Annotated in this window: 45 protein-coding genes and 1 tRNA gene; 20 read left to right on the forward strand and 26 right to left on the reverse strand. The window is 73.7% G+C overall.

All coding sequences use genetic code 11. The features are described 5' to 3' along the window. Positions 1-312 precede the first annotated feature (312 nt). A complete protein-coding gene (gene ychF / locus FH969_RS07330; RefSeq protein WP_139986669.1) occupies positions 313-1392 on the reverse strand; it encodes a redox-regulated ATPase YchF in 1080 nt (359 codons plus the stop codon). A 126-nt stretch (positions 1393-1518) separates the two neighbouring features. Between ychF and FH969_RS07335 the strand changes: the two genes are divergently transcribed. Genes FH969_RS07335 through FH969_RS07355 form a run of 5 tightly spaced genes read left to right on the forward strand, consistent with a single transcriptional unit; the run spans position 1519 to position 6635 of the window. After that, entirely contained in the window at positions 1519-3363 is a 1845-nt protein-coding gene (locus FH969_RS07335) for a DNA recombination protein RmuC (RefSeq protein WP_139986670.1), read from the forward strand. A gap of 52 nt (positions 3364-3415) precedes the next feature. Continuing rightward, complete coding sequence (gene xseA, locus FH969_RS07340) at positions 3416-4693, forward strand: exodeoxyribonuclease VII large subunit (RefSeq protein ID WP_246071757.1); 1278 nt, start codon at positions 3416-3418, stop codon at positions 4691-4693. Positions 4694-4702: 9 nt separating this feature from the next. After that, positions 4703-5011: an exodeoxyribonuclease VII small subunit gene (locus tag FH969_RS07345; protein WP_108718016.1), complete on the forward strand. Its 309-nt coding sequence runs from the start codon at positions 4703-4705 to the stop codon at positions 5009-5011. After that, positions 5011-5943, forward strand: coding sequence for a carbohydrate kinase family protein (locus FH969_RS07350; protein WP_139986671.1), 933 nt, complete (start codon positions 5011-5013; stop codon positions 5941-5943). The genes FH969_RS07345 and FH969_RS07350 overlap by 1 nt, the downstream gene beginning before the upstream one ends. Then, the gene (locus FH969_RS07355; RefSeq protein WP_281285348.1) at positions 5940-6635 is read left to right on the forward strand and encodes a carbonic anhydrase; all 696 of its coding nucleotides are present in this window, start codon (positions 5940-5942) and stop codon (positions 6633-6635) included. The genes FH969_RS07350 and FH969_RS07355 overlap by 4 nt, the downstream gene beginning before the upstream one ends. Before the next feature lie 3 nt (positions 6636-6638). On the opposite strand, the gene FH969_RS07360 is transcribed toward FH969_RS07355, so the two are convergent. Beyond that, positions 6639-7394 (reverse strand): hypothetical protein, encoded by a 756-nt coding sequence (locus FH969_RS07360; RefSeq protein ID WP_139986672.1) that lies wholly within the window; start codon positions 7392-7394, stop codon positions 6639-6641. A gap of 87 nt (positions 7395-7481) precedes the next feature. Between FH969_RS07360 and FH969_RS07365 the strand changes: the two genes are divergently transcribed. Together FH969_RS07365 and FH969_RS07370 are read left to right on the forward strand one after the other, a co-directional pair. Beyond that, positions 7482-8795: an NAD(P)/FAD-dependent oxidoreductase gene (locus FH969_RS07365; RefSeq protein ID WP_139986673.1), complete on the forward strand. Its 1314-nt coding sequence runs from the start codon at positions 7482-7484 to the stop codon at positions 8793-8795. Positions 8796-8945: 150 nt separating this feature from the next. Further along, positions 8946-9707: a hypothetical protein gene (locus tag FH969_RS07370; protein ID WP_139986674.1), complete on the forward strand. Its 762-nt coding sequence runs from the start codon at positions 8946-8948 to the stop codon at positions 9705-9707. 113 nt (positions 9708-9820) lie between these two features. Here the strand turns inward: FH969_RS07370 and phoH2 are convergent, their stop codons facing one another. Then, the gene (phoH2, locus tag FH969_RS07375) at positions 9821-11074 is read right to left on the reverse strand and encodes an RNA 5'-3' helicase PhoH2 (RefSeq protein ID WP_234417913.1); all 1254 of its coding nucleotides are present in this window, start codon (positions 11072-11074) and stop codon (positions 9821-9823) included. A gap of 398 nt (positions 11075-11472) precedes the next feature. Beyond that, entirely contained in the window at positions 11473-12243 is a 771-nt protein-coding gene (locus FH969_RS07380; protein WP_139986676.1) for an isoprenyl transferase, read from the reverse strand. Between the two features lie 378 nt (positions 12244-12621). Between FH969_RS07380 and trhA the strand changes: the two genes are divergently transcribed. Further along, complete coding sequence (gene trhA / locus FH969_RS07385) at positions 12622-13356, forward strand: PAQR family membrane homeostasis protein TrhA (protein ID WP_139986678.1); 735 nt, start codon at positions 12622-12624, stop codon at positions 13354-13356. Positions 13357-13676: 320 nt separating this feature from the next. Continuing rightward, positions 13677-14831, forward strand: coding sequence for a PPK2 family polyphosphate kinase (locus tag FH969_RS07390; protein ID WP_342777001.1), 1155 nt, complete (start codon positions 13677-13679; stop codon positions 14829-14831). A 118-nt stretch (positions 14832-14949) separates the two neighbouring features. Here FH969_RS07390 and FH969_RS07395 read toward each other — a convergent pair whose 3' ends face one another. From FH969_RS07395 to mca, 3 genes are read right to left on the reverse strand one after another with little or no spacing between them, the layout of a single operon-like run. Continuing rightward, the gene (locus FH969_RS07395) at positions 14950-15867 is read right to left on the reverse strand and encodes a nitrilase-related carbon-nitrogen hydrolase (RefSeq protein WP_139986680.1); all 918 of its coding nucleotides are present in this window, start codon (positions 15865-15867) and stop codon (positions 14950-14952) included. Continuing rightward, entirely contained in the window at positions 15864-16292 is a 429-nt protein-coding gene (locus tag FH969_RS07400; RefSeq protein ID WP_139986682.1) for a hypothetical protein, read from the reverse strand. The genes FH969_RS07395 and FH969_RS07400 overlap by 4 nt, the downstream gene beginning before the upstream one ends. Beyond that, a complete protein-coding gene (gene mca / locus FH969_RS07405; RefSeq protein ID WP_139986717.1) occupies positions 16292-17179 on the reverse strand; it encodes a mycothiol conjugate amidase Mca in 888 nt (295 codons plus the stop codon). The genes FH969_RS07400 and mca overlap by 1 nt, the downstream gene beginning before the upstream one ends. Positions 17180-17278: 99 nt before the next feature. Here mca and FH969_RS07410 point away from each other — a divergent pair, with 99 nt between their 5' ends. After that, positions 17279-17713: a DUF4307 domain-containing protein gene (locus tag FH969_RS07410; RefSeq protein WP_159096380.1), complete on the forward strand. Its 435-nt coding sequence runs from the start codon at positions 17279-17281 to the stop codon at positions 17711-17713. A 193-nt stretch (positions 17714-17906) separates the two neighbouring features. After that, positions 17907-18386: a transcription elongation factor GreA gene (greA, locus tag FH969_RS07415; RefSeq protein WP_246071758.1), complete on the forward strand. Its 480-nt coding sequence runs from the start codon at positions 17907-17909 to the stop codon at positions 18384-18386. A 133-nt stretch (positions 18387-18519) separates the two neighbouring features. Here greA and ilvA read toward each other — a convergent pair whose 3' ends face one another. Next, positions 18520-19905, reverse strand: a complete 1386-nt coding sequence (gene ilvA, locus FH969_RS07420) for a threonine ammonia-lyase (protein ID WP_246071759.1) — start codon at positions 19903-19905, stop codon at positions 18520-18522. Positions 19906-19974: 69 nt separating this feature from the next. On the opposite strand from ilvA, the gene msrA reads away from it, so the two are divergent. Then, entirely contained in the window at positions 19975-20613 is a 639-nt protein-coding gene (gene msrA, locus FH969_RS07425) for a peptide-methionine (S)-S-oxide reductase MsrA (RefSeq protein WP_139986685.1), read from the forward strand. Positions 20614-21023: 410 nt separating this feature from the next. On the opposite strand, the gene FH969_RS07430 is transcribed toward msrA, so the two are convergent. After that, positions 21024-23465: a glycogen/starch/alpha-glucan phosphorylase gene (locus FH969_RS07430; RefSeq protein ID WP_139986723.1), complete on the reverse strand. Its 2442-nt coding sequence runs from the start codon at positions 23463-23465 to the stop codon at positions 21024-21026. A 446-nt stretch (positions 23466-23911) separates the two neighbouring features. Between FH969_RS07430 and FH969_RS07435 the strand changes: the two genes are divergently transcribed. Next, a complete protein-coding gene (locus tag FH969_RS07435) occupies positions 23912-24742 on the forward strand; it encodes a CPBP family intramembrane glutamic endopeptidase (RefSeq protein ID WP_246071760.1) in 831 nt (276 codons plus the stop codon). A 43-nt stretch (positions 24743-24785) separates the two neighbouring features. Here FH969_RS07435 and FH969_RS07440 read toward each other — a convergent pair whose 3' ends face one another. The 6 genes from FH969_RS07440 to FH969_RS07465 all read right to left on the reverse strand — a co-directional run bounded on the left by FH969_RS07440 (position 24786) and on the right by FH969_RS07465 (position 30721). Beyond that, positions 24786-26264, reverse strand: a complete 1479-nt coding sequence (locus FH969_RS07440) for a DUF5129 domain-containing protein (protein ID WP_139986686.1) — start codon at positions 26262-26264, stop codon at positions 24786-24788. Between the two features lie 79 nt (positions 26265-26343). Next, positions 26344-27435, reverse strand: a complete 1092-nt coding sequence (locus FH969_RS07445) for a PHP domain-containing protein (RefSeq protein WP_139986687.1) — start codon at positions 27433-27435, stop codon at positions 26344-26346. Between the two features lie 38 nt (positions 27436-27473). Next, complete coding sequence (locus FH969_RS07450) at positions 27474-27878, reverse strand: FKBP-type peptidyl-prolyl cis-trans isomerase (RefSeq protein ID WP_139986689.1); 405 nt, start codon at positions 27876-27878, stop codon at positions 27474-27476. A gap of 76 nt (positions 27879-27954) precedes the next feature. Next, a complete protein-coding gene (locus FH969_RS07455) occupies positions 27955-28977 on the reverse strand; it encodes an acetylxylan esterase (RefSeq protein ID WP_108718032.1) in 1023 nt (340 codons plus the stop codon). Positions 28978-29010: 33 nt separating this feature from the next. Continuing rightward, positions 29011-29658, reverse strand: a complete 648-nt coding sequence (locus tag FH969_RS07460) for a DUF6198 family protein (protein WP_108718033.1) — start codon at positions 29656-29658, stop codon at positions 29011-29013. 157 nt (positions 29659-29815) lie between these two features. Beyond that, entirely contained in the window at positions 29816-30721 is a 906-nt protein-coding gene (locus tag FH969_RS07465; protein WP_139986690.1) for a Bax inhibitor-1/YccA family protein, read from the reverse strand. Between the two features lie 204 nt (positions 30722-30925). On the opposite strand from FH969_RS07465, the gene FH969_RS07470 reads away from it, so the two are divergent. The 5 genes from FH969_RS07470 to FH969_RS07490 all read left to right on the forward strand — a co-directional run bounded on the left by FH969_RS07470 (position 30926) and on the right by FH969_RS07490 (position 35734). Next, the gene (locus FH969_RS07470; RefSeq protein ID WP_108718035.1) at positions 30926-31855 is read left to right on the forward strand and encodes an ABC transporter ATP-binding protein; all 930 of its coding nucleotides are present in this window, start codon (positions 30926-30928) and stop codon (positions 31853-31855) included. Then, the gene (locus tag FH969_RS07475; RefSeq protein WP_139986692.1) at positions 31852-32721 is read left to right on the forward strand and encodes an ABC transporter permease; all 870 of its coding nucleotides are present in this window, start codon (positions 31852-31854) and stop codon (positions 32719-32721) included. The genes FH969_RS07470 and FH969_RS07475 overlap by 4 nt, the downstream gene beginning before the upstream one ends. Before the next feature lie 31 nt (positions 32722-32752). Continuing rightward, positions 32753-34336 carry a sensor histidine kinase gene (locus FH969_RS07480; protein WP_139986693.1) on the forward strand — a complete coding sequence of 528 codons (1584 nt, stop codon included), beginning with the start codon at positions 32753-32755 and terminating at the stop codon, positions 34334-34336. Then, positions 34333-35001 carry a response regulator gene (locus FH969_RS07485; protein WP_139986695.1) on the forward strand — a complete coding sequence of 223 codons (669 nt, stop codon included), beginning with the start codon at positions 34333-34335 and terminating at the stop codon, positions 34999-35001. Before FH969_RS07480 ends, FH969_RS07485 begins: the two co-directional genes overlap by 4 nt. A 76-nt stretch (positions 35002-35077) precedes the next feature. Continuing rightward, positions 35078-35734, forward strand: coding sequence for a GNAT family N-acetyltransferase (locus tag FH969_RS07490; RefSeq protein WP_139986696.1), 657 nt, complete (start codon positions 35078-35080; stop codon positions 35732-35734). Here FH969_RS07490 and FH969_RS07495 read toward each other — a convergent pair. Then, entirely contained in the window at positions 35632-37590 is a 1959-nt protein-coding gene (locus FH969_RS07495; protein ID WP_246071761.1) for a bifunctional 3'-5' exonuclease/DNA polymerase, read from the reverse strand. The genes FH969_RS07490 and FH969_RS07495 overlap by 103 nt on opposite strands. A 71-nt stretch (positions 37591-37661) precedes the next feature. Here FH969_RS07495 and FH969_RS07500 point away from each other — a divergent pair. Then, a tRNA-Leu gene (locus FH969_RS07500) sits at positions 37662-37736 on the forward strand. Between the two features lie 81 nt (positions 37737-37817). Here FH969_RS07500 and FH969_RS07505 read toward each other — a convergent pair. From FH969_RS07505 to FH969_RS07525, 4 genes are all read right to left on the reverse strand, one after another. Further along, positions 37818-39224 carry an NAD(P)/FAD-dependent oxidoreductase gene (locus tag FH969_RS07505; RefSeq protein WP_139986700.1) on the reverse strand — a complete coding sequence of 469 codons (1407 nt, stop codon included), beginning with the start codon at positions 39222-39224 and terminating at the stop codon, positions 37818-37820. Between the two features lie 95 nt (positions 39225-39319). Continuing rightward, on the reverse strand, positions 39320-39853 hold the full coding sequence (locus FH969_RS07510; protein WP_139986702.1) for an aminoacyl-tRNA deacylase: 534 nt from the start codon (positions 39851-39853) through the stop codon (positions 39320-39322). A 56-nt stretch (positions 39854-39909) separates the two neighbouring features. Continuing rightward, positions 39910-41205, reverse strand: a complete 1296-nt coding sequence (locus FH969_RS07515) for an HAAS signaling domain-containing protein (RefSeq protein ID WP_139986703.1) — start codon at positions 41203-41205, stop codon at positions 39910-39912. Positions 41206-41409: 204 nt separating this feature from the next. Next, positions 41410-42357, reverse strand: a complete 948-nt coding sequence (locus tag FH969_RS07525; RefSeq protein WP_425462453.1) for a Ppx/GppA phosphatase family protein — start codon at positions 42355-42357, stop codon at positions 41410-41412. Between the two features lie 106 nt (positions 42358-42463). On the opposite strand from FH969_RS07525, the gene dinB reads away from it, so the two are divergent. Then, positions 42464-43669, forward strand: a complete 1206-nt coding sequence (gene dinB / locus FH969_RS07530) for a DNA polymerase IV (protein WP_139986707.1) — start codon at positions 42464-42466, stop codon at positions 43667-43669. Between the two features lie 45 nt (positions 43670-43714). Here the strand turns inward: dinB and FH969_RS07535 are convergent, their stop codons facing one another. The 6 genes from FH969_RS07535 to FH969_RS07560 form a co-directional block, all read right to left on the reverse strand. After that, positions 43715-44158 (reverse strand): DUF501 domain-containing protein, encoded by a 444-nt coding sequence (locus FH969_RS07535; protein WP_246071763.1) that lies wholly within the window; start codon positions 44156-44158, stop codon positions 43715-43717. A gap of 152 nt (positions 44159-44310) precedes the next feature. After that, complete coding sequence (locus FH969_RS07540; protein WP_139986710.1) at positions 44311-44796, reverse strand: FtsB family cell division protein; 486 nt, start codon at positions 44794-44796, stop codon at positions 44311-44313. A 457-nt stretch (positions 44797-45253) separates the two neighbouring features. After that, positions 45254-46531: a phosphopyruvate hydratase gene (gene eno, locus FH969_RS07545; protein WP_139986712.1), complete on the reverse strand. Its 1278-nt coding sequence runs from the start codon at positions 46529-46531 to the stop codon at positions 45254-45256. A 189-nt stretch (positions 46532-46720) separates the two neighbouring features. Next, positions 46721-47437 carry a MazG family protein gene (locus FH969_RS07550; protein WP_246071762.1) on the reverse strand — a complete coding sequence of 239 codons (717 nt, stop codon included), beginning with the start codon at positions 47435-47437 and terminating at the stop codon, positions 46721-46723. Between the two features lie 32 nt (positions 47438-47469). Further along, positions 47470-48150 carry a histidine phosphatase family protein gene (locus FH969_RS07555; RefSeq protein ID WP_108718050.1) on the reverse strand — a complete coding sequence of 227 codons (681 nt, stop codon included), beginning with the start codon at positions 48148-48150 and terminating at the stop codon, positions 47470-47472. After that, positions 48150-48668, reverse strand: coding sequence for a SurA N-terminal domain-containing protein (locus tag FH969_RS07560; protein WP_108718051.1), 519 nt, complete (start codon positions 48666-48668; stop codon positions 48150-48152). Before FH969_RS07560 ends, FH969_RS07555 begins: the two co-directional genes overlap by 1 nt. Between the last annotated feature and the right edge of the window lie 283 nt (positions 48669-48951).

Below are 48951 nucleotides of genomic sequence, written 5' to 3' on the forward strand. Positions count from 1 at the left end.
TTCGAATCCGCTTCGACTGCTGCCTCGAAGGTCCCAGGCTGGATCCGGGGGCCCTGGGGATTCGCGATAGGACTGGCGACGCTCGTGGCCGCCTACGCCAGCATCGCCGTAGGGTTCGGCTGGCCCCCCTTCTGATCTTCCCTGGGCGACAAGTCCCCGTTTACCAACCCGGTTCTGCCGTCCACGGACTTCGGTGACATCCCGAATCGGCACCGCCGGCGCAACGCTCGAGCTCACCTTGCTGAAATTCTTGCGGACTCTGTGCAGACCGGGAGCACCTACACCGCCTCTGACCTGCGCAAACGCGCCGATTCACACGTTGAAGCGGAACTCTACGACGTCACCGTCGGCCATCACGTAGTCCTTGCCCTCGATGCGCGCCTTGCCCGCCGCCCGCGCCGCGGCGACCGACCCGGCTGCCACGAGGTCCTCGAAGCCGATCACCTCGGCCTTGATGAAACCCTTCTGGAAGTCGGTGTGGATGACGCCGGCAGCCTGCGGGGCGGTCCAGCCGCGTCGGATCGTCCACGCGCGCGCCTCCTTCGGCCCCGCGGTGAGGTACGTCTGCAGCCCGAGCGTGTGGAACCCGACGCGGGCCAGCTGGTCCAGGCCGGACTCCTCCTGCCCGGAGTCCGCCAGCATCTCGGCCGCGTCCTCGGGCTCGAGCTCGGAGAGCTCGGACTCGAACTTGGCGTCGAGGAAGATCACGTCAGCGGGTGCGAGCTGGGAGCGCACCTGCTCCTGGAACGTCGTGTCCGCCAGCCCGCCCTCGTCCGTGTTCACCGCGTAGATGAAGGGCTTGGCCGTCATGAGCCCGAAGTGCGCGAGCGCCTCCTCGTCGAAGTCCGCGCGGTGGGCGGCGACCGTCTCGCCGGTGAGCAGGAGGGCGAGCGCCTGCTGCGCCGTCGCGAGCACCGAGGCGTCCGTCTTCTTGCCGCGGACCTCCTTCTCCAGCCGCGGGATCGCCTTCTCCAGCGTCTGGACGTCGGCGAGCACGAGCTCGGTGATGATCGTCTCGACGTCGGCGAGCGCGTCGACCCGGCCGTCCACGTGCACCACATCGGGGTCGGCGAACGCGCGCGTGACCAGGCAGATCGCGTCCGCCTCACGGATGTTGGCGAGGAACTGGTTGCCCAGGCCCTCCCCCTCGCTCGCGCCCTTGACGATGCCCGCGATGTCCACGAACGACACCGTGGCCGGCACAATCCGCTCGGAGGAGAACACCTCGGCGAGCGTGGTCAGGCGCGGGTCCGGCAGCGGCACGACACCGACGTTCGGCTCGATCGTCGCGAACGGGTAGTTCGCGGCGAGCACCTGCGCACGGGTCAGGGCGTTGAAGAGGGTGGACTTGCCGACGTTGGGCAGGCCGACGATGCCGATAGTGAGTGCCACGGGCCGCGATTCTACGGGGATCCCGGCTGGACACCGCCCTCGGCACCCCCCGTCCGTGCCACCCGATCGGGGGGTCGGCGGCCCGTCGTCGTCCGCGATGTCGGTGGTCCGTGGTCGACTTCTCGCATGGATCTGCTGGGCCTTCTCATGCTGGTGGTCGGGGTCGCCGTGGGTGGCGTCGCCGGCTACTTCGTCGCCTCCGCACGCCTGGTCGCCGGCCGCGCGTCCGCCTCCGAGGAGCTCGCGTCGCTGCGGACGCGGCTCGCCGCCGCGGAGGACGCGGTCACGACGGCGGAGCGCGCCTCCGCGCAGCGCCTCGCCGACCAGCGCGCGGCCGCCGACGCCGAGCTCACCCGCACCCGCGAGGACGCCGCGGCACGCCTGGGCGACGCCGAGCGCCGGCACGCCCGGACGCTCGCCGAGGCCGAGGAGCGCGCGGCCGAGGAGCTGCGCCGGGCCGAGCAGCGCGCCGCCGAGACGGTCCGCACCCTCGAGGAGCGAGGGCGCCAGGAGGTCCTGACCCTGCGCGAGGACGCGGAGCGCCGCCTCGAAGAGGTGAAGGCAGACCAGAAGCGCCTGGCGGACGAGTTCGCGGCGCTGTCGAAGCAGGCGCTCGACGCCAACGCCAAGACGTTCCTCGAGCAGGCCGAGGAGCGGCTCAAGCGCACGGGAGTCGAGCAGGCGGCGGAGCTCGCCAAGCGCGAGGCCGCGGTGAAGAACCTGGTGGAGCCGCTGGAGAAGACTCTCGCGCAGGTCAAGGAGGAGATGACGTCGGCGGAGCGGTCCCGGCTCGCCGCGCACGCTTCCCTCGCCGAGCAGGTCAAGGGCATGCGCGAGACCTCCGACCAGCTGCGCACGGAGACGAGCGCGCTCGTCACCGCGCTGCGCGCGCCGCAGGTGCGCGGCCAGTGGGGCGAGATGCAGCTGCGCCGCACGGTCGAGGCCGCCGGCATGGTCGAGCACGTCTCCTTCGAGGAGCAGGTGCGGCTCGAGGACGGCAAGCTGCGTCCCGACCTCGTCGTCACGCTGCCCGACGGCAAGCAGGTGGTCGTGGACTCCAAGGTGGCGTTCAACGGCTATCTCGAGGCGATGGAGGCGCGGGACGACCGGACGCGGTCCGACCGCCTGGCCGCGCACGCCCGCCACATGCGCACGCACGTGGACCAGCTCTCCGGCAAGGAGTACTGGTCCCACCTCGACGCGACGCCCGAGTTCACCGTGATGTTCGTGCCCTCCGAGGTCTTCCTCGACGCCGCGCTCCAGCAGGACCCGACGCTGCTGGAGTACGCCTTCGGCAAGAACGTCGTGCCGGCCACCCCCGCCACCCTCGTGGCGCTGCTGCGCACCGTGGCCTACACGTGGCGGCAGGAACGGCTCGCCAAGGACGCCGCCGAGGTCTTCATGGTCGGCCGCGAGCTGCACAAGCGCCTCGCCACGTTCGGCAAGCACCTCGACACGCTCGCGAAGCGACTGAACTCCACCGTCGAGGCGTTCAACGCGATGAGCAGCTCGCTCGACCGCAACGTCGTCACGCAGGTCCGTCGGCTCAGCGCCACGCAGGGGCTCGAGGCGGCCTTCGAGGTGCCCGCTCCCCTGGAGGTGCTCGCTGTCCCGGCGCAGAAGGCCGACCTGCGAGAGATCCCGGCCGACCTGCTGCCCGCCGCGCCCGCGCAGCCGGCCGGGGGCGAGCTCGAGGCGCAGCCCGCCGAGCCCGCGCACACCACCCAGCACCCCGGGCCCACCGAGAGCGAGCCCACCCAGTCCACCGAGCCCACCCAGTCCACCGAGCCCTCCCAGCACGCTGAGCCGTCCGAGGACGAGCTCGCTGCCCAGCGCGCGGAGCGGGAGCGGGTCCTCGCCGCCACCGACCCGTTCGAGGGCGACGACCTGCTCGCGGAGCTCACCGAGCTCGCGAGCGCCGAGGCGCCCGAGCCCGGCTCTCGCGAGGACCGCGACCGCCGGCACGCCTGAGCCTGTGGACGACGCAGCCTCGCTCGTCGGGGGCATGCGGCAGGCTGGACCCGTGACCTCCTCCCCGGACCCGGCCGACACGGCGAGGGACGCCGGCCCGCAGCCGCTCCCGCAGAAGGCGCTCGACACCACCGCCGAGCGTCCGTGGCCGCTGCGCCTTCTGTCGGCCAAGATGGCCGAGTACATCGGACGGATGGCGCCGGTCTGGGTCGAGGGCCAGATCGTCGAGGCCAACCGGCGCTCCGGGATGAGCTTCTTCACGCTGCGGGACACCGATGCCGACATGTCGCTGCGGATGACGGCCTACTCCCAGGTGCTCGATCGGCTCTCGGCTCCCCTGACCACCGGCAGCCACGTCGTGGTGCACGCCCGACCCACCTTCTACGCCAAGCGTGGCGAACTCACGCTCCAGGCCAACGCCATCCGGCCGGTCGGCCTCGGAGAGCTCCTCGCTCGGCTGGACCAGCTGCGCCGGGTCCTCGCCGCCGAGGGCCTGTTCGACGTCGAGCGCAAGCGCCGGCTGCCCTTCCTGCCCTCGTGCATCGGCCTCATCTGCGGCCGGGAGGCCAAGGCGATGGACGACGTGCTCGTCAACGCGCGCGAGCGGTTCCCCGAAGTCCGGTTCGAGGTCCGCCAGGTCGCGGTGCAGGGCGTGAAGGCCGTCGCCGAGGTCTCCCGCGCGCTCGCCGAGCTCGACGCCGACCCGAGCGTCGAGGTCATCGTCATCACCCGCGGCGGCGGCAGCGTGGAGGACCTCCTGCCGTTCTCCAACGAGGCGCTCGTGCGCGCCGTGTCGAACGCAACCACGCCCGTCGTGTCGGCGATCGGCCACGAGACCGACGCGCCGTTGCTCGACCTCGTAGCGGACTACCGCGCCTCCACCCCCACGGACGCGGCCAAGCGGATCGTGCCCGACGTCGTGGCGGAGCGACACGGCCTCGCCGTCGCCCGTCAGCGGCTCACCGCCGCGGTCACCCGCCGCGTCGCCGGGGAGCAGGAACGCCTGGACGCCCTGCGCAGCCGCCCGGTGCTCGCCGATCCCGAGGTGCTGATCCGCACGCACGAGGAGCGGCTCGGCCACGACGTTCGAACCATGCGCCACCACCTCGACGCCCGCCTCGCCCGCGGCTCCGGCGAGGTGGCCCGGCTCGCCGCGCAGGTCCGTGCGCTCTCCCCCGCCCAGACCCTCGAACGCGGGTACGCCGTGCTGCGCACCCCCGGGGGCGCCGTCGTGCGCGACGAGGCGGAGGTCGAACCCGGGGCGAGCCTCGAGGCCGTCGTCGCCCACGGCCGACTCACACTGGTCCGCACCCCGGCGAACCCCGCCTGATCTGCTTGGATGGAGGACGTGAGCACCGTGTCCGGCACCACCGCACGTGAGAGCAGTCCCGACGTCGAGACCCTGAGCTACGAGCAGGCACGGGCCGAGCTCGTCGACGTCGTCCAGCGCCTCGAGCAGGGGGCGGCCACCCTCGAGGACTCCCTCGCCCTCTGGGAGCGCGGCGAGGCGCTGGCCGCCCGTTGCCAGCGTTGGCTGGACGGCGCCCGCGAGCGCCTGCGAGCCGCGACCGACCGCCCGGCGGACCGGCTGGCCGAGGGCGGCGCAGCGCAGCGCACCAGCACTGCGCCGTCGGTGAAGGAGGACTGATGCAGGCTCTCGTCATCGGCGAGGCGCTCGTCGACATCGTGCAGCGCCCCGGCGCCGAGCCCGAGGTCTACCCCGGCGGCTCCCCCGCCAACGTGGCCATCGGGCTCGCGCGGCTGGGCCGCGACGTCCAGCTGCTCACCTGGCTCGGCGAGGATAAGTACGGCGACCAGGTCCGCCACCACCTCGAGAGCAGCCGTGTGCGGATCGCCTCGGGCTCCCAGCGTGCCGAGCGCACGTCCACCGCAGCCGCCACGATCGCCGACGACGGCTCCGCCACCTACGACTTCGACCTCACCATCGACTACCCCGACCACCAGGTCGCGGACGACGTCGTGGTCGTCCACCTCGGCTCGATCGGCGCCGTGCTGCAGCCCGGGGCCGACAAGGCCGCCGCGCTCATCGGCTCCGCGCGCCACCGCGCGATCGTCACGTACGACCCGAACCTGCGCCCGAGCATCATGGGCAGCGCGGCGCAGGTGCGCGAGTGCGTGCTCGGTCTCGTCGCGGGCGCCGACGTCGTCAAGGTCTCCGACGAGGACCTTGCGTGGTTCGAGCCGGGCAAGGACCCTCGCGACGTCGCGCGGGCGTGGGCGGCCAGCGGGCCCGCGCTCGTCGTCGTGACGCTCGGGGCGGAGGGCTCCTTCGCCACCACCGCCCACGGCGTCGAGGCGGAGGTCCCGGCGCCGTCGGTGACCGTCGCCGACACCGTCGGTGCGGGCGACTCGTTCATGGGCGGCCTCATCGACGGCCTGTGGTCCACCGGCCTCGTCGGGGCGGACAAGCACGAGGCGATCGCCGCCGTCGGGCCGTCCGTGCTGCTCACCCTGCTCGGACAGGCCGCCGCGATCGCCGCGATCACGGTCTCCCGTCCCGGGGCCAACCCCCCGACCCGCCTCGAGCTTCTCAACGCCCCCGGAAGGGACGACGCGTGACGACTCCGGACGCACCGATTTCGCCCGACGGCGAGCAGCGCCCCACCACGCCCGCGCAGGCCTGGGCGGCGCTCACCGCCGGCAACGCACGCTTCGTGGCCGGCGAACCCGCCCACCCGTCCCAGGGGGTGGCGCATCGGGAGTCCCTGAGCTCCTCCCAGCACCCGTTCGCGGTGATCTTCGGCTGCTCCGACTCCCGGCTCGCGGCCGAGATCATCTTCGACCAGGGCCTGGGTGACGCCTTCGTGGTGCGCACCGCGGGGCACGTCATCGACACCACCGTGATCGGCTCGATCGAGTACGGCGTGGAGGTGCTCGGGACGCCGCTGGTGGTGGTGCTCGGGCACGACTCGTGCGGCGCGGTGCAGGCGGCGATCACGGCGCTGGAGACCGGCGAGATGCCCCCGGGCTTCGTCCGGGCCATCGTCGACCGCGTGATCCCGAGCATCATGACGCGCCGCTCGCTGGAGTCGGCGTTCGCGTTCGGCCCCTCGCACCGCCCGTCCGGCGAGGCGATCCTGCGCGAGCACGTCACGAACACCACGCGCACGCTCACGGCCTACTCCCAGGCGCTGGCGAACGCCGTCGCAGAAGGGCGGCTCGCCGTCGTTGGCGTGGAGTACGCGCTCGCCGAGGGTCGCGCACGGCTCGTCGCCGTCCAGGGCGACGTGGGAGCCGAGCCCGAGGTCTGAGGCTCAGCGCGGCCAGCGCCCGGTCCACTCCGACATGAGGCTCTCCTCGATCGTGCGAGCCTCGCGGCGCTGACGCCGCGCGAGGCGGAGCAGCGGTACGGGAACGGCCCACGGCAGCGCGCCGACCAGCAGGAGCCCGATGAAGTTCCCGGCGAGCTCAGGCCCGCTCAGGCGCTCGCCCATGACGTCGACGAGCACTGCCACCGCCGCGATGGTGAAGACGAGGCAGACGGCCGCGAGCAGCCAGCCCACCACCAACCAGACCGTCGACCACGAGCGCAGCCTCCGGATGCGATGCACCGCGGCCGCGCCCCGCGCGTCGAGGCTCGGGTCGAGGCCCGAGGGCGGGGCTCCGTACGGCGACTGGTAGGCCGCGCCGTCACCAGCCCCGTATCCGGCCCCGTAGCCGGAGCCGTACGGGGAGACCGGAGCGCCGCCGTCGGGCGCGTCGACCGGCGCGGGCCCGTACCCGCCCGCCGGGTACCCGGCGGAGCCCTGCGGCGCGGGCGGCGTTCCGTACACCGGGTGCACGGGCGCGGGCGGCGTCCCGTACCCGCCGGCCGCGGAGCCGCCGACGGACCGCCCGTACGGGTCGGGGTCGTCGACCGGGTCCGGCACTCCGTACGCAGCGGCGGACCCGAACGGGCTCGGCACCCCGGAGGCGCCGTACGTCCCGGGTCCGCCCGGTGACGGGTACCGGCCGGGGCCACTGGTGCGATCGGCCCCGCCGGCCGGCGGCCAGCCCTGCTCGTGCGACACGACATCCTCCCGGTTGTGGCGAACCCGACACGGTATCAGCCGTCGTTCGGCGTTCCGGGACCGGCGTCGCGCGGGCAGACTTCCCCCATGGCCACCCGCCCCTTCCCTCGCCCGCGGACCGCGATCGTCGTCGGGGCCGGCATCGTCGGCCTGTCCACGGCGCACCACCTGCGTCGGGCGGGCCTGGAGGTCCAGGTCGTCGAGGCCGAGCACGTCGCGGCGGGCGCGTCGTGGGGCAACGCGGGCTGGCTCACCCCGAGCCTCACGATCCCGCTCCCGGACCCCTCGATCCTCGCCGCCGGGGTCCGCGCCCTGGTCTCGCCGAACTCCCCCGTCTACGTGCCGGTGCGCGCGGACGCCAACCTCGTGCGCTTCCTCGCGGGCTTCCTGCGGCACTGCACGTGGGACGCGTGGCGTCGCTCGATGCGGGCGTTCGTGCCGCTCAACGCCCGCGCGTTCGCGGCCTACGACGCGCTCGCCGACGACGGCGTGGCGGCGCCCGCGATCTCCGACGCCCCCTTCGTCGCGGCGTACGCGGCCGAGAAGGACCGCGAGACGCTGCTGCACGAGCTCGGGATCATCAACGAGGCCGGACAGCACGCCGCGTACGACCTGCTCGACGGCGACCAGGTGCGCGCTCTCGTCCCCGCGGCCTCGTCCGCGGTCGTCGCTGGCGTGCAGCTGCACGACACGCGGTACATCGACCCGCCGCGCTACCTCGAGGCGCTCGCCGCGCTCGTGCGCCGGGAGGGCGTCACCCTCACCGAGGGCCGGCGCGTCACGTCGGTCGACGGCGGCGCGCCTGGCCGACCCGCCGGCGTCACGGTCGTCGACCACACCGGGGTGCCCCCACGGGGTCGCACTGCGCGGGGCGACCGCGGCGGGGAGCACCTCACCGCCGACGTCGTCGTGCTCGCCTCCGGGGCGCGGCTCGGCGAGCTCGCGCACACCGTCGGGGTGCGCCGAGTGGTTCAGGCCGGCCGCGGCTACTCGTTCACGGTCCCGGTCGAGCGCCTGCCCGAGGGTCCGTTCTACCTCCCCACGCAGCGCGTGGCCTGCACTCCACTCGGTGGCCGCCTGCGGGTCGCCGGGATGATGGAGTTCCGCCGGCCCGGCGAACCCCTGGACGCGCGCCGCATCCGCGCCATCGTCGCGGCCGCCGAACCGATGCTCACCGGCGCGGACTTCTCCGACCGGCGCGAGGAGTGGGTCGGCTCGCGCCCGTGCACCGTGGACGGCCTCCCGCTGATCGGGCCGAGCCGGTCCCCGCGCGTGCACGTGGCCGGCGGGCACGGCATGTGGGGCGTGACGCTCGGGCCGCTGACGGGCGAGCTCGTCGCCGAGGCGATCACGACCGGCGTGGTACCGGACGTGCTCCGGCCGCTGGACCCGCTGCGCTGAGCCACGTCGGCCGGGTCCTGGCGGCAGCCCCGCGCGGCTGGACCCGTTGCGCTGATCGCTGACGTCCCGGATCGCAGCCGGGACCTCGGCCTCTTGACAGCGTGGGTATGTTTTTCGGTTGGCCTCCCCCTGACCAAGGAGCACACCCCCATGCGCACGACGACCAGCCGACTGACCGCCGCCGCTGCCCTCGTCCTCGCGACCGCCGCGCTCACCGCGTGCGGCGGATCTGACGACACCCCCGTCGACACCCCTGCGACCTCCGAGGAGGCCGCCCCCGAGGAGACCGCCGAGAACGTCGACGCGGAGGCCAGCGAGGAGCCGAGTGAGGAGCCCACCGAGGCACCGACCGTCCTGTCCACCGCCTACGACGTCCAGGTCGCCGACCTCGGCGCCCCCGGCGACACCACCGCACCGGGCACCCCGCTCACGTTCGGCAAGCCCGCGTGGGTCAACCACACCGTCACGTACGACACCGAGACCACGGTCGGCGTCGGCCTCACCGTCCTCGAAGTCCGGGCGCTCGACCCGAGCATGTTCGACAGCTACTCCAACGCCGAGGAGTTCGCCGGCTACACGCCGTACGCGGTTGTGTTCCAGGCGCAGTTCCTCGCCGACGCCCCCGAGGGGTACGACCTCGAGGCCCCGGCGCTGTTCCCGATCAAGGAGGACGGCTCGAACGCCGAGTACCTCGTGAGCGGGATGTTCACCACCGCGTTCTCCTCCGCCAGCGACGAGTGCGGCCTCCAGCTCCCGCCCTACGACGAGACCACCCGCACGCTCGTGAGCTGCTTCGTCGGCCTCACCAAGGACCTGCCGATCGTCGGCGCCAAGTACGACGGCGAGGACTACGGCGCGTTCATCGCCACGGAGGGCAACCAGTACGTGAGCAACCCGATCGTCTGGCGCTGAGCCCGGAGGCTCGCCCTGCGTGGGCGAGCCACGCACGACGGCGAGCCCACCTCCTCGAGGTGGGCTCGCCGTCGCGCGTCCCGGCCGAGGCGAGCGACCGGGCTGGTCGACCGCTACAGGTCGATCCCCTCCAGAAGCTCGGTGACGAGCGCCGCGACGGGCGAGCGCTCGGACCGCGTGAGGGTGACGTGGGCGAACAGCGGGTGGCCCTTGAGCGCCTCGATGACGGCGGCGACGCCGTCGTGCCGGCCCACCCGCAGGTTGTCGCGCTGCGCGACGTCGTGGGTGAGCACCACGCGCGAGCTCTGCCCGATGCGCGAGAGCATCGTGAGGAGCACGTTGCGCTCGAGGGACTGCGCCTCGTCCACGATCACGAACGCGTCGTGCAGCGAGCGCCCGCGGATGTGGGTGAGCGGCAGGACCTCGAGCATCCCGCGGTCCATCACCTCCTCGACGACCTCGCTGGAGACCATCGCACCGAGCGTGTCGAAGACCGCCTGCGCCCAGGGGTTCATCTTGTCGGCCTCGCTGCCGGGTAGGTAGCCCAGGTCCTGGCCGCCGACCGCGTAGAGCGGCCGGAACACCATGACCTTGCGCTGCTCGCGGCGCTCGAGCACGGCCTCGAGGCCGGCGCAGAGGGCGAGCGCGGACTTCCCCGTTCCGGCTCGACCCCCCAGCGACACGATCCCGATGCTCGGGTCCAGGAGCAGGTCGATCGCGATGCGCTGCTCGGCACTGCGGCCGTGCACGCCGAAGACGTCCCGGTCGCCGCGGACCAGCTGCACCTGCTTGTCCGGCGTGATCCGGCCCAGCGCGCTGCCCCGCGTGGAGTGCAGCACGAGGCCGGTGTGCACCGGCAGGTCGCGCAGTGGGCTGGGGTCGCGCATCTCGGCGACGGCGAGGCGCTCGCCGCCCCACAGCGCCGCCAGCTCGGCCTCGTCGACGTCGGCCTGGACCATGCCGGACCAGCCGACCTCCACCGGCTGCATCGCGCGGTACTCCTGCGCCTGGATGCCGACCGAGGACGCCTTGACGCGCATCGGGAGGTCCTTGCTCACCACGACGACGCGGTGCCCCTCGGACGAGAGGTTCGCCGCGACCGACAGGATGCGCGTGTCGTTGTCGCCCAGGCGCATCCCCGAGGGCAGCACCGTGGGGTCGGAGTGGTTGAGCTCGACCCGCAGCGTCCCGCCGGCATCACCCACCGGGACGGGCCGGTCCAGCCGGCCGTGCGTGACGCGCAGGTCGTCCAGGGCGCGCAGCGCGCTCCGGGCGAAGTAGCCGAGCTCGGGGTGGTGACGCTTCCCCTCCAGCTCGGTGACCACGACGACGGGCAGGACCACGTCGTGCTCCGCGAAGCGGAACATCGCGCGCGGGTCCGAGAGGAGGACCGAGGTGTCGAGCACGTACGTGATGCGCGGCACCTCCTCCCCCGTCGTCGGGTCGATGGTGGTGCCTTCGCTCACGGGGGCTCCCTCCGGCGCGCGGACGCGCCTGGTGGATCAGTCCCGTCCGGCGCGAGGCCGGAGGGGACCTGGCGAGGTGGGGGCGGTCGGCCGCTGGGGCCGGCGGCCCCTGCCGTCGCAGCGGAGCTGCTTCAAGGTGGCCTCCCGGCGACCGGCGTAGGTACCGGTCACGTCTCGCACGCTAGGCACGCTACGGATCCGCGCTCGGCTCCGACACGCGCCTGCACGAGATGTCACGCAGTGTTCACATTCGTGCGCGGCGGTGGGGTGGGCGTGGGGCGGCGACGGCGCGGCGCGCCTCAGCGCCCGAGGCGGCGCTCGCGCGTCGTGTAGGACCGCACGGCGCGCAGGAAGTCCACCCGCCGGAAGTCCGGCCAGTAGGCCTCGCAGAAGTAGAACTCGGTGTGCACGCTCTGCCAGAGCAGGAAGCCGCCGATCCGCTGCTCGCCGGACGTGCGGATCACGAGGTCCGGATCGGGCTGCCCCTTGGTGTAGAGGTGCGCGGCGATCTCCTCCACCGTGAGGCTCTGCGCGACCTGCTCGACCGACTCCCCGCGCGCGCCGTGCTCGCTCAGGAGCGAGCGCACCGCGTCCGCGATCTCCTGCCGCCCGCCGTACCCGACGGCGACGTTGACCGTCATCCCCTCGACGTCCGCCGTGAGCGCCTCCGCCGCGCGCAGCCGCTCGGCCGTGCTCTCCGGGAGAAGCTCGAGCGCGCCGAGTGCGTGGATGCGCCAGCGTCGCGACGTCGCGAGGCCGGCGACCGCCTCCTCGATGATCGTCACCAGGTCGCTCAGCTCCTGCGGGTCGCGGCGCAGGTTGTCGGTCGAGAGCATCCAGAGCGTGACGACCCCGACCCCGATCTGGTCCGCCCAGCCGAGCACGTCGACGATCTTCTCGGCACCCGCCCGGTGGCCGTGCGCGGGCGGCGCGGCGACCTGCCGGGCCCAGCGGCGGTTGCCGTCCATCATGATGCCGATGTGGTGCGGGACCTCGGCCGTACGCAGCGCACGCTGCAGGCGCCGCTCGTACAGGCCGTACAGCGCCCGGTCCACGATGCTCTCGGCCACCCGACCCTCTCCTGTCGCCCTGTGCGGCTCGCCCGCGCCGTCCGTCCGCGCTCGTTCGTCGCACGTACTCGCGCGTCGTCCTGGCCGAGTCCTGCCTCGCCGTCCCGCGACAAACTACCCCGCTACTCGAGGCCGCGCCGCGCGGTCCGCGCCCGTGCCGCACGCGGTCGCTCCGCATGCTCACCATCTCGTCACGGGTCGACCACGTCAGGGGCGGACGGTCCCACCGTCACGAACCTACGGTGCGGTAACCTACGGTGACGTAACCACGCGCCGCCCGTGCGCCGTGGCCGCACCGAACGCATGACGGCGACAGGGCCGCGGGCGCCGACGGCGAACCGCCCTCGGCCGCGCGACGGCGACGAGCCAGGAGGTGGGATGACGCGCGTGAGCGACCCCCAGCACGAGCAGGACGAGCGGCGCCCGCAGCGACCGCAGCGCCCGACCGTCGAGTCCGCCGTCGAGCAGCTCGCGGCCGCGGTCAAGCCGCGCCTGCGCGGCTGGATCCACGCCGGGATGACGCCGTTCGCGATCGCCGTCGGCGTCACGCTCGTGGCGATCTCGCCCACGCCCGCGGCGCGCTGGAGCACGCTCGTCTTCGGGCTCGCGACGACGATCCTGTTCGGCGCGAGCGCCGTCTACCACCGCGGTACGTGGTCCCCGCGCACCCTGGCGATCCTGCGCCGGATCGACCACTCGAACATCTTCCTCGTCATCGCCGGCACCTACACGCCCCTCGTGGTGCTCCTGCTGCCGACGCCGACCGCGAGGACCCTCCTCCTCGTGGTCTGGGCGGGAGCGCTCGTCGGCATCGCCCTGCGCGTGTTCTGGCTCTCCGCCCCCCGCTGGCTCTACGTCCCGATCTACCTGGCGCTCGGCTGGGTCGCCGTGGCGTTCCTGCCGTCCTTCTACCGCTCGGGCGGCCCAGCCGTGATGTGGCTGGTCATCGGCGGTGGGCTCGCCTACACCCTCGGCGCGGTGGTGTACGCGCTCAAGCGCCCCAACCCGAGCCCGCGGTGGTTCGGCTTCCACGAGATCTTCCACGTCGGCACGCTGCTCGGGTACACGTGCCACGCGATCGCGATCTTCATCACGGTGCTCGCGCTGCGCTGAGCCGTCCCCGCACACCCGGGTCGCGCTGCTCCACACTGGCCGGGTGCGACGGGGTCGGGTCGTGACACGCGGTCGGGCCGTGACACGGTGTGACGCGAGAGCGACTCACCCTCACGCCGCAGCGACTCGCCTCGCGACACCGCCCGAACGCCTGACGTTGACCTGCAGCAACGCCCGGACGACCGACGCGGAGGCACGCCCAGTCGCTCTCCGGTCACGCCCAGTCGCTCTCCCGTCACGGCGGACCAGCGCCCGACGGCGACCGAAGCGCCGAGCGCTCGGGTCGCCTACGCTCGCCTCACCGAGCGACGGAGGCAGCAGTGGCGCAGAGCACCGCATCGAAGAAGGCCGCCAAGGCCAAGGGCAAGACCGGTAAGAACGGCAAGCCCGAGAAGGCGAAGAACGGCAAGGCCGGCATGTCGAAGACCGAGCCCGACAAGGCCGAGGAGGCCAAGCCCTCGAAGGGCAGGCGGCCCGGGCCCGACAAGCCTGCGCCGGACAAGAGCACGGCCGCCAAGGCCACCAAGGCCACCAAGCCCGAACCCACGGACGCGGTCGAGCCCGACGTGTACACCGCGGACCCGGTCGAGGTCACCCGGGAGGGCGCGAAGGACTGGTCCGAGCCGGTCGGCCCGCTCCTGCGCCCGGGCGACGGGTTCGACCTCGCGACGTTCGACGCCGGCGCCACCCCGGGCTGGGACGGCTCGGAGAAGGACGCCGAGCGGCGGATGGCAGCGCTCGGCGAGGAGCTGTCCGAGCTCCAGGAGCGGCTGTACGCCGAGGGCCGCTCCGGCGGGTCTCGATCGGTCCTGCTGGTGCTGCAGGGCCTGGACACCTCGGGCAAGGGCGGTATCGCGCGCCACGTGCTCGGCATGGTCGATCCTCAGGGCGTCGCACTGCGCTCGTTCGGCGTGCCGACCCTCCAGGAGCGTGAGCACCACTTCCTCTGGCGCATCCGCAACGCGCTTCCGCCCACCGGGCGCATCGGCCTCTTCGACCGCTCGCACTACGAGGACGTCCTCGTGGCGGTGGTCGACGAGCTCGCACCGCCGGAGGAGCTCGACGCCCGCTACGGCGAGATCAACGACTTCGAGGCCGAGCTCGCGGGCAGCGGCACCACGATCGTGAAGGTCGCGCTCGTGATCTCGCCGCAGGAGCAGTACGACCGCCTGCACGAGCGGCTCGAGCGCCCCGACAAGCACTGGAAGTTCTCGGTCGGCGACCTCGCGACGCGCGCCAAGTGGCCGCAGTACACGCAGGCATACCAGCGCGTGTTCGACCGGACCTCCACCGAGGGTGCGCCCTGGCACGTCGTGCCCGCCGACAACAAGTGGTTCAGCCGCCTCGTCGTCACCGAGCTGCTCACGCAGGCGCTGCGCGACCTCAACCTTGGCTGGCCCGTCGCCGACTTCGACGTCGACGCCGCCCGCGCCGCGCTCGAGGAGACGAAGGACCAGGGCACGACGGCGAGCTGACCTCCCGGCGTCGGCGCCACCCGGCGCGGCGCGGGTGAGTCGTGCGCGCCGGTCCGTCGCCCGGGTGACGGCCGATCCCGTGGGGTCAGTCGCCGCGCGGGTCAATCGTCCCCCGCGGTCAGTCGGTCGCGCGCTCGGCGGGCACCACGCGGTAGCGCCGGTGTGCCAGCACGGGGACCCGCTCGCGCACGGCCCGCAGCTGCGCGAGGTCGACGTCCGCCGTGAGCACGTGCGTGTCGGACGGGGCGCCGTCGTCCTCGCCGACCGCGGAGACAAGCACCGCCCCGGTCGGGTCCACCACGGCGCTGGCGCCGACGCGCCCGGGCCCGCCCTGGCTCGCGAGCGCCAGGTAGGCCGTCGTCTCGATGGCCCGGGCCCGCGTCAGCACGGAGAGCTGCTCGACCTTGCCGGGCCCGCTCGCCCACGCGGCGCCCACGGCCACGACGTCGGGCGGCCGTGGCGGCTCGGTCGCCGCGTCCGCTTCCCCGGCCCGTGCCGGTGTGGCGGCACCGTCCGCGAGGTCGAGCAGGGCGCGGACGGACTCGGGGAACCGCAGGTCGTAGCACGTCACCACGCCGAGCCGGAGCGACGCGTCGCCGCACGGCACGTCGAGCACGAGCGGGCGGGCCGGGTCGCCGGCGTCGAGCAGGTCCGACTCACGCGCCCCGAACGCGTCGTAGCGGTGCACCTTGGCGTAGCGCCCGAGCTCGGCGCCGTCCGGACCCACGACGACGGTGACGTTGAGCGCACGGCCCTCCTGCGCCGTCGGGAGCACGACCCCCGCGACCACGGTGACGCCGCACGCCGTGGCGACCTCGCGCAGGGCGGCGAGGAACGGGCCGTCGTCCGGCTCGGCGAGGGCGGGCACGAGCCGCGCCTCCCAGCCCGACGCGTACTCGGGCAGCACGACGAGCCGGGCGCCCTCCGCGGCCGCCTCCCGCACGGCGCGTACCGCCTCGGCTCGCGCGGCCGCCCGACCCGCCGGCTCGGCGCCGTGGTCGGCCGACAGCTGCACGACGGCGAGGCGCACCCTCACGGCTCCTCCCGCCGCTCCTTCGTGCTCGCGGGCGCGTCGGCCACGGGCGCATCGGCCACGGGCGCATCGGCCACGGGCGCATCGGCGACGGGCGCGTCGGCCGCGTCGGCGACGCGGACCACGTCACCCGAGCCGTCCGCGCCGGTGACGATCCCAGCGCCGGCACCCGAGCCGGCCTGCGCCGGGCCACCCTCGGACCGCCCGCCCGACGCGGCGCGCTCCGCGAGGAGCTGCTCGTCGGCGAGGCGCTGCTCGGCGTTCTGCGCGCGGCGCAGGTGCTTGATGAAGGAGCGGATGAGCACGAGCAGCGCGAGCGCCAGCGCGAACGTCACGACGAACCCGAGCAGGCCGGGGGTGACCTCGTCCGGGTCGGGCGCGGTGTCCGCGAGCACGAGGCCGACGGCGAGCACGCCTGCCCCGGCCATCAGCGCAGCCCCGCGAACAGGTCGGTCTCGAGCTCGCCGTCGTCGGCCGCGGCGCGGGCGGACGCATCCGCCGCGCCGTCCGCGCCCGAGCCGAGGGTGCTCGCGACGAGCTCGAACTCGTCCCAGGGCCACACGCGCGCCTCGAGGTCGCGCGGGACGGCGAAGAAGAAGCCGTCCGGGTCGATCTGCGTGGCGTGCGCAAGGAGCGCGGCGTCGCGGGCGGGGAAGTACTCGGCCACATCGATGCGCGTGGTCGGGGTGCGCCCGCCCTCGCCGTCCCACTCCGCGAGCCACGACCCGAACGGCGACTCCGCGCCGCCCGCGACCAGCGCCTCGTGCACCGCGACCATCCGCTGGCGGCGGAATGCCGCGTGGTAGTAGACCTTTGCGACCTGCCAGGGCTCGCCGAGCTCGGGGTGCTGCGTGGGGTCGGCGGCCGCCTCGAGGGCGGCCATCGAGACGACGTGGGTCATGATGTGGTCCGGGTGCGGGTAGCCGCCGCTCTCGTCGTAGGTGAGCAGCACCTGCGGGCGGAAGTCGCGGATGCGAGCCACGAGTGCCGGCACCGTCTCGGTCAGCGGCGCGAGGGCGAAGCAGCCGTCCGGCAGCGGGGGCAGCGGGTCGCCCTCGGGCAGTCCGGAGTCCACGAAGCCGAGCCACTCCTGCCGCACGCCGAGCGCCTGCGCGGCGGCGGCCATCTCGCGCCGGCGCAGGCCCGGCAGGTCGGACAGGACCTCGGGGTCGTGCGCGAGGCGGGGGTTGAGCACGTCGCCCCGCTCACCTCCGGTGCACGTGACGACCAGGACGTCCACGCCCTCCGCGGCGTACTTCGCCATGGTCGCGGCGCCCTTGCTGGACTCGTCGTCGGGATGCGCGTGCACGGCCATGAGGCGCAGCTCGCTCACGTAGCCTCCAGGGTGGTTCACGGGCCTGGACTCCTCCCGCGGAAGTTGGACGTTCCCATCCTCGCACCCCACACTGGACGGGTGAGCCAGCCCTCCCCCGACCTGCTCGTACGCCGGTACGGGCAGTCGCGCCGGGGCGCGGGCGGCGGCGCCGGGCGCTCGAACCGGCTCGCGGTGATCGGCAGCGTCGTCGTCGCGCTCCTCGTCACCGCCGTGGTGGTGTGGCTCCTCGTCCGGCAGACCGCGCCGGTCGCCACGGCGACGGTCGGCACCTCCCGCATCGTCTCGGACTCGGTCGTCGAGGTGGACCTCACCGTGGTCCGCTCGGATCCGAGCATCGCCGTCCGCTGCTCGGTCGAGGCCCTCGACGGCACACTCGCGCAGGTCGGCGCGCGCGACGTCGAGATCCCCGCGGGCACGGACGGCCACGTGACCGTCCCCGTCGAGATCACCACGTTCACCCGCGCGGAGCAGGGCCGGGCGATCGAGAACAGCTGCGTCGCCGCCGACTCCTGACTCCGCGGAACACCCGCGCGCCCGGATTCGACGGCGGTACGCGCCACGATCGCGCGGCATCGGCGGTATCATGGCCGTTTCGCCGCTCATGCGGCACTCGACGCCACGTCCCGGCGGGACGTGGCGTCGGCACGTAGGGTGCGAGGCGCCGTCGCCGGACTGCCCTCCCCCATCGCACGCGAAGGAGACAGACGTGGCCGCTACCACCTGGCTGACCCAGGACGCCTACGACCGGCTGAAGGCCGAGCTCGAGCACCTCAAGGGTCCGGGCCGCGCCGAGATCACGGCCCGCATCGAGCAGGCCCGGTCCGAGGGCGACCTCAAGGAGAACGGCGGCTACCACGCCGCCCGCGAGGAGCAGGGCAAGGCCGAGGGCCGCATCCGCCAGCTCGAGGAGATCCTCCGGACCGCGGAGGTCGGCGAGGCTCCCCCGGACGACGGCGTGGTGGAGGCCGGCATGGTCGTCACCGCGGAGGTCGGCGGCGACGAGATGCGCTTCCTGTTCGGCTCGCGCGAGGTCTCCGGCGACACCGACCTCGACGTCTTCTCGCCGTCGTCCGCGCTCGGTGCGGCGATCGACGGCAAGAAGGTCGGCGAGACGACGTCGTACACGACGCCGAAGGGCGTGGAGATCTCCGTCAAGATCATCGACGCCAAGCCGTTCACCGGCTGAGCGACTACCTCGCCGGCTGACCACGGTCCCGCCGTCGCTCGGCGACGCGCATCCGAAGGGCCCACCGCCTGCAGGCGGTGGGCCCTTCGCGCTGCGTGCGTCGGGCGCGGCGTTCGACGCCCGACGGCGAGCCTCACCGCTCGAGGGTCGGGTACCCCTCCCGGCGCATCGCCGCCACGATCGCGGCCGAGTGGTCCCACCCCTTGGTCGCGATCTCGAGGTCGACCGTGGTGTCCTCGATCGAGATGCCGACGCCGGTCCGCACGTGCGAGACCGTGACCACGTCGCCCCGGCAGCCACCGACCACGCCGAGCAGGCCGGCCAGAGCGCCGGGGCGGTCCGGGATCGTCGCCCGCAGGTGCAGGTAGCGGCCCGCGGCCGCCATGCCGTACCGGAACAGCTTGCGCAGCAGCACGGGGTCGACGTTGCCGCCCGACAGCACGACGACGACGGGCCGCTCGCGGTCCACGAGGTCTGCGGCCGCCGCGTTCCCGCCCGCCCGGTAGGCGGGCACAAGCGCCGCGATCCCGGCCGCGCCGGCGGGCTCCACCACCTGCTTGGCCCGCTCGGCGAGCGAGAGCACGGCGCGGGAGAGCTCGTCCTCCGAGACCGTCACCACCGGCACCCCGCGACCGGCCACGACGGCGAACGGCACGTCTCCCGGCAGGCCCACCGCGATGCCGTCGGCCATGGTCCGCTGCGGCGGCACGCTGACGGGGCGGCCGGCGGCCAGCGACGCCGGGTAGGCCGCGGCGCGCGCGGCCTGGACCCCGATGACCCGCACGTCGGCGGGCACCGCAGCGGCGATCCCGGCCAGCAGCCCACCGCCGCCCGTGGGCACGACGATCGTGCCGACGTCGGGCACCTGCTCGAGGATCTCCAGTCCGACCGTGCCCTGACCGGCCACCACGGCGGGGTGATCGAAGGGGTGCACGAACGTGCGGCCCTCCTCCAGCGCCACGAGCCGCGCCCGCGCCACCGCGTCCTCGACCGTGTCGCCGTCCAGGACGACGCGCGCTCCGTAGGACTGCGTGGCCTCGACCTTCGGCAGCGCCGCGTCGGCGGGCATGTGCACCTCGGCGTCCACGCCCAGTCGCCGTGCCGCCCAGGCCACGCCTTGCGCGTGGTTGCCCGCGCTGGCGGCGACGACGCCGCGGCGCCGCTCGCCGTCGGACAGCTGCGCCATCCGGTTCATCGCCCCGCGGACCTTGAACGAGCCGGTGCGCTGCAGGTGCTCGCACTTGAGCCGCACGTCCGCGCCGAACAGGGCGGAGTAGGCCTCCGAGGTCTCGATCGGCGTGCGGTGCAGTGCGTCCCCCAGCACGGCCCGGGCCGCAAGCACGTCCTCGAGCGAGACCGTGGGCGGGGCTGCCTGCGAGGCGGCGGCCGGGGTGCCGGCACCGTGTCCGGCGTGCTCATCGACGGCGTGGCCGGTCCCGTGGTCGACCGTGTGGTCGCCCGCGTGGTCAACCGGTTCCAGGGCGCGGTCGGGGGCGAGGTCGAAGGGCTGCTCACTCACCCCGTCAGCCTGCCACGGGGAACACTCCGGTGCCCGGCACGGTTGACCCTCTGAGGAGAGGAGAGCGCCATGTTCTTTGCGAAGGCCCCCGTCATGGTCACCGTCGACGAGGCACTGCCCGGCCGGGAGACGCCCGCGTTCGACACCGAGGGGACCCACCGGGTGCTCGGCACCCCCATCCACGGCCCCTGGCCGGAGGGCACGCAGGTGCTGTACGTCGCGATGGGGTGCTTCTGGGGCGAGGAGAAGCACTTCTGGCAGATCCCCGGGGTGGTGACGACCGCCGTCGGGTACATGGGCGGCTTCACGCCGAACCCGACCTACGAGGAGACGTGCACGGGCCGCACCGGTCACACCGAGACGGTGCTGATCGCCTACGACCCCGCGCGCGTCTCGCTCGACACGCTGCTGGAGACGTTCTGGACCCAGCACGACCCCACCCAGGTGTACCGCCAGGGCAACGACCGCGGCACGCAGTACCGGTCCGCGATCTTCTGGACCACGCCCGAGCAGGCCGAGAAGATCGCCGCGACGCGGGAGGTCTACCAGGAGCGCCTCACGGCGGCCGGGTACGGCGCGATCACGACCGACGCGCGGCCCGCGGACGAGGCCGGCCCGTTCTGGTACGCCGAGCCGTACCACCAGCAGTACCTCGTGTGGAACCCGACGGGCTACTGCCCGCTGCACGCGACGGGCGTCACCTTCTAGAAGCGCTGCTCGGGCGTGCCACGCTGCGGCGCGGCCCGGGCGGGCGTGCGTCCGGCGCGCGCGGCCGCGGGAGCCGGACACCCGAGCGTACGCTCGGGTCCCCCCGCCGCTTTGACTGGTCGCCGTGTCACATTGACTGGCTGGATCACCCGGCACCCGCACGGGCACTTCGGTCATCCCGCTGACCTGCGGCGACGCCAGGGGCCAGAGCCGCTCGAGGATCTGGCCAGTCAGTGCGACCGGGCCACCAGTCAAACCGACCGGGCCGCCGGGCAGGCGGCGGTGGCCCGCTCCACGCGCCGGTCACCCGAGCCGACGACGGCGAGGGGGCGCCTCCCGCAGGAGGCGCCCCCTCGCCGTCGTGCCCGTGGCACCCGACGTGCGCGTCGCCCACCCGGCGAGGACCGCCGTCAGAAGGTCGGCGGCGTGTGCCAGATGCGGTCGATGTAGTCGCGCATCGACCGGTCGGAGGAGAAGTACCCGGACCGGGCGACGTTGAGGATCGCCGAGCGGGTCCACGCCTCCTGGTCGGCGTAGGCGGCGTCGACCTTCTCCTGCGCCTCGAGGTAGGAGGCGTAGTCGGCCAGCACCATGAAGCGGTCCTCGTACAGCAGGTTCGCCACCACCGGCTCGAACGTCGTCTTGTCGCCGCCGGAGAACGCGCCGGAGGAGATGAGGTCGATCGCGCGGCGCAGGTTCGGGTCCGCCTCGTAGAACGAGCTCGGCACGTACCCCTTCGCCGCGAGCGCCTCCACCTCGGGCTCGAGCATCCCGAACAGGAAGAAGTGCTCGTCGCCGACCAGCTGGCGGATCTCGACGTTCGCGCCGTCGTCCGTCCCGATCGTGAGGGCGCCGTTGAGCGCGAACTTCATGTTGCCCGTACCCGAGGCCTCCTTGCCGGCGAGCGAGATCTGCTCGGACAGGTCGGCGGCCGGGATGAGCTTCTCGGCGAGCGTGACGTTGTAGTTCGGCGGGAACAGGACGTTGATCCGGTCCTGCACCTTCGGGTCCGCGTTCACCACGGTGCCGACGGCGTTGATGAGGTGGATGATCTCCTTCGCCATCTTGTAGCCCGGCGCCGCCTTGGCGCCGAACACGAAGGTCCGGGGTGTGACGTCGGCGGGGTCCAGCTCGCCGGTGGAGATCCGGTCGTAGAGCGTGACGATGTGCAGCACCTTGAGGAGCTGGCGCTTGTACTCGTGCAGGCGCTTGACCATCACGTCGAGCATGTGGTCGTCCCCGACCGAGAGGCCGTCGCGCTGCTGCAGCACGCCGTTGAGGCGACGCTTGTTGTGCGCCTTGACCTCACGGAAGCGCAGGCGGAAGTCCTCGTCCTCGGCGAACGGCTCGAGCTCGCGCAGCCGCTCGAGGTCGGTGATCCAGCCGACCCCGACCGCGTCCGTGATGAGCTCCGACAGCGCCGGGTTCGCCAGGCGCACGAACCGCCGCGGCGTGATGCCGTTGGTGACGTTCGTGAACTTGCCCGGGTAGAACTCGTCGAAGTCCGGGAGCACCTTGTCCCGCAGCAGCTGGGAGTGCAGCTCGGCGACGCCGTTGACCTTCGCGCCGGCGACGGTGGCCAGGTAGGCCATCCGGACCGCCCGCTCGGGGTGCTCGGCGATGATCGACATCCGCCGGATCCGCAGCTCGTCGTCGCCGAACCGCTCGCGCACGGCCTCGAGGAACTCGTCGTTGATCCGGTAGATGATCTCCAGGTGCCGCGGCAGCAGCTTGCCGAGCAGCGCGACCGGCCAGACCTCGAGCGCCTCCGGCAGCAGGGTGTGGCAGGTGTACGCGAAGCACTTCTGGGTGATGGCCCAGGCGTCGTCCCAGTCCATCTTGCGCTCGTCGACGAGCACGCGCATGAGCTCCGGCACCGCGATCACCGGGTGGGTGTCGTTGAGCTGGAAGATGATCCGCTCCGGCAGCCTGGCGAGGTCGAAACCCTCGGGCAGCACGTCGTCGAGGAAGTTCGCGATCGACGCGGCGACGAAGAAGTACTGCTGCTGCAGCCGCAGCTCCTTGCCCTGCGGCGTGGAGTCCTCGGGGTAGAGCACCTTGGAGATGTTCTCCGCGAAGGTCTGCGCGCGCACGGCCTCCTCGTAGTCACCCGAGTTGAAGATGCGCAGGTCGAACGCGTCGGTCGCCACCGCGCGCCACAGCCGGAGCGTGTTGACGCGGCCGTTCTGGTAGCCCGGGACCATGTAGTTGTAGGGCACGGCCTGCACGTTCCACGCCGGGATCCAGCGCGAGCGCTCGACGCCCTCGTCGTCGTAGGTCTCGGTGCGACCGCCGAAGTGGACCGTCTGCGCCGCCTCCGGGTGCGGGAACTCCCACGGCGCGCCGAGCGCGAGCCAGGAGTCGGGCTGCTCGACCTGGCGCCCGTCGACGAAGGTCTGCCGGAAGATGCCGTACTCGTACCGGATGCCGTACCCGATGCAGGGCACGCTCATCGTCGCGAGCGAGTCGATGAAGCACGCGGCGAGCCGGCCGAGGCCGCCGTTGCCCAGCCCGGGCTCCACCTCCTGGGCCCGCAGGTCCGCGAGGTCGATGCCGCACTGCGCGAGGCCCTGCTTCACGATGTCCGTCAGGCCGGTCGCGAGCAGCGCGTTGTTGAGCTGTCGCCCGAGCAGGTACTCCGCGGACAGGTACGCCACGCCCTTGGACTGAGTGTCGGCCTGGCGCCGCAGCGTCTCGAGCCAGCGCGCCATGAGGTAGTGCCGCACCGTACGTGCCAGCGCGAGGTACTGGTCGTTGACCTCGGACCCCGTCAGCGCCACACCCTGTCCGAAGTTCAGCTCGCGCAGGAACTCGCGCACGAACCCGTCGACCGAGCTCGCCGGCGAGCCCACCGGGGACAGCGCCAGCGGGTGGGTCGCCTTCGGGCGGTGGGCCGCGGGCGCGGTCGTGGCAGCCTGCGCTGCGGGGGACGACGGCGAGCCCTGGGTCTCGTTCGTCGGTGCGGTGTTCGGCACGAAGTCTCCTGCGGTGATCTCGGACACGCGCCAACGCTAACGGGTACGTGGCCTCGCGGGACACGGTTGGTGGCGCTCGACGTCGGCGGCGGCCGGACCGGATCGGGGCGTCGTGCCCCGCAGGAGCCCCGAAACGGCTGCAATTTACCGCAAGCGCCGTTGCAGACGTGTGATGCATTTCACAGTTGCCCGGCCGTCGGATGCGGCCCTACGTCGTGCTCAGGCTGCGATCCGACCGTGGCCGCACGTGATCGCGTCCCGCCTCCGGACGTGGACCGCTCGCCGGCGGCGGCACCGCACGTCCCGTGCGACAGACTGACCCGATGACGACCCCGGCGCCCCGCGCGACGCTCGCCAGCCCGACGTCCGGCTGGGGCGTCGCCGCGATGGCGCTGGTCAGCGCGAGCGCGGTCGTGCTCTACGTCGCCCGCTCGCCGTGGGGCTACGCGGTGCTGGCGGCCGGCCTGCTCCTGGCGTACGCCGTGGACCGGGTGCTGCTGCGCTCGCTGGCGTGCGTCGCCGTCGGGCTCCTGCTGCTCTCGGCGACGGACCTCGCGGCGGACCTGAGCGATGCGGGGATGGTGCGCTTCGCCGTCGTGCTCTCGTTGGCGGTGCTGCTGCCGACGCTCGCGTCGCGGCGCCTCGTGGCGCGCGACGCCGTGGTGTTCCCGCTGCGCACCGGGCGGCGCTGGTCGCGCGGCGCGTGGGCGTACCTCCTCGTCGTGGTGACCGCGGGCTACCTCGTCCTGCCGTGGTACTTCCTGTCCTCGGGCGCCTACCGGAACTGGCCGGCGATCGAGACCGGCAACGAGATCGGCCGGCTGTTCGTCGGCGTCAACGCCGTGGGGATCTGGGACGAGCTGTTCTTCGTCTGCATCGTGTTCGCGCTCTACCGCCGGCACGTGCCGCTCTGGCTGGCCAACCTGCTGCAGGCGGTGGTGTTCGTGTCGTTCCTGTGGGAGCTCGGCTACCGCTCGTGGGGTCCGCTGCTCACGATCCCGTTCGCGCTGATCCAGGGCTGGACGTTCGCGCTCACGAAGTCGCTCACCTACGTGGTGACGGTGCACCTGCTCTTCGACGCCGTGGTGTTCATGGTGCTCGTGCACGCCCACAACCCCGAGCTGTTCGACATCTTCCTCACCGCGTTCTGGTGAGCGCGCGCCCGACCGGCGACGCGAGCGCGGCGCTCAGAAGCGCTCAGAACCGGGACGAGCTGCCCGACCCGCTGAAGCTGCCGCCGCTGCTGTAGCCCGCCGTCGAGCCACCGGCGCCCGACGCGCTCACGCGCGAGGACTCCACGGCGTGCGTCCCGGAGACCACGCCGCTGCGGAAGGCCCCGACCGCGAACCAGGTCCACGTGGGATCACCGGTCGCGAGGATGGTCGTCTCGGCCGGGCGGCGTGCGCGGGCCTTGCGCAGCTCGTCCGTGACGAGCTCCTCCTCGGACTCCTTCTCCCCCACCACCCGCGCCACGGCGGCGGCGAGCGTGTCGAGCGCGGTGGACAGCGCGTCGCGCGCGGCACGGAGCCGGTCCAGGCCGTCGTCAGGGGTCAGCACGCCTGTCTCGAGGCCGCCGCGCAGCTCGCTCAGCTCCCCGTCCAGGCGCCCGGCGAGCTCGCGCAGCGCCGCCACCTCGGGCAGGTCGCGCGCCTCGTCGGGCAGGGTGTCGCTCAGCAGGTCCGGCACCTGGTCCAGATCGCGCCGCAGCGGCTCGACCTCGTGCGCCCACACGCTCTCCCAGGTCGCGCCGCGGGTGAGGAACGTCGCCGTCGCCGCGATGACGTCGTCGAGGGCGTCCAGGCGCTCGGCCTCGGCGCGGAACCGGGTGAGGGTGGCGAGCGCGGCGGGTGAGTCGTAGTCGCGCTCCGGGATCGCCTGCGCCTCGCCTGCCAGGGGCGTGAGGGTGCGGAACGCCTGGGTGTACTCGTCGAGCCGCTCGAGCATCGCGCCGCCGTAGCGCGAGGACTCGGGGATCACGCGCGCGTGCACCTGCGTGACGTCCAGGTCCCGCACCACGTTCGCGTACGCCGTGTCGCCCGCTGCACGCGCCTGCGCGCTGCGGCGGGACCGGCGCATCCCGGTGCCCACGTAGGCGGCCGAGCCGCCGAGGGTGAGCAGCCACGCGAGCGCCGGAAGCATGCCACCGGCCCAGCGCACGCCGGGCTCGTTCATCCGCGCGGCGGCCGCGTCGATCCCGTCGATCGCCCCGTCGGTCCACTGCCCGGCGCGGAAGTCGTCCTTGGTCGCCTCCTGGATCTGGTCCTGTGCCTCCTGGGCCACAGCGCGGTTCTCCCCGAAGTACGTGCCCACGAGGCGACCCTCGGGATCGACGGCGAGGATGAACAGATCGTCGGCCCACGTCTGGCCGTCGGCCGAGAGCCAGTCCGGGCGCTGCTCCTGCGCGTAGGCGAGGACCGCGTTGTTGAGCGCGTAGTCGTCCGTGAGCGCCGCGGTGCCGCCCGCGTTCGTGAAGACCGCGACGGTCGTCGGCTCGTAGAACCGCACGTCGTCCACGCCGTCGAGCAGGTCGGGCGCGTAGAGGATCCCCGCGGTGTCCTCGATCTGCACCTCGGTCGCCGCGAGGCCGGGCGCCTGGGCGAGGTAGGTCGCCGTCGCGGTCCCGGCGATGCCAAGGGTGGCGACGGCGCTGACGAGAACGCGTCGGCGGACGGACATGGGGCTCCTCGCGGGTCGGATCGAGTGGGGTCGGGGCTGCGGCGAACCGTCCAGCGTAGTCCGCGACGGCGAGGTCGTGTCAGCCGTGGCTCGTGGTCCACTCCAGCAGTCGCTCCACCGGCCACGTCGTGATCACGTCGTCCGGGTCCACCCCGGCACGGGCCGCGCGACTCGCCGCGAGCGGCAGCCAGGAGAGCTGGCCGGGGGCGTGGGAGTCGGAGTCGATCGAGAACAGGCAGCCCGTCTCGACGGCGAGCGCGATCAGCTCCTGCGGCGGGTCGCGCCGCTCGGGGCGGGAGTTGATCTCGACGGCGGTGCCGAGCTCCCGGCACGCCTCGAACACGATCTCGGCGTCGAAGGTCGACGGCGGGCGCGGCTTCCCCTCGACCTTGCGGCCCGTGCAGTGGCCCAGCACGTCGACGTGCGGGTTCGCGACGGCGGTCACCAGCCGCCGCGTCATCGCCGCCGACTCCATCCGCAGCTCGCTGTGCACCGACGCGACCACGACGTCGAGCCGGCCGAGCAGCTCGCTCTCCTGGTCCAGCGACCCGTCCGGGAGGATATCCACCTCGATACCGGTGAGGACGCGGAACGGCTCGCCCTCGCCGTCGGACGCCTCGTGCTCGGCCACCAACGCCTCGTTGAGCGCGGCGATCTCGTCGAGCTGCGCGCGCAGGCGCGCCGGGCTCAGGCCGCGCGCCACCGTGAGGCGCGGGGAGTGGTCGGTGACCGCGAGGTAGGAGCGGCCCAGGCGGCGGGCCACGCGGGCCATCTCCCCGGCCGGCGTGGAGCCGTCGGAGGCCTCGGTGTGGGAGTGCAGGTCGCCGCGCAGCCGGGCGGCGAAGCCCCGGCCCGCGTCGTCGTCCACCGCCAGCACCTCGGTGGCCGAGGCGCGCGCGCTCACGAGGGCCGTCGGGACGGTCCCGGCGAGCGCCTGGGTGATGGCGGTCGCCGTCGAGGACCCGATCCCGGGCAGTCGCTGCCACGCCGCGGCGGACGTGCCGAGGGCCTCCCGGCGCTGCGCCGGGAGGCCCTCGACCGCGTCGGCCGCGTTGCGGTAGGCCATGACGCGGTGGCTGTCGACCCGCGCGCGCTCGCGCCAGAACGCAATCTCCCGCAGCGCCGCGACGGGGTCGGGCGCTTCGGGGTCGAAGACGTACGGGTCGCTCATCGCCGTCGGGTCGGGGTCGGGTCGAAGGGGGGTGGGGCTCAGCGGGCCCCGACGATGTCGACGACGAACACCAGCGTGTCCGTGCCCTTGATCCCGGCCGCCGGCATGCCGCGATGGCCGTAGCCGAGGTGCGGCGGGATCGAGACGAGGACGCGCGAGCCGATCTGCTGACCGACGAGCGAGTCGTCCCAGCCGGAGATCACGGCGCCGACGCCGATCGGGAACGAGATCGAGGAGCCGCGGTCGTAGGAGTTGTCGAAGATCCGACCACCCCAGGTCTGGCCGAGGTAGTGCACCTCGATGCTCTGGCCGGCCTCGACCTCCTCGCCGCTGCCCTGCTCGAGCACCTGCACCTGCAGGTCCTCGGGTGCGGGGGTCTCGGGGAAGGAGAGGACGGGCTTCTCACCGAACGTGCCGGTCGCGGTGGGCAGCGACTGAGCCATGGGGGGTCCCTTCTCGGGTGGAGTCGTGCGAACACCCCAGCCTAAGCGGAGGCCCCCACGCGCGCCGTCGACGGCCTCACGCCCCGAGCTGCTCGAGGAAGGCGCGCTGGCGCGGCCAGCGGTAGCCCTCCCCGCCCTCGTGGCCGTTGTAGCGGTAGACGTCGATCTGCGACCCGGCGCGGTGCCCGTAGTGGTTGAACGCGGCGTACACCGTGGACGGCGGGCACGTCATGTCCATGAGGGCCGCCGAGAACAGCGCGGGCGCCGTCGCGCGCATGCCGTGGTGGGCCGCGTCGAGGTAGGACCACGTGCGCGCCACCATGGCCTCGGCGGCCGGGTCGCGGTGGGTGTGCAGGTAGTCGGCGAGCTCGCGGTAGGGGTACGCGTCGGTCATCCCCATCGCGCGGGTCACCTGGCACAGGAACGGGACGTCGGGCATCACCGCCACCAGGTCGGGGGCGAGGCCGCCGACGGCGAGCGCCAGTCCCCCGCCCTGGCTCACCCCGGTCACGGCGACCCGGGCCGGGTCGACGCCGTCCAGGCCGCGCATGACGGCGACGGCGCGCACCGCGTCGACGTAGACGCGCGTGTAGTAGTGCTCGCGCGGATCCTCGATGCCGCGCGTCATGAGGCCCGGGACGGTGGGGCCGGACGGCCCGACCGGATCGGGCGTGCCGCCGCCGGTCCCCCACGTCGCACCCTGGCCGCGGGTGTCCATCACGAGGTGCGCGCGGCCGGACGCGGCCCAGGCGAGCCGCTCGTGCGGCAGACCGCGGCCGCCGCCGTAGCCCAGGTACTCCACGACGCCGGGGATGCCCGCGCTGCTCGCGTGCGGGCGAGGTGAGCCAGCCCGTCCCGCGCCACCGTGTGCTGGCCGGGCGAGCCACGCCTTGATGCGGTGGCCGCCGTAGCCCGCGAAGTCGACGTCGAACACCTCGACCGCGCTCAGGCCGGTGTCGACAGGCGCGATCCGCACGTCGAGGTCGTGCTCACGCGTCTCCTCCAGGACGGAGGTCCAGAACACGGAGAAGTCGCGCGGGACCGGGAGGATCGGGCGGTAGGAGGGGAGCTCGGCGGCGGGGATGTCGAAGAAGGCCACGGCGTACCAGCCTAGGCCGTGCGGGTCGCTCGCTCAGGTTCCGAGGTAGCGGCCCGGCTTGTGGTTGAGCACGAGCACGACGCTGAGCAGGACCGCGCCCGCGGCCGAGAGCAGGACCCTCGAGGGCTCGACCACGGTGAACGCCAGCAGCACGACCGCGACGTCGAGTGCCATCTGCACGTAGCCCGCGCTCCAGCCGAGCCGTTCGTGAAGGGTGAGGGCGAGCACGTTGAAGCCGCCCAGGCTCGCCCGGTGCCGGAACAGGATGAGCAGGCCGATGCCGGCGAGCAGGTTGCCGGTGAGCACGGCGTACACCGGCTCGATCGGCACGGCGAGCCGCGTGAAGGGGTGTACCGACGCGAGGGCCGACGCGAGCGCCACCGCCGCGACGCTGCGCAGCGTGAACTGCCAGCCCTTGACTCGCACCGCGAGCGCGAAGAACGGCACGTTGACGAGAAAGAAGAGCAGCCCGAACGGCACGCCGGTCGCGTACCCGAGCAGGAGGGAGAGCCCGGCGGTGCCTCCGGTCACGGCGTTCACGCTGTGCAGCAGGTCGAGCCCGAGCGATGCCACGAAGGCACCGGAGAGGATGCCGAAGACGTCCTCGGCCACGGAGTGCCGCAGCCCCGGAGTCTGGGGTCCGTACGGTGCGGTGGCAGCGCCCGGGGTGTCCGTGGCCATGCCGCGATGCTGCCACGACCGTGTGTCGGGCAGATGACCCGGGCCGCGCGCGCGCCGCCGAGCCACGACGCTCGCCCGCGCAACGACGACGCCCGGCCCCCAACCGGGGACCGGGCGTCGCATCGAGCAGAACCGCCGCGTCGAGCGGCGGACGCGATCAGTTGCGCAGGATCGCGAGGAGGCGCAGGAACTCCAGGTACATCCACACCAGGGTGACGGCGAGGCCGAAGGCCGCCGACCAGGCGTAGCGCGCCGGGGCGCCGCGACGGACGCCCTTCTGGATCGAGTCGAAGTCGATGACGAGCGTCGCCGCGGCGAGCACCACGGCCGCCACGCCGATGAGCACGCCCAGCCAGCCGCTGCGCAGGCCCCAGCCGTCGAGCACGCCGGTCCACATCAGGACCAGGTTCACGAGGGAGAAGATGAGGTAGCCGACGAGCGCGGTGAGCACGATCTTCTGGAAGCGCGGAGTGTTGCGCACCTTGCCGCTGCGGAAGAGCAGGAGCACCGCGACGAACGTGGCGACGGTCGCAAGGACCGCCTGCGCCACGATGCCGGACCACTGCGACTCGAACACCGAGGAGATCGCGCCGAGGAACAGGCCCTCGAACGCCGCGTAGGCCATGATCAGGCCGGCCGACGGCTCCCGCTTGAAGGCGTTGACCAGGCCGAGCACGAGGCCGCCGATGAGGCCGACGATCATGAGCGGCGTCTGGATCGCCGGCATGCCCAGCAGCGACGGGGCGAACCAGGAGAACGCGCCGAACGCCACGATGGTGCCGAGCACGAGCCCGGTCTTGACGATCACGTCGTCGTAGGTCATCCGGCCGGTCTCGGCGGCGCCGGCGGCGGGCATCCGGTACTGCTGCTCGAGCTGGTCGGCCGCCACCGGGACGGGCGGGAGGGTCGAGGTCGGCGAGTAGCTGCCGTACTGACCGGGCTGGCCGTACGCCTGCTGCCCGGGGGCCGGCGCCACGTTCGGGACGCCGAGCTGCTGGCGCTGCTTCTTCGCCTGCTCGCTCTCCCCGAAGTAGGGGTCGTTGGTGAAGTACGGGTTGCTCACGCGAGCTCTCCAGGTCGATGGGGTGATGGGTGGTGCTGACTCATCGTAGAGAACGACGCCGACGAGCGGCGTGTTCCCGGCTCCCCCTGCGGGATGAAACGTCTCCCCCGACCGGGTGAGCACCTCCGCGCGAGGTTCCGTCCTTCGGCGCTGACCCGCTCGCCGTCGGGGACCTAGCGTGGAGTCGGCGGAAGGGAGCCCACCATGATCGAGGCAGAAGGCCTCACCAAGCACTACGGATCGAAGGTCGCCGTCGACGGCGTGTCGTTCCGTGTGGAGCCGGGCCGGGTCACCGGCTTTCTCGGCCCGAACGGTGCCGGCAAGTCGACCACGATGCGGATGATCGTCGGCCTGGACACACCGACGGCGGGCCGGGTCACCGTCAACGGGAAGCAGTACGCGCAGCTGCGCGCCCCGCTGCACGAGGTCGGCGCCCTCCTCGAGGCGAAGGCCGTGCACACCGGCCGCAGCGCCCGCAACCACCTGCGCGCCCTGGCCGCCACGCACGGCATGCCCACGCGGCGGGTCGACGAGGTCATCGAGATGACCGGGCTCGGCTCGGTGGCCGACAAGCGGGTCGGCGGATTCTCACTCGGCATGGGGCAGCGCCTCGGCATCGCCGCCGCGCTGCTCGGCGACCCGCGCACCGTCATCCTCGACGAGCCGGTCAACGGCCTCGACCCCGAGGGCGTCAAGTGGGTCCGCACGATGGTGCGCTACCTCGCCGACCAGGGCCGCACCGTATTCCTCTCGAGCCACCTCATGAGCGAGATGGCGATCACCGCCGACGAGCTCGTCGTGATCGGGCGCGGCCGAATCATCGCCACCGGCCCGGTGCAGCAGGTGATCGAGCAGACCACGAGCTCCTCGGTGCTCGTCCGTTCCCCCCGCGCCCGCGAGCTCGCCGACCGGATCGCCGGTGACGGCGTCACGGTCACGGCGTCGGACGACGTCACCCTCAGCGTCCGCGGCCTCGACGCCGCGCGGATCGGTGACCTCGCCGCCGCGCAGGGCATCGCGCTGCACGAGCTGACCCCCCAGACCGCCTCGCTCGAGGAGGCCTTCATGACCCTCACCGCGGACGACGTCGAGTACCACTCCTCGCCCGCACCCCAGGAAGGACAGGCGGCATGACCACCGCGACCATCGACGCCCCGAGCCGCACGAGCCACCGCACGCGGCAGCCCGGCCGGGTCACGTTCGCCCACCTGATCCGCTCGGAGTGGATCAAGCTCGTCACCCTGCGCTCCACGTGGTGGACGCTCGCGATCACGGTGCTCGCGATGATCGGCATGGCCGCCGCGATCGGCTCGGCGGCCAACGTGATGGCCGACGCCGCGGGTGGCGGCGCCGCCGCGACCGCCGGGATCGGCGAGACCGTCATGACGTTCGGCTACTTCTTCGGTCAGGTGACCGTCGCGGTGCTCGGCGCCCTCATCGTGACCGGCGAGTACTCCACCGGCATGATCCGCTCGACCTTCGCCGCCGCCCCCGGGCGCATCGGCGCCCTGCTCGCGAAGGCGAGCGTGCTCGCCGTCGTCGTCCTCGTCGTCGGCGTCGTCGGTGTCCTGCTCTCCTACCTCGTCACCTACCCGATGCTCTCGGGCAACGGGATGGCGGTCGACCTCGGCGAGGCCGAGACGTGGCGCGTCATCCTGGGGGCGGGCCTCTACCTCATGCTGGTCTCGCTGCTCGCGTTCGCGCTCGGCACGATCGTGCGCAACAGCGCGGGGACGATCGCCGCCGTGCTGGGCGTGCTGCTCATGGTCCCGCTCGCGTTCCAGATCCTCACCGCGATCGGGCAGGACTGGGCCGTCAACGTCTCGCCGTACCTGCCCAGCGCGGCCGGTGAGCGGCTCATGTCGACGGGCAGCGCGCTCGAGACGGCGGGCACCGTCGGGACGACGCTGGAGTGGTGGCAGGGCGGGCTCGTGCTCGCCGGGTACGTCGCCGTCCTGCTCGTCGTCGGGCTCACCCTCGCCAAGAAGCGCGACGCCTGATCGCCCGTTCCCGCCTCGAGCGCGACCGCGCGTGAACCGCCCCGCGACCGACCGGCCGGGCCCCTCGGGCCCGGCCCGCGGCGTGCCCGGCGCCGGTGGTCACCACGGCCGCAGCAGCGGAACCGGGTTCGCACCGCGCACGACGGCGAGCGACGCCACCCTCGCGGTCCGTCGCCTCGGTCCGGTGCGCTTGTGGGCGGCGCGCCACCCGCGCGCCGTCGACGTCCTCGTCATGGCGGGCTACGCGGTGCCCGCCCTTCTTCAGGTCACGATGAGCGCGCCGACGACCGGTCCCCTCCTCGGTCCGGCGCAGGGCACGTGGTCGGACCTGGTGCTGCTCGTCGTCGCCGTCGTCGTCCTCGTGGGGACGACGGCGGCCCTGTGGTGGCGGCGCACGCGGCCGGAGGTGGCGCTGGCGGCGTGCCTCGTGCTCGCCGTCGTCGGCATGCTCGTCCTGGGCACGTCGCTGGGCGGCGACGTCGCGGTCGCTTTCGCGATCTACGCCGTCGCCGCAAACCGCGGGCCCCGCCGCGGCTGGACCTCGTTCGCGGTGGCCACTCTGCTCATCGCGGGTGCGAGCGCCGCGACGGTGCCGCTCGACGTGCTCGTGGCCGAGTCAACCCCGCAGGACGTCGCCACGGCGGACGAGGCGCCGATCCCGGCGAGCCCGTGGGAGGCGCGCATCGTGGTGGGCTCGCTCGTCGCGCTGCTCAACCTCACCGCGCTGACGATCGGGAACGGCGTGTACAACCGCCGCCGGCACGAGCAGGGCATCGTCGACCGGCTCAACCAGCTCGCCCTCGAGCGGGACCAGCGCGAGCAGCTCGCCGTCGCCGACGAGCGGGCGCGGATCGCGCGCGAGCTGCACGACGTCGTGGCGCACTCCCTCACCGTGATGGTCACCCTGGCCGAGGGCGCGGCTCGCGTGGCACCGCGTGACGCCGAGCGCGCCGCCGCCGTGATGCGCGAGGTGGCCACGACCGGGCGCACGGCGCTGGCCGACACCCGCCGCGTGGTCGGCGTGCTGCGCGCGGACCGGCTCACCGGGGAGCCGCGCAGCCTCCTCGACCTGCGCGAGGAGGACGCACCGGGCTCCGACGCCGCGGACGCGGAGGCGCTCGACGGCCGGGCGGGGGTCGCCGAGCGGGACGGCGCGCCGCTCGAGCCCGCGCCGACCCGCGGTCTGGAGGATCTCGTGGCTCAGTTCCGCTCGGCGGGGCTCGCGGTCACCCTCACCCGCACGGGCCCCGACCTGCCTCAGGACTCCGCGCTGCGCCTCACGGTCTACCGGCTCGTGCAGGAGGCGCTCACCAACGTGCTGCGCTACGCGCCGCTCGCGACGTCGATCACCGTCGAGGTCGAGCGCACGCCGGACGACGTGCGGCTCAGCGTCGCCAACACCGCCGGCCCCGGACCGCAGCGCCCGGTGCCGGGCTCGGGTCGCGGGCTGATCGGGATGCGCGAGCGGGTCGCGGTGCTCGGGGGCACGCTCGACGTCGGGGCGGCGCCCGGTGGCTGGCGCGTGCGGGCGGTGCTGCCGTGGCGCGACGACGGCGACGGCGACGGCGACCGGGTCGACGGGAGCGCCGGCGCACCTGGAAGGATCGAGCCGTGATCCGCGTGCTGCTCGTCGACGACCAGGCCCTCCTGCGCACGGGCTTCCGGCTCGTGCTGGAGGCGGTCGAGGACATCGAGGTCGTCGGCGAGGCGGCCGACGGTGAGGTCGCCGAGCGCATGGCGCGCGCGCTGCGACCGGACGTCGTGCTCATGGACGTGCGGATGCCGGGCCGCAACGGGATCGACGCCACGGCCGCGATCACCTCCGCGCTGCCCGAGGTTCGCGTCCTCATCCTGACCACGTTCGACCTGGACGAGTACGCGTTCGCGGGCCTGCGCGCGGGGGCGAGCGGCTTCCTGCTCAAGGACACCCAGCCGGACGAGCTCGTCGCCGCGATCCGGTCCGTGGCCAGCGGCGACGCCGTGGTGTCCCCCCGCGTCACCCGCCGGATGCTCGACCTGTTCGGCGCCCGGCTGCCCGACGGCGCCACCGAGGGCACGGCGACCACGGACCCGGCGCTCGCCTCGCTGACGCCGCGGGAGCTGGAGGTGCTCGAGCTGATCGGCGTCGGGCTGTCCAACACGGAGATCGCCGACCGGCTCGTCGTCTCCGAGGCCACGGTCAAGACCCACGTGGGCAACGTGCTGGCCAAGACCGGTTCGCGTGACCGGGTGCACGCCGTGGTGCTCGCGTACTCCACGGGGCTGGTCCAGCCGCGCTGACGAGCGACGCCACCACTCCACGCGCGGCAGCGCGACCTCCCCCGCGGGCGCACCCCGCGCGGGTACCCTGCCCGGCATGGGGTCGACGCCGACCGTGGGAGCGCCACACATCGCCGTTCGCGAGATCACGCCTGCGGACGGGGAGTTCCTCGTGGACATGGTCCTGGAAGCCGTGAACTGGGAGCGCGAGCACCACACCCGACGCGGCGTGCTCGGCAACGCGCGCCTGTCCCGGTACGCCGTCGGCTGGGGGCGACAGGGCGACCTCGGCCTCGTCGCCGTCGACCTCGACGGCCCGCGCGGCCTGCACGTGCCCATCGGCGCGGCGTGGCTGCGGTACTTCGCCAGCTCCGAGCCCGGCTACGGGTTCTACGAGCCGGGCGTCCCCGAGCTCACGCTCGCGATCGTGCCCGGTCGGCGCCGGCTCGGCATCGGCCACGCCCTGCTCGCCGCGCTCATCGCGCGCGCCCGGGAGTCCGGCGTGCGACGGATCAGCCTCTCGGTCGCGCGCGACAACGAGGCGGCCGTCCGGCTGTACACGCAGGCCGGGTTCGTGAGCGTCGGTGAGGGCAAGGGACCCGGCGGCACCTGGACCATGCTCCTGGAGATGTCCGACGGCGAGGGCGCACCTCAGTCCGTCGGCTCGCCGCCGAGCGCCTCGGCTCGTGAGGGCACGACGACGTCGGACGCCTCGGCGAGCGCCTCCTCCGCGCCGCCGTCCACCTCGTCGTAGCTCTCCGCCACGACGACGTCGAGCGGCACGAGCGATCCCCAGCCGCTGTCGTCGGACGTCGATGGTCCTGCCGGCCCCGCGAGTCCCGACGGCTCGGCCAGTGCCGCCGGCTCGGGCAGGTGCCCGAACAGCAGGCGCGAGGCCTGCGCGGCGGACTCGCGCAGCACGCGCTCGACGTCGGGCACGAGCGCCGCCGGGGTGTGCACCACGAGCTCGTCGTGGAGGAAGAACGCGAGGTGGGGCTCGCCGTCGGGCCCGACGCCCCGGCGGTCAGGCCGATCCGGCGGCTCGACTCGACCGAGCGCGCGCAGCCCGAGCCGCACCCCCGCGAGCCACGCGAGCGCCCACTCCGCCGCCGTCCCCTGGACCACGAAGTTGCGGGTGAACCGCCCCCAGTCGCGCGCCCGGCTGCGCGCGCGGGACTCCGCGGCGGCGCCGGCGTCCGCGTCGGACGCGGCCTGCTGGGTCTCGCGCCACGCGGCCGACGGCGGCGGAGAGCTCCGGCCCAGCCACGTCGTCACGATGCCGCCCGCCTCGCCGACCCGTGCGGCGTCGTCCACCAGGTGCATCGCCCGCGGGTAGGCGCGGGCCAGCCGCGGCAGGAGCAGCACCGACTGTCCGCTGGTCGAGCCGTAGAGCACGGCGAGCATGCCGACCTTCGCGTGCGCGCGGGTGTCCACGACGCCCGCGTCCACGAGGCCCTGGTAGAGGTCGCCCGCGGCGCCGGCCCGCAGCATCGCCTGGTCGGCGGCCATCGCCGCGAGCATGCGCGGCTCGAGCTGCGCGGCGTCCACGACGACGAGCCGCCAGCCCGGATCGGCCCGCACCGCACCACGGATCACCTTCGGCAGCGACAGTGCGCCGCCGCCGCGCGAGGACCAGCGCCCCGTCACCACGCCCGCGGGCACGTAGTCCGAGCGGAACCGGCCGTCACTCACCCAGGCGTCCAGCCACGCCCACCCGTTCGCGGACGCGAGCCGCGCGAGCGACTTGTACCGCAGCAGCGGCTCGACCACCGGGTGCTCCTGCCGCGCCAGCTCCCAGCGGTTCGTGCTCTCCACGTCGAGCCCGTTGCGCCGCAGCTCGCGCAGCAGGTGCGGCTGGGAGTCGGGGTTGAGGCGGGGGGCGTCGAGGCGGTCGCGGATCTCGCCGGCGAGCTCCTCCAGCAGCCGCGGGCGCACCGGGTGTCCGGCCATCGGGCGCGGCCGCTCGCCGAGCAGGCGCGCGAGCGTCGCCTCGTGCAGGTCGCGGCGGAACGGCAGGCCGTCGTGCCGCAGCTCGACCGCGGCGAGCGCGCCCGAGCATTCCACCGCGAGCAGCAGGCGCAGGCGGTGGCGCACCGATCCGGTCACGGACTCGAGGATGCGCCGCTGCCGGGTCCACGCGGCGACGACGTCGCGGCTCGGCTCCGGCGTGGCGTCCGCGGGCGGCCCGACGGCGAACAGCGCGTCGTCCGCCGGCTCGCCACCCTCGTGGCGCGCCTCGCGCGACTCGCGCCACTCGCTCGGCACCGGTGCCCTGGCGCCGGCTGCGACGGGAGCCTGGCCACCGTCCCAGTGCGACCACGCGGGGTCGGCGCCCGCGCCGGTGTCTGGTGAGTCACGGGCCAGGAGCGCCGTGCCGGCGAGGATGCGGTGGGCGAGGAAGAGGTCGTGGCACCGGGTGACGCGGACGCCCGCACGCAGCAGCGCGTCGTAGCGCAGCGCCGTGGAGTCCCACACCCACCGCACGTCGGAGGTGTGCCCGTCGTCGAGCGAGGCGACCAGCTGCGGAAGGTGGGCGACGTCGAGGACGCGAGGCTCGCCGTCGTGCACCACGACGGTGTCCGCGCGGAACTCGAGCAGGACGTCGCGCACGGTGCCAGCCTCGCACGCACCGCTGACATCGAGCCGCCCGGCCACCCCGGGCGCACTAGGGTCGGGAGGCCGCCCCCGTGGCCCAACTGGCAGAGGCAGCCGGCTTAAACCCGGCCCAGGTGCGAGTTCGACTCTCGTCGGGGGCACCCCGACCAGCCGACGACGGCGAAGGCCGACTTCCGTACGGAAGCCGGCCTTCGCCGTCGGGCGCCTCGAGGGCGCGACGCTCAGTGGGTGACGCTCAGCTCCGGCGGCTGCGGGACGTCGTCCCGGCTGGGCGCCGGCGCCGCGGCCGCGACGAACTCGGCGCGCGGGGTCTGCACGCCGCCGAGGGCGACGGGCTCGCGGCGGAAGAGCAGCGCCGTGGTCCAGTCGAGCACGATGCGGACCTTGCGCTCGAGCGTCGGCATCGCCCACAGGTGGTAGGTGCGGTGCATGAACCAGGCGAGCGGGCCGCGCAGCTTGACGCCGAAGATCTGCGCGACGCCCTTGCCCAGGCCGAGCGAGGCCACCGTGCCGAGGTTCGCGTGCACGTACGGCGTGGTCTCCTGGCCCGCGATGTCGCGGACGATGTTGTCGCCCAGGTGCTTGGACTGGCGCACGGCGTGCTGCGCCGTCGGGGCGCAGAACGCGCCGTCGCCCTTGGCGAGGTCGGGCACGGCGGCGCAGTCGCCCGCGGCCCACGCGCCCTCGACCACGTTGCCCTCCTCGTCGACCACGCGCAGGTGCGCGTCGCAGGTGACGCGGCCCATCTTGTCCAGCGGCAGGTCGCTCTGCTGGAGCACCGGGTTCGCCTTCACGCCGGCGGTCCACACGATGGTGTCGCAGTCGTACTCCTCGCCGGTCGAGAGCACCACGTGCCCGTCGACGCAGGAGTTGAGGAACGTGGACAGCTTGAGCTCGATGCCGCGGCCCCGCAGCTGCTCGAGCGCGTAGCCGCCGAGCTCCTCGCCGAGCTCCGGCAGGATCCGCGGGGTGGCCTCGATGAGGACGAACCGCAGGTCGTCGCGGTCGATGGAGTCGAAGTCCTTGGTGGCCGAGCGGGCCATGTCCTCAATCTCGCCGAGTGCCTCGATGCCGGCGAACCCGCCGCCGACGAACGTGAACGTGAGCATCCGCTTGCGGACCTCGGGGTCCCACACCGACGACGCCTCGTCGAGCAGGCCGAGGACCTGGTTGCGCAGCGCGAACGCCTCCTCGACCTGCTTGAAGCCCATCCCGACCTCGGCGAGGCCCGGGATCGGGAGCGTGCGCGCGACCGAGCCGAGGGACACGACGAGGTGGTCGTAGCGGACCCAGTACGCCTCGCCCACGGACGGGGTGACCTGCACGGCGCGCTTACCGTGCTGGATCGCGGTGACGCGCCCGTTGATGACGGTGGAGCCGCGCAGCTCGCGGCGGTGGGAGGCCACGACGTGCCGCGGCTCGATCGAGCCGGCCGCTGCCTCGGGCAGGAACGGCTGGTACGTCATGTAGGACCGGGGGTCGACGACGACGATCGCGGCGTCCTTGCGCCCCAGCTGCTTGCGCAGGCGGATCGCGGTGTAGAGGCCGACGTAGCCGCCCCCGAGGATGAGGATGCGCGGCGTCCGGCGGGCCGCGGCGCGCGCGGTGGGTGCGGTCGAGGAGGTCACCCGCCCATGTTAGGTGGGCCGACAAGTCCCCGGTCGGTCGGGACCTGTGTCCCTTGACACAGGGGTGCATCGGGGTTCGGCTCACGAGGGTCGGCTCACGCCGTGGGCTGTTCCGGGTCCGTGACGTCGGCGCTGGTGGCGCCGAGCGCCGCGACGAGGGCGTCGCCGTCGAGCGTGACGCCGACGCCGTGCCCGCCGCCCCCGATCGAGATCACGCCCGTCACGCGCGCGTCGGCGACCACCGGCCACGCCCGCGTGGTGCCGAGCGGCGTGATCGTGCCGCGCTCGAACCCGGTGACGGCGAGCGCGGTCGCGGCGTCGGGCATCGACAGGCGGCTGACGCCGAACAGCGCGCGCAGCTTGGGCCAGCTGATCGTCCGGTCGCCCGGCACGAGGACGAGCAGGTAGTCGTCCCCGCCGCGGCGCACGACCATCGTCTTGATCAGCCGGTCCGGCGTGACGCCGCGCGCGGCCGCCGCCTCGGCGAGCGAGGACACCCGGCCGTGCCGCGTCACGCTCGCCTCGAGCCCGAGGGTGGTGAGCGCGTCGCGGACGCGGCGTTCGCCGTCGGGCAGGTGGGCGGGAGTGCCGGACGGGTCTTCGGTCGGTGAGGCGGCGTGGTCAGTCATGCGGCCAGGGTAGGTCGCGTGCCCGACGGCGCAGCCTCCTCCCGCCTCGCCCTCGCCTACGGCGTGGGTTCCGGGTTCGAGGCCGGGGCGTCCGACGGCGCAGCCTCCTCCGGCGTGGCACTCGCCTCAGCGCTCGGGTCGGCGCTCGAGTCGGCCTCGGCCGTCGGGTCGGCTGAAGGAGTCGGGTCGACCGAGGGCGTGGTGGCGTCGTTCGACGACGGGACCACGAGCACGGGCAGCGAAGGGACCGGCCACTGCGGCGCTGCCAGCGTCACGTCCGGGTCGAGCACCGGAACCCCGTAGTCGTTCATGCTCACCCCGACTGGCTGACCGTTCTCGTCCACCGGCAGGAAAGCCAGGGGGTAGGCGTTGAGTGCGAGGTCCGGGTCTAGCAGGGCCACTGGGACGGAGCCGCCCCACCAGATCGCGTCCGGCGGAGTCTGCGCCCAGCTCGAGCCGTCCCACCCGTTCGAGAGGATGATCTCGCGCCCGTTCTGGTCCAGAATCCGGACTCCGGGCAGCGGTTGCCCATCGGGCCCGTACGCAAAGATGTTCGTCGCTGCCAACCCGTCAATGTAGACGCCGTTGTCCCGCGACCTCACACCGGCGTCGTAGGCGTTCTGGAGGTTCGCCTCGTGGTCGGTGCCGACCACGCTCAGCACGTTGCAGAGGGCCGCGAACGCGAGCACGCCGCCGACCCAGGAGGCCAGCACGCCCAGGCGGCGCCCCCACCGTCCCTGCCAGATCCGTCCGCGCCCGAGCTGGACCGACGCGGCGACCAGGATCAGCAGCACCGCCCAGTCCAGGACGTTGTCCGGCACCCACGTGGAGGTCCGCCCGGGCAGGGCTCGGTTCGCCAGCCACATCCCGACGACCGCCCACCCCCAGCCGCGCGCCACCCACCACACCGGCCGGAGCGTGCGGAGCATCTCGACCCCCTCGCGCAGCCACGCGTGCTTGGCCACCAGGCCGTCCACGCGGCCGCGCACCCCCGCGGAGGTGAGGGCGAAGGCGTCACGGAACGGACGCCGTCGGGCCTCCTGGCGGGCGAGCGAGAGCTCGACCCCGGCGGCCGCCGCGAGCTCCGCCGCGTAGTCCGACGGCGGGCCGAACCTCGCGAGGACGGCCTCCCCGTCGATGCTCTCCAGTACCGCGGCGGGCGACTCGACCGACTCCCCCGGCCCGGCTCCCTCGAGCGCGACAGCGTCGAGCACGGCCTCGGACAGGTCCGCCTCGAGCCCGTCGGTCAGCTCGTCGACGACGTCGGGGTCGAGCCCGTCCAGCGCCGCGCGGACACGAGCTGCGTAGTACGCGACGGACTCCGAGCGCACCAGGATCGACTTTTCGGACATCTCAGGCCTCCACGTCGAGGAGATCGGACAGGGTCGAGGAGAACTCGTGCCACTGCTTGGTCTGGTGCGCGAGCGCGGTCCGGCCCTGGGACGTCACGCCGTAGTACTTGCGGTGGCGCGCAGAAGAGGTCGTGTCGCGGCGGGCGTGTCGCCGGGGCGTGACGGCGAGCGGAACGACTCAGGCAGACGACTCAGGCAGACGACTCAGTGGCGGGCAGCCAGACCGAGCGCGATGCCGTCGAGGATGTCGCGCTCACTCGTCACGACGAGGTCGAGCGAGCGCCCCTCCCCCGCGACCTCCGCGGCCACGCGCGTCACGATCTCGCGCCACAGCAGGGCGCCGGCGCCGATGACGTCGATCCGCCCGGGGTGCAGGAACGGCATGGCCGCGCGCTCGGCCTGCGTCGCGCGGAGCAGGGCGTCGCACGCGGCGAGCACGTCCGCCGTCGCGAGCGCCGCGCCGTCGATGCGGTCGCGGTCGTAGGCCGGCAGGTCGAGGGCGCGTGCCGTGACCGTCGTGATCGTGCCCGCGACGCCGACGAGGGTCGCCGTCCGCCCGAGCGGCACCGCCGCGGCGGCGCGGTCGATCGCGGACCGGGCGTCCGCCGTCGCCGCCTCGATCTCGGCCTGGGTGGGCGGGTCGGAGTGCAGGTGCCGCTCGTGCAGGCGCACCGAGCCGACGTCGAGCGAGATCGCGGCCTCGGGCGCGCGCTGCCCCAGCACGAGCTCGGTCGAGCCGCCGCCGAGGTCGACGACGAGGTAGGGGCCGGGATGCCCGGTCGCGACGCCGCTCGCGACGCCCGCGAACGAGAGCGCCGCCTCCTCCTGCCCCGTGACGACCTCCGGCGTGACACCGAGCGCGTCCCGCACGCCGGCGACGAAGTCCTCGCGGTTGCGGGCGTCGCGGGTCGCGGAGGTCGCGACGAACCGCACGCGTTCGGCGCCGTGCTCCGTCACGAGGCCGGCGAACTCGCGCGCCGCGTCGATCGTGCGGGCGAGCGCGTCCGGTGCCAGCTCGCCGGTGCGGTCGACGCCCTGGCCCAACCGGGTCACGGTGCCGGTGCGCACGACGTCACGCACCGCCCGCTCGCCCGGCTCGACGTCCGCCACCAGGAGGCGGATCGTGTTGGTCCCGCAGTCGATCGCAGCCACTCTCACGCCGGTCACCCTAACCCGGGGCGGTGACACCTGGGGTCGCCGGCCGTCACCCACGCACCCGTCCGCCGGCGATGTCGTACCCCTGTGCGACGCTCGCGCCATGGCCGGGTCGGGTGAGCGACGAGCGGCGATCCTGCACGCCGATCTGGACTCCTTCTACGCCTCGGTGGAGCAGCGGGACGATCCGCGCCTGCGCGGGCGGCCGATCGCCGTCGGCGGCGGGGTGGTGCTCGCGGCGAGCTACGAGGCCAAGCGGTTCGGGGTGCGCACGGCGATGTCCGGCCGCCAGGCCCGGGCGCTGTGCCCGCAGCTGATCGAGGTGCGGCCGCACTTCGAGGCGTACTCCGAGGCCTCGCGCGCGGTGTTCGACATCTTCCGGCGCACCACGCCGCTCGTGCAGGGCGTCTCGATCGACGAGGCGTTCCTCGACGTCGCGGGGCTGCACCGGATCGACGTGCCGCCGATCGACATCGGCGCGCGCGTGCGGCGCCTGGTCCGGGAGGAGGTCGGGCTGCCGATCACGGTCGGGGTCGCGCGGACGCCGTTCCTCGCGAAGGTCGCCAGCCGGGTCGCCAAGCCGGACGGCCTCCTCCTCGTGGAGCCCGACGGCGAGGCCGCCTTCCTGCACCCGCTCGGCGTCGAGCAGCTCTGGGGCGTGGGCGCCAAGACCACGGAGCGGCTGCACTCCTTCGGGCTGCGCACGGCGGGCGACGTCGCCGTCCTCGACCGCTCGATCCTCGTCGGCATCCTGGGGCCGGCGGCCGGGCGGCACCTGTTCGCCGTCGTGCACGGCCTCACGCCGGAGTCGGTGGTGGTGGGCAGACGGCGCGGGTCGGTCGGAGCGCAGCGCGCGATCGGGCGGGGCCCGCACTCCCCCGCCGAGGTCGAGGCGGCGCTGCTCGGGCTCGTCGATCGCGTCTGCCGTCGGCTGCGGGCGGGCAACCGGATCGCCGCGACCGTCGAGCTGCGCCTGCGGTTCGACGACTACACGAAGGCGACGCGGTCGCGCACGCTGCCGCACCCGACGTGCTCGACCGACCGCATCGCGGCCGCGGCCGTCGCGCTGCTCGAGGCGGCGCGGCCGATGATCCGCGAGCGCGGGATCACGCTCGTGGGGGTCGCGGTCAGCGGGCTCGCCGCGGACGCGGCGTACCAGCCCGAGCTGTCGCTGGTCCCCGACACCACGCTGCTTGACGTCGCGCTCGACGGGATGCGCGAGCGGTTCGGCTCGAGCGCCGTGGTGCGCGGCTCGCTCGTGCGCCGAGGGGAGGGGATCGCGGTGCCGCTGCTGCCGGACGACCCGTAGCGGGAGGGGGTGCTCACGGGGAACGGGGCGCGGCAGGCGGCTTCGTCAGCAGGTGCAGCGCGTCGGCGTCCACACGTCGGCGACGAGGTCGAGCGCCTCGTCGCCGAACGGGTTCACGCCCCGGCCGCGCGCGAGCGCGTGGCCGACGAGCACGTGCAGGCACTTCACGCGGCCCGGCATCCCGCCGGCGGAGATCCCGGCGATCTCGGGCACGTCGCCGAGCTCGGCGCGCGCCGCGAGGTAGTCCTCGTGCGCGCGGCGGTAGCGGGCCGCGAGCTCGGGGTCCTCGGCGAGGCGGGCGGTCATCTGCGTCATGAGACCGGAGGCCTCGAGCGTCGAGACCGCGGCGACAGCGCCGGGGTGGGTGAGGTAGTACGTCGTCGGGAAGGGGGTCCCGTTCGGGAGCCGCGGTGCGGTGCGCACCACCGTCGGCCGTCCGCACACGCAGCGCGCCGCGATCGCGACGACGCCGCGGGGCTCGCGGCCCAGCTGCTCGGCGACGACCGCGAGGTCAGCCGGGTCGACGGGCGGGAGCGTGGAGGCCTGCGTGCCCGTCGCAGCGCCGTCGGATTCGGCGTGCGCCGCCCCGGCGTCGAGATCCGCCGGGCGAGCGTCGGTACCCGGGAGGTCGCGGTGCGCGCTCACGGGGTCGCCGCGCCGTCGGCGGGCGACGCGGCACCGTCGGCCGCCGTCGCGTCGTCAGTCGCGGTGGCTGGGTCGTCTGCGCCATCCACGCCGGCGCCGGCGGCGGCCTGCTCGGCGGCGCCGGCGACCTCGACCGAGCTCCACACGGAGACGTACCAGGGGTCGGCGACGGAGGCTGTGAACGCGCCGCGGTCGTCGGTCGGCGCAGGTCCGTCGCCGGTGACCGTCTCCGGGTCGATCACCCGGTACACGCGCTCGCCCGGGAGCACGTAGCCGAAGCGCTCACGCGCCTGGGACTTCACGTACTCGGGGTCCTCCCAGCGGTCGAGCTCGTGCTGCAGCTCCTCGACCTGCGCCTGCGAGTCGGCGATCTGGGCGTTGATGTCGCGCAGCTGCTCCTGCTGGGCGACGTAGGCGCGCAGCGTCGGGGCGAGCACGATGAACGCGACGAGCAGCACCAGGCCGAGGCCGACCGTGCGCATCGTGAGGCCGCGTGGCTCGCGGGGTGCGCCGTCGCGTCCCGAGCCGCCGCCGCCGGAGCGGGCGCCACCGCCGGAGCGGGCGCCACCGTCGCGCGCGCCGGACGAGGAGCCGCCCGAGGTGTCCGCGGATCGGCCGGTGCCCGACGAGGTCCGCGAGGGCGTCGCGCGGGGCGCGCTGCCGGCTCGACCGCCAGGGCGGGACGCCTGCCGCGCACGGCCGGGCGACGCGGTCGTCCCTGCCATACGCACCCCCACCGGTCGGACACTCACCGACTCATGGTGCCTCACGCCGTCGGCGATACCGGCAAGGGCGCCCGGCGTGCCCGCACATGCGCCTGCGTGACACCCATGACGCGGCGCGGCCCCGACCCCCACGAAGGGGGCCGGGGCCGCGAACGTCGAGCAGGGCAGCCGGCCGGCAGCCGAAGCCGCCCGCAGTGCCGAGCAGAGCCGAGGCTCAGCCCAGGCGCTTGAACGCCGAGCGCCCGGCGTAGACCGCCGCGTCGCCCAGCAGGTCCTCGATGCGCAGGAGCTGGTTGTACTTGTTGATGCGCTCACCGCGGGCGGGCGCACCGGTCTTGATCTGACCGGAGTTCACGGCGACCGACAGGTCGGCGATCGTGGTGTCCTCGGTCTCGCCGGAGCGGTGCGAGACCATCGCGGTGAAGCCGGCGCGCTGCGCCAGGGACACGGCGTCCAGCGTCTCGGTGAGCGTGCCGATCTGGTTGACCTTCACCAGCAGCGACGTCGCGGACTTCTCCTTGATGCCGCGCGCGAGCCGCTCGGGGTTGGTGACGAAGAGGTCGTCACCGACGATCTGCACCTTGTCGTCGACCTGCGTGACGAGCTCGGCCCACGAGCTCCACTCGTCCTCGCTCAGCGGGTCCTCGATGGAGACCAGCGGGTAGTCGGCCACGAGCTGCTTGTAGTAGGTGATCATCTCCTCGGGCGTCTTGGTGCCGCCCTCGAAGGAGTACGCGCCGTCCTTGAAGAACTCGGTCGAGGCGACGTCGAGCGCGAGCCCGAGGTCCTCGCCCGGCTTGAAGCCGGCCTTCTCGATCGCGTCGAGGATGAGGTCGAGCGCCTCGCGGTTGGAGGCGAGGTTGGGAGCGAAGCCGCCCTCGTCGCCGAGGCCCGTGGCCAGGCCCCGGGCCTTCAGCACGGACTTGAGGGAGTGGTACACCTCGGCGCCCCAGCGCAGGGCCTCCTTGAACGTGGGCGCGCCGATGGGCGCGACCATGAACTCCTGGATGTCCACGTTGGAGTCGGCGTGCGAGCCGCCGTTGAGGATGTTCATCATCGGGACGGGCAGCACGTGCGCGTTCGGTCCACCGATGTACTGGAACAGCGGCAGGCCGGCGCTCTCGGCGGCCGCGCGCGCGGCGGCGAGGGAGACACCGAGGATGGCGTTCGCGCCGAGCTTGCCCTTGTTGGGGGTGCCGTCCAGGTCGATCATCGTCTGGTCGATGTCGCGCTGGTCGGCGGCGTCGAACCCGAGGACCTCGGGCGCGAGCACGTCGCGCACGGCCTCGACGGCGTCCTGCACGCCCTTGCCGAGGTAGCGACCCTTGTCGCCGTCGCGGCGCTCGACGGCCTCGAACGCACCGGTCGACGCTCCGGACGGGACGCCGGCGCGGCCGACGGTGCCGTCGTCGAGCCCGACCTCGACCTCGATGGTGGGGTTGCCTCGCGAGTCAAGGATCTCGCGGGCGAGAACGGCCTCGATCGTGGCCATGAAAGCTCCGTTCGGTAGTGCCAACGGGGGCCGGAAGACACGCCGTCCTTCGGCCCGGAGCAAGCCCGGATGTCGGGCCTACTGCCCGGAACGAGCCTAGAGGATGGGCCGTGGGCCGCAGGAGGGACGTTCGGTCCCCGAACACACGCGACGACGTGCACCGACGCCCGACGGCGAGCGCACCCGTCCTCAGCGAGCGTTCGCCTCGGCGTCGTGCACCTGGGCGACGACGCCGCGCACCTGTGCGCGCAGCGCCGCCTCCGCATCGACGCCGGCCGCGGCCGCCCGCGCCACGACGGCGAGCAGCTCCGCGCCGATCTCGCTCGCAGCGTCGTCGGGGTCCTCGGGGTCGACGGGGTCGTCGCCGAACACCGGCCCGACGGCGATCCCCGCCTTCCGCGCCCGGCCCAGCACCTTCTGGGCGCGCATCAGCGCGGGCAGCGTCGCGGGCACACCGTCGAGCACCGAGGCTGGAGCGCCGGCGCCGTCACCGCGTTCGCCGCCGCCGCTGCGGTCAGCGCGCTCGGCCGCCTTGATCGCGTCCCACTGCCGGTTGACGCCGTCGGCGTCGGTCACGGACGGCCCGTCCGGCCCGACGGCGAACACGTGCGGGTGCCGGCGGCGCAGCTTGGCCGCGAGGACCGAGGCGACGTCCGCGAGGTCGAACGCCTCGCCGTCGGGCGCCTCCTGCGCGACGCGCGCGTGGAAGAGGACCTGCAGGAGGAGGTCGCCGAGCTCCTCCCGCAGCGCGGGCAGGTCGCCGGCCTCGGCGGCCTCGGCCACCTCGTGCGCCTCCTCGACCGCGTACGGGGCGAGGGAGGCGTGGGTCTGCTCGGCGTCCCACGGGCATCCGCCCGGGGAGCGCAGCCGGTCCATCACGGCGACCACGTCCAGGAGAGCGGACACCAGCCGCTCGTCGTCGCCCCCGCGAGCGTCCGTCACGCCGGGAACACGACCGACGGCGGCACGTTCCAGTGCACGAGGGAGCGCACGCCGCGGTCGTAGCCGAACACCGACCGCGCCGCGGTGCCCATGGCGAGGCGCTCCGCGACCTCGGGGTGCAAGTCGAGCCACGCGCACGCGAGGATCCGCAGGAGGTGGCCGTGCGCCACGATCAGCACGTCCTTGCCCTCCTTGAGCGTCGGCTCGACCCGCGCGATGACGCGCGCGGCGCGCGCCGCGACCTCCTCCACCAGCTCACCCTTCCCAGGGGAGGGGTTGCGCAGGCGGTCGGGCACGTCGTCGGTGCCGGAGATCGACAGGGTCTGTCGCACGCCGTCGGGCAGCACGGACCAGGCGTAGCCGAGCTCGTCTCGCACCTGCTGGCGGGTCAGTCCCTCCACGGGTCCGTAGTCCCACTCGGCGAGGTCGGGGACGATTTCGTAGTCGGGGAACCCGGCGAGCTCGGCGGTGCGGCGCGCGCGGCCGAGCGGGGAGACGAGGACGAGGCCGAACTCCTGGCCCGCGAGCGACTTCCCCGCCGTGGTCGCCTGCTCCTCGCCGGCCGCCGTGAGCGGCAGGTCGGTGCGACCGGTGTGCCGGCCGGCCTTGCTCCACTCGGTCTCACCGTGCCGCACGGCGACGAGCGTGCCCCGCGGACCGTCCTGCGGCGCGGGCATCAGCCTGCGCTCGTGGAGTCGGAGGCGCCGAGGATCCACGGCCACGTGGTGGCCGTCACGCCGCTGGAGTCCCAGGTCCCGAAGCGCGGGTTGACCGTGACGTCGAGGTCCGCGACGCGGGTCTGGACCTCCTCGCTGGCGTCGGTGTCCAGCTGGTTCGTCGCCACCGCCATCTGCGCGATCTCCACGAGCTCGTCGGAGTACTCCCACGGGCCGGCGCCGATCTGCGCGGCCGCGTCGTCGAGCAGGTCGATGCCCTGCTGGCGCGAGACCCCCATCCCGGCGTCGGCAGCAACGTCCAGCACGGTCGGCGCGATGATGAGCGACTGCACCGCCTGCCGCGGGGTGGCCGTGTCGCTGCCGTTGATGATCGCCAGGTCGGACAGCAGGGACGCGACCTGGCCGTCCGTGATGCGGGTGCCGTCGACGGTCGCGGCGGTGCCGGGGCGACCTGAGCAGCCGGCCAGCAGCAGTGCGGCGGCGAGCGGGACGACGGCGACGGCGTGGCGTGCGCGCACGAAGACCTCCGGTGGTGGCTGGGGTCGGCAGCGGGTGGCGCTGCGGTCCGCCCCGATCGTAGTCCGCCGAGTCCGACCCGCACGCCCGCCGGAGGTCGGACTCGACGTGCAGAAGAGTCCGACCCGCATCGCGTCGTGCAAGCACCCGATGTCTGCGACGCTTGCCCCGACGTGGACGGATCTGGCGGGAGACGAGATGCGAGTCGTGGTGGTGGGGGCGGGCATCGTCGGGCTGGCGACGGCAGCTCGGCTGGCCCAGCGGGGGGACGACGTGCTCGTCCTC

Origin of the sequence: Miniimonas arenae, from assembly GCF_006351005.1 — a bacterium.
GTDB lineage: Bacteria > Actinomycetota > Actinomycetes > Actinomycetales > Beutenbergiaceae > Miniimonas > Miniimonas arenae.

What these genes read in the sequence shown, in the direction of transcription:
- trhA (WP_139986678.1), top strand. Translation starts at nt 12,622, where the DNA reads ATGACGCGCGTGAGCGACCCCCAGCACGAGCAGGACGAGCGGCGCCCG.
- phoH2 (WP_234417913.1), bottom strand. Translation starts at nt 11,074, where the DNA reads ATGTTCCGCTTCGCGGAGCACGACGTGGTCCTGCCCGTCGTCGTGGTC.
- eno (WP_139986712.1), bottom strand. Translation starts at nt 46,531, where the DNA reads ATGGCCACGATCGAGGCCGTTCTCGCCCGCGAGATCCTTGACTCGCGA.
- FH969_RS07435 (WP_246071760.1), top strand. Translation starts at nt 23,912, where the DNA reads ATGACGACCCCGGCGCCCCGCGCGACGCTCGCCAGCCCGACGTCCGGC.
- FH969_RS07440 (WP_139986686.1), bottom strand. Translation starts at nt 26,264, where the DNA reads ATGTCCGTCCGCCGACGCGTTCTCGTCAGCGCCGTCGCCACCCTTGGC.
- FH969_RS07345 (WP_108718016.1), top strand. Translation starts at nt 4,703, where the DNA reads ATGGAGGACGTGAGCACCGTGTCCGGCACCACCGCACGTGAGAGCAGT.
- FH969_RS07490 (WP_139986696.1), top strand. Translation starts at nt 35,078, where the DNA reads ATGGGGTCGACGCCGACCGTGGGAGCGCCACACATCGCCGTTCGCGAG.
- FH969_RS07350 (WP_139986671.1), top strand. Translation starts at nt 5,011, where the DNA reads ATGCAGGCTCTCGTCATCGGCGAGGCGCTCGTCGACATCGTGCAGCGC.
- FH969_RS07460 (WP_108718033.1), bottom strand. Translation starts at nt 29,658, where the DNA reads ATGGCCACGGACACCCCGGGCGCTGCCACCGCACCGTACGGACCCCAG.
- FH969_RS07540 (WP_139986710.1), bottom strand. Translation starts at nt 44,796, where the DNA reads ATGCGCACGGTCGGCCTCGGCCTGGTGCTGCTCGTCGCGTTCATCGTG.
- msrA (WP_139986685.1), top strand. Translation starts at nt 19,975, where the DNA reads ATGTTCTTTGCGAAGGCCCCCGTCATGGTCACCGTCGACGAGGCACTG.
- FH969_RS07470 (WP_108718035.1), top strand. Translation starts at nt 30,926, where the DNA reads ATGATCGAGGCAGAAGGCCTCACCAAGCACTACGGATCGAAGGTCGCC.
- dinB (WP_139986707.1), top strand. Translation starts at nt 42,464, where the DNA reads ATGGCCGGGTCGGGTGAGCGACGAGCGGCGATCCTGCACGCCGATCTG.
- FH969_RS07450 (WP_139986689.1), bottom strand. Translation starts at nt 27,878, where the DNA reads ATGGCTCAGTCGCTGCCCACCGCGACCGGCACGTTCGGTGAGAAGCCC.
- FH969_RS07445 (WP_139986687.1), bottom strand. Translation starts at nt 27,435, where the DNA reads ATGAGCGACCCGTACGTCTTCGACCCCGAAGCGCCCGACCCCGTCGCG.
- FH969_RS07515 (WP_139986703.1), bottom strand. Translation starts at nt 41,205, where the DNA reads ATGTCCGAAAAGTCGATCCTGGTGCGCTCGGAGTCCGTCGCGTACTAC.
- FH969_RS07475 (WP_139986692.1), top strand. Translation starts at nt 31,852, where the DNA reads ATGACCACCGCGACCATCGACGCCCCGAGCCGCACGAGCCACCGCACG.
- FH969_RS07555 (WP_108718050.1), bottom strand. Translation starts at nt 48,150, where the DNA reads ATGCCCGCGCCGCAGGACGGTCCGCGGGGCACGCTCGTCGCCGTGCGG.
- FH969_RS07370 (WP_139986674.1), top strand. Translation starts at nt 8,946, where the DNA reads ATGCGCACGACGACCAGCCGACTGACCGCCGCCGCTGCCCTCGTCCTC.
- FH969_RS07510 (WP_139986702.1), bottom strand. Translation starts at nt 39,853, where the DNA reads ATGACTGACCACGCCGCCTCACCGACCGAAGACCCGTCCGGCACTCCC.
- FH969_RS07400 (WP_139986682.1), bottom strand. Translation starts at nt 16,292, where the DNA reads ATGGCCGGGGCAGGCGTGCTCGCCGTCGGCCTCGTGCTCGCGGACACC.
- FH969_RS07365 (WP_139986673.1), top strand. Translation starts at nt 7,482, where the DNA reads ATGGCCACCCGCCCCTTCCCTCGCCCGCGGACCGCGATCGTCGTCGGG.
- FH969_RS07335 (WP_139986670.1), top strand. Translation starts at nt 1,519, where the DNA reads ATGGATCTGCTGGGCCTTCTCATGCTGGTGGTCGGGGTCGCCGTGGGT.
- mca (WP_139986717.1), bottom strand. Translation starts at nt 17,179, where the DNA reads ATGGCCGTGCACGCGCATCCCGACGACGAGTCCAGCAAGGGCGCCGCG.